General features: G+C 61.4%; 46 protein-coding genes and 3 pseudogenes (2 of these 49 cut by a window edge). 27 read left to right on the top strand and 22 right to left on the bottom strand.

Annotation, left to right across the window (positions count from 1 at the left end):
- Together argF and AB4O25_RS24140 are read left to right on the top strand one after the other, a co-directional pair.
- Positions 1-108, top strand: partial view of an ornithine carbamoyltransferase gene (argF, locus tag AB4O25_RS24145; protein WP_017526350.1) — the end only. Its footprint begins 813 nt before the window's first position; the window shows 108 of its 921 coding nt (coding positions 814-921); the start codon falls outside the window, past its left edge; the stop codon is at positions 106-108.
- Entirely contained in the window at positions 105-1,214 is a 1,110-nt protein-coding gene (locus tag AB4O25_RS24140; RefSeq protein ID WP_017526349.1) for an ABC transporter ATP-binding protein, read from the top strand. Before argF ends, AB4O25_RS24140 begins: the two co-directional genes overlap by 4 nt.
- 73 nt (positions 1,215-1,287) lie before the next feature.
- Here AB4O25_RS24140 and ybaK read toward each other — a convergent pair whose 3' ends face one another.
- Positions 1,288-1,758: a Cys-tRNA(Pro) deacylase gene (gene ybaK / locus AB4O25_RS24135; RefSeq protein WP_017526348.1), complete on the bottom strand. Its 471-nt coding sequence runs from the start codon at positions 1,756-1,758 to the stop codon at positions 1,288-1,290.
- Between the two features lie 327 nt (positions 1,759-2,085).
- On the opposite strand from ybaK, the gene AB4O25_RS24130 reads away from it, so the two are divergent.
- From AB4O25_RS24130 to AB4O25_RS24120, 3 genes are all read left to right on the top strand, one after another.
- Complete coding sequence (locus AB4O25_RS24130) at positions 2,086-2,940, top strand: MIP/aquaporin family protein (RefSeq protein WP_017526347.1); 855 nt, start codon at positions 2,086-2,088, stop codon at positions 2,938-2,940.
- Between the two features lie 78 nt (positions 2,941-3,018).
- Positions 3,019-4,524, top strand: coding sequence for a glycerol kinase GlpK (gene glpK, locus AB4O25_RS24125; RefSeq protein WP_460150038.1), 1,506 nt, complete (start codon positions 3,019-3,021; stop codon positions 4,522-4,524).
- A 95-nt stretch (positions 4,525-4,619) separates the two neighbouring features.
- On the top strand, positions 4,620-5,375 hold the full coding sequence (locus AB4O25_RS24120; RefSeq protein WP_017526345.1) for a DeoR/GlpR family transcriptional regulator: 756 nt from the start codon (positions 4,620-4,622) through the stop codon (positions 5,373-5,375).
- A 170-nt stretch (positions 5,376-5,545) separates the two neighbouring features.
- On the opposite strand, the gene AB4O25_RS24115 is transcribed toward AB4O25_RS24120, so the two are convergent.
- Positions 5,546-6,478, bottom strand: a complete 933-nt coding sequence (locus tag AB4O25_RS24115) for an IS110 family transposase (protein ID WP_068931592.1) — start codon at positions 6,476-6,478, stop codon at positions 5,546-5,548.
- 414 nt (positions 6,479-6,892) lie between these two features.
- Between AB4O25_RS24115 and glpD the strand changes: the two genes are divergently transcribed.
- The 8 genes and pseudogenes from glpD to AB4O25_RS24075 all read left to right on the top strand — a co-directional run bounded on the left by glpD (position 6,893) and on the right by AB4O25_RS24075 (position 15,753).
- A complete protein-coding gene (gene glpD / locus AB4O25_RS24110; RefSeq protein ID WP_017526344.1) occupies positions 6,893-8,431 on the top strand; it encodes a glycerol-3-phosphate dehydrogenase in 1,539 nt (512 codons plus the stop codon).
- 313 nt (positions 8,432-8,744) lie between these two features.
- Positions 8,745-9,670, top strand: a pseudogene (locus tag AB4O25_RS24105) (glutamate/aspartate ABC transporter substrate-binding protein).
- Positions 9,671-9,863: 193 nt separating this feature from the next.
- Positions 9,864-10,601, top strand: a pseudogene (locus tag AB4O25_RS24100) (amino acid ABC transporter permease); the annotation flags it as partial.
- Positions 10,602-10,608: 7 nt separating this feature from the next.
- Complete coding sequence (locus AB4O25_RS24095) at positions 10,609-11,280, top strand: amino acid ABC transporter permease (RefSeq protein ID WP_017526341.1); 672 nt, start codon at positions 10,609-10,611, stop codon at positions 11,278-11,280.
- The gene (locus AB4O25_RS24090; RefSeq protein ID WP_017526340.1) at positions 11,277-12,011 is read left to right on the top strand and encodes an amino acid ABC transporter ATP-binding protein; all 735 of its coding nucleotides are present in this window, start codon (positions 11,277-11,279) and stop codon (positions 12,009-12,011) included. The genes AB4O25_RS24095 and AB4O25_RS24090 overlap by 4 nt, the downstream gene beginning before the upstream one ends.
- Positions 12,012-12,179: 168 nt before the next feature.
- A complete protein-coding gene (gene aauS, locus AB4O25_RS24085) occupies positions 12,180-14,081 on the top strand; it encodes a two-component sensor histidine kinase AauS (protein ID WP_460150037.1) in 1,902 nt (633 codons plus the stop codon).
- 53 nt (positions 14,082-14,134) lie between these two features.
- Positions 14,135-15,415 carry a two-component response regulator AauR gene (gene aauR, locus AB4O25_RS24080; RefSeq protein WP_241665002.1) on the top strand — a complete coding sequence of 427 codons (1,281 nt, stop codon included), beginning with the start codon at positions 14,135-14,137 and terminating at the stop codon, positions 15,413-15,415.
- On the top strand, positions 15,415-15,753 hold the full coding sequence (locus AB4O25_RS24075; RefSeq protein ID WP_017526337.1) for a GlpM family protein: 339 nt from the start codon (positions 15,415-15,417) through the stop codon (positions 15,751-15,753). The genes aauR and AB4O25_RS24075 overlap by 1 nt, the downstream gene beginning before the upstream one ends.
- A 30-nt stretch (positions 15,754-15,783) precedes the next feature.
- On the opposite strand, the gene AB4O25_RS24070 is transcribed toward AB4O25_RS24075, so the two are convergent.
- From AB4O25_RS24070 to AB4O25_RS24045, 6 genes are read right to left on the bottom strand one after another with little or no spacing between them, the layout of a single operon-like run.
- A complete protein-coding gene (locus AB4O25_RS24070; RefSeq protein ID WP_017526336.1) occupies positions 15,784-17,184 on the bottom strand; it encodes a sigma-54-dependent transcriptional regulator in 1,401 nt (466 codons plus the stop codon).
- The gene (locus tag AB4O25_RS24065) at positions 17,174-18,943 is read right to left on the bottom strand and encodes a sensor histidine kinase (RefSeq protein WP_065877206.1); all 1,770 of its coding nucleotides are present in this window, start codon (positions 18,941-18,943) and stop codon (positions 17,174-17,176) included. The genes AB4O25_RS24070 and AB4O25_RS24065 overlap by 11 nt, the downstream gene beginning before the upstream one ends.
- A complete protein-coding gene (locus tag AB4O25_RS24060) occupies positions 18,943-20,067 on the bottom strand; it encodes a GNAT family N-acetyltransferase (protein WP_137219941.1) in 1,125 nt (374 codons plus the stop codon). Before AB4O25_RS24060 ends, AB4O25_RS24065 begins: the two co-directional genes overlap by 1 nt.
- 9 nt (positions 20,068-20,076) lie before the next feature.
- Complete coding sequence (locus AB4O25_RS24055; protein ID WP_065877208.1) at positions 20,077-20,943, bottom strand: alpha/beta hydrolase; 867 nt, start codon at positions 20,941-20,943, stop codon at positions 20,077-20,079.
- Positions 20,940-22,334: an aspartate aminotransferase family protein gene (locus tag AB4O25_RS24050; RefSeq protein WP_017526332.1), complete on the bottom strand. Its 1,395-nt coding sequence runs from the start codon at positions 22,332-22,334 to the stop codon at positions 20,940-20,942. The genes AB4O25_RS24055 and AB4O25_RS24050 overlap by 4 nt, the downstream gene beginning before the upstream one ends.
- The gene (locus AB4O25_RS24045) at positions 22,327-23,040 is read right to left on the bottom strand and encodes an MtnX-like HAD-IB family phosphatase (protein ID WP_017526331.1); all 714 of its coding nucleotides are present in this window, start codon (positions 23,038-23,040) and stop codon (positions 22,327-22,329) included. Before AB4O25_RS24045 ends, AB4O25_RS24050 begins: the two co-directional genes overlap by 8 nt.
- Before the next feature lie 227 nt (positions 23,041-23,267).
- Between AB4O25_RS24045 and AB4O25_RS24040 the strand changes: the two genes are divergently transcribed.
- Positions 23,268-24,023, top strand: coding sequence for a MipA/OmpV family protein (locus AB4O25_RS24040; protein WP_017526330.1), 756 nt, complete (start codon positions 23,268-23,270; stop codon positions 24,021-24,023).
- 147 nt (positions 24,024-24,170) lie between these two features.
- On the opposite strand, the gene AB4O25_RS24035 is transcribed toward AB4O25_RS24040, so the two are convergent.
- The 5 genes from AB4O25_RS24035 to AB4O25_RS24015 all read right to left on the bottom strand — a co-directional run bounded on the left by AB4O25_RS24035 (position 24,171) and on the right by AB4O25_RS24015 (position 27,692).
- Entirely contained in the window at positions 24,171-24,563 is a 393-nt protein-coding gene (locus AB4O25_RS24035) for a DMT family transporter (RefSeq protein ID WP_017526329.1), read from the bottom strand.
- Positions 24,560-24,940, bottom strand: coding sequence for a DMT family transporter (locus tag AB4O25_RS24030; RefSeq protein ID WP_017526328.1), 381 nt, complete (start codon positions 24,938-24,940; stop codon positions 24,560-24,562). Before AB4O25_RS24030 ends, AB4O25_RS24035 begins: the two co-directional genes overlap by 4 nt.
- Positions 24,937-25,857 (bottom strand): arginase family protein, encoded by a 921-nt coding sequence (locus tag AB4O25_RS24025; protein WP_017526327.1) that lies wholly within the window; start codon positions 25,855-25,857, stop codon positions 24,937-24,939. Before AB4O25_RS24025 ends, AB4O25_RS24030 begins: the two co-directional genes overlap by 4 nt.
- A 108-nt stretch (positions 25,858-25,965) precedes the next feature.
- Positions 25,966-26,619 carry a DsbA family oxidoreductase gene (locus tag AB4O25_RS24020; RefSeq protein WP_017526326.1) on the bottom strand — a complete coding sequence of 218 codons (654 nt, stop codon included), beginning with the start codon at positions 26,617-26,619 and terminating at the stop codon, positions 25,966-25,968.
- A gap of 53 nt (positions 26,620-26,672) precedes the next feature.
- On the bottom strand, positions 26,673-27,692 hold the full coding sequence (locus AB4O25_RS24015; RefSeq protein WP_017526325.1) for an alpha/beta fold hydrolase: 1,020 nt from the start codon (positions 27,690-27,692) through the stop codon (positions 26,673-26,675).
- Between the two features lie 182 nt (positions 27,693-27,874).
- Here AB4O25_RS24015 and metR point away from each other — a divergent pair, with 182 nt between their 5' ends.
- A complete protein-coding gene (gene metR, locus AB4O25_RS24010; RefSeq protein ID WP_017526324.1) occupies positions 27,875-28,792 on the top strand; it encodes a transcriptional regulator MetR in 918 nt (305 codons plus the stop codon).
- A 17-nt stretch (positions 28,793-28,809) separates the two neighbouring features.
- On the opposite strand, the gene AB4O25_RS24005 is transcribed toward metR, so the two are convergent.
- The 3 genes from AB4O25_RS24005 to AB4O25_RS23995 are packed head-to-tail and all read right to left on the bottom strand — an operon-like array spanning position 28,810 to position 31,071.
- Entirely contained in the window at positions 28,810-29,316 is a 507-nt protein-coding gene (locus tag AB4O25_RS24005) for a GNAT family N-acetyltransferase (RefSeq protein ID WP_017526323.1), read from the bottom strand.
- Entirely contained in the window at positions 29,316-29,729 is a 414-nt protein-coding gene (locus tag AB4O25_RS24000) for an NUDIX hydrolase (RefSeq protein WP_017526322.1), read from the bottom strand. The genes AB4O25_RS24005 and AB4O25_RS24000 overlap by 1 nt, the downstream gene beginning before the upstream one ends.
- A gap of 40 nt (positions 29,730-29,769) precedes the next feature.
- On the bottom strand, positions 29,770-31,071 hold the full coding sequence (locus AB4O25_RS23995; protein ID WP_017526321.1) for a response regulator c-di-GMP phosphodiesterase, NosR family: 1,302 nt from the start codon (positions 31,069-31,071) through the stop codon (positions 29,770-29,772).
- A gap of 219 nt (positions 31,072-31,290) precedes the next feature.
- Here AB4O25_RS23995 and AB4O25_RS23990 point away from each other — a divergent pair, with 219 nt between their 5' ends.
- The 5 genes from AB4O25_RS23990 to AB4O25_RS23970 all read left to right on the top strand — a co-directional run bounded on the left by AB4O25_RS23990 (position 31,291) and on the right by AB4O25_RS23970 (position 39,131).
- Complete coding sequence (locus tag AB4O25_RS23990; RefSeq protein ID WP_460150036.1) at positions 31,291-33,165, top strand: putative bifunctional diguanylate cyclase/phosphodiesterase; 1,875 nt, start codon at positions 31,291-31,293, stop codon at positions 33,163-33,165.
- A 25-nt stretch (positions 33,166-33,190) separates the two neighbouring features.
- Positions 33,191-34,153 (top strand): cytochrome-c peroxidase, encoded by a 963-nt coding sequence (locus AB4O25_RS23985; protein WP_017526319.1) that lies wholly within the window; start codon positions 33,191-33,193, stop codon positions 34,151-34,153.
- Between the two features lie 10 nt (positions 34,154-34,163).
- Complete coding sequence (locus AB4O25_RS23980; RefSeq protein ID WP_068937533.1) at positions 34,164-35,978, top strand: DAHL domain-containing protein; 1,815 nt, start codon at positions 34,164-34,166, stop codon at positions 35,976-35,978.
- Positions 35,975-37,354: an ATP-binding protein gene (locus tag AB4O25_RS23975; RefSeq protein WP_017526317.1), complete on the top strand. Its 1,380-nt coding sequence runs from the start codon at positions 35,975-35,977 to the stop codon at positions 37,352-37,354. The genes AB4O25_RS23980 and AB4O25_RS23975 overlap by 4 nt, the downstream gene beginning before the upstream one ends.
- Before the next feature lie 157 nt (positions 37,355-37,511).
- Positions 37,512-39,131 (top strand): FMN-binding glutamate synthase family protein, encoded by a 1,620-nt coding sequence (locus AB4O25_RS23970; protein ID WP_017526316.1) that lies wholly within the window; start codon positions 37,512-37,514, stop codon positions 39,129-39,131.
- A 40-nt stretch (positions 39,132-39,171) separates the two neighbouring features.
- Here the strand turns inward: AB4O25_RS23970 and AB4O25_RS23965 are convergent, their stop codons facing one another.
- From AB4O25_RS23965 to AB4O25_RS23955, 3 genes are read right to left on the bottom strand one after another with little or no spacing between them, the layout of a single operon-like run.
- On the bottom strand, positions 39,172-40,698 hold the full coding sequence (locus AB4O25_RS23965) for a glucosyltransferase domain-containing protein (protein WP_460150035.1): 1,527 nt from the start codon (positions 40,696-40,698) through the stop codon (positions 39,172-39,174).
- On the bottom strand, positions 40,685-41,653 hold the full coding sequence (locus tag AB4O25_RS23960; RefSeq protein WP_017526314.1) for a glycosyltransferase family 2 protein: 969 nt from the start codon (positions 41,651-41,653) through the stop codon (positions 40,685-40,687). The genes AB4O25_RS23965 and AB4O25_RS23960 overlap by 14 nt, the downstream gene beginning before the upstream one ends.
- Positions 41,650-42,024: a GtrA family protein gene (locus tag AB4O25_RS23955; protein ID WP_065877215.1), complete on the bottom strand. Its 375-nt coding sequence runs from the start codon at positions 42,022-42,024 to the stop codon at positions 41,650-41,652. Before AB4O25_RS23955 ends, AB4O25_RS23960 begins: the two co-directional genes overlap by 4 nt.
- A 224-nt stretch (positions 42,025-42,248) precedes the next feature.
- Between AB4O25_RS23955 and AB4O25_RS23950 the strand changes: the two genes are divergently transcribed.
- Positions 42,249-43,367, top strand: a complete 1,119-nt coding sequence (locus tag AB4O25_RS23950; protein WP_460150034.1) for an OpgC family protein — start codon at positions 42,249-42,251, stop codon at positions 43,365-43,367.
- A gap of 8 nt (positions 43,368-43,375) precedes the next feature.
- On the opposite strand, the gene AB4O25_RS23945 is transcribed toward AB4O25_RS23950, so the two are convergent.
- The 3 genes from AB4O25_RS23945 to AB4O25_RS23935 all read right to left on the bottom strand — a co-directional run bounded on the left by AB4O25_RS23945 (position 43,376) and on the right by AB4O25_RS23935 (position 45,536).
- On the bottom strand, positions 43,376-43,699 hold the full coding sequence (locus AB4O25_RS23945) for a type II toxin-antitoxin system RelE/ParE family toxin (protein ID WP_017526311.1): 324 nt from the start codon (positions 43,697-43,699) through the stop codon (positions 43,376-43,378).
- Positions 43,696-43,968 (bottom strand): type II toxin-antitoxin system Phd/YefM family antitoxin, encoded by a 273-nt coding sequence (locus AB4O25_RS23940; RefSeq protein WP_017526310.1) that lies wholly within the window; start codon positions 43,966-43,968, stop codon positions 43,696-43,698. Before AB4O25_RS23940 ends, AB4O25_RS23945 begins: the two co-directional genes overlap by 4 nt.
- 155 nt (positions 43,969-44,123) lie before the next feature.
- The gene (locus AB4O25_RS23935) at positions 44,124-45,536 is read right to left on the bottom strand and encodes an amino acid permease (protein WP_460150033.1); all 1,413 of its coding nucleotides are present in this window, start codon (positions 45,534-45,536) and stop codon (positions 44,124-44,126) included.
- Between the two features lie 280 nt (positions 45,537-45,816).
- Between AB4O25_RS23935 and AB4O25_RS23930 the strand changes: the two are divergent.
- The 6 genes and pseudogenes from AB4O25_RS23930 to AB4O25_RS23905 form a co-directional block, all read left to right on the top strand.
- A pseudogene (locus AB4O25_RS23930) lies at positions 45,817-48,906 on the top strand (transglycosylase domain-containing protein).
- Between the two features lie 84 nt (positions 48,907-48,990).
- On the top strand, positions 48,991-53,925 hold the full coding sequence (locus AB4O25_RS23925; protein ID WP_460150032.1) for an NEL-type E3 ubiquitin ligase domain-containing protein: 4,935 nt from the start codon (positions 48,991-48,993) through the stop codon (positions 53,923-53,925).
- Positions 53,926-53,938: 13 nt separating this feature from the next.
- Positions 53,939-54,088, top strand: coding sequence for a hypothetical protein (locus AB4O25_RS23920; protein ID WP_460150031.1), 150 nt, complete (start codon positions 53,939-53,941; stop codon positions 54,086-54,088).
- 159 nt (positions 54,089-54,247) lie between these two features.
- Complete coding sequence (locus AB4O25_RS23915) at positions 54,248-54,715, top strand: dermonecrotic toxin domain-containing protein (protein WP_460150030.1); 468 nt, start codon at positions 54,248-54,250, stop codon at positions 54,713-54,715.
- Positions 54,709-55,440 carry a dermonecrotic toxin domain-containing protein gene (locus AB4O25_RS23910; protein ID WP_460151000.1) on the top strand — a complete coding sequence of 244 codons (732 nt, stop codon included), beginning with the start codon at positions 54,709-54,711 and terminating at the stop codon, positions 55,438-55,440. The genes AB4O25_RS23915 and AB4O25_RS23910 overlap by 7 nt, the downstream gene beginning before the upstream one ends.
- On the top strand, positions 55,358-57,671 hold the 5' portion of the coding sequence (locus AB4O25_RS23905; protein ID WP_460150029.1) for an NEL-type E3 ubiquitin ligase domain-containing protein. 1,637 nt of this gene lie beyond the right edge of the window; the window shows 2,314 of its 3,951 coding nt (coding positions 1-2,314); it begins with the start codon at positions 55,358-55,360; its stop codon lies beyond the right edge, outside the window. The genes AB4O25_RS23910 and AB4O25_RS23905 overlap by 83 nt, the downstream gene beginning before the upstream one ends.

The raw sequence follows: 57,671 nt of genomic DNA, 5'->3' as shown, positions 1-57,671 counted from the left end.
CTGCTCGACGACCCGCGTTCAGTCGCCTGGGACCAGGCCGAAAACCGCCTGCACGCCCAAAAGGCCCTGCTCGAATTCCTCGTCGAACCGGCGTACCACCACGCATGAGCCATCCATTACTGCTGAACCTGCGCAATCTGGCATGCGGCTATCAAGACCAACGGGTGGTGCAAAACCTCAACCTGCACCTCAACGCAGGTGACATCGGTTGCCTGCTCGGGTCCTCGGGCTGTGGCAAGACCACCACGCTGCGTGCCATCGCGGGCTTTGAGCCGGTGCATGAAGGCGAAATCAGCCTGGCCGGCGAAGTGATCTCCAGCGCCGGTTTTACCCTGGCTCCCGAGAAACGTCGTATCGGCATGGTGTTCCAGGACTACGCGCTGTTTCCTCACCTCAGCGTGGCCGACAACATCGCGTTCGGCATCCGCAAGCATCCGCAAAAGGAGCGCGTGGTCGCCGAGTTGCTGGAACTGGTCAACCTGAAGAACCTGGGCAAGCGTTTCCCCCATGAACTCTCGGGCGGCCAGCAACAACGTGTCGCCCTCGCCCGCGCCCTGGCGCCGGAGCCGCAACTGCTGTTGTTGGACGAACCTTTTTCCAACCTTGATGGCGAACTGCGGCGCAAGCTCAGCCATGAGGTACGTGACATTCTCAAGGCGCGCGGTACCAGTGCGATCCTGGTTACCCATGACCAGGAAGAAGCGTTCGCCGTCAGCGATCAGGTGGGTGTTTTCAAGGAGGGTCGACTCGAGCAATGGGACACGCCCTACAACCTCTATCACGAACCGCAGACGCCGTATGTCGCCAGTTTTATCGGCCAGGGCTACTTCATTCGTGGGCAGTTGAGCTCGCCTGAATCCGTGAGTACCGAACTGGGCGACCTGCGCGGCAATCGCGCCTATACCTGGCCCACCGGTGGCGCAGTGGATGTGCTGTTACGCCCGGACGACATTGTTTATGCGCCGGACAGCGCCTTGAAAGCACGGATCGTCGGCAAAACCTTCCTCGGCGCATCCACGTTGTACCGTTTGCAACTGCCGACCGGCGCGCAGCTGGAATCGATTTTCCCCAGCCATGCGGACCATCAGGTCGGCGCCGATGTGGGGATCCGTGTGGCGGCTGAGCATTTGGTGCTGTTCCAGGCATCAGGCAGCGTCGCTGCGCAAGTACCTCGTTCCGAGTCAGGCGTACGGCGCTACAGCCCGGTCAGTTGAGTATTTGAAGAAACCGGGGCGAAATCTGGGAGAGGGCTTGCCCCCTCCCACACTGGATCTCCAGTAGCCTGGATTATGCCCGGCCAATTTCTGCGAATTTAGCCTGGGTATGTTCAGCCAGCACCTGCGCCGACAGCTCCACCTCCAACCCCCGCCTCCCCGCACTCACGTAAATCGTCGCCAACGGCTGCGCCGTTTCATCGATAAACGTGCGCAGGCGCTTCTTCTGCCCCAACGGGCTGATGCCGCCCAACAGATAGCCCGTAGAGCGCTGCGCCGCCGCCGGGTCGGCCATTTCGACTTTTTTCACGCCAGCCGCATGCGCCAGCGCTTTCAAATCCAGACTTCCGACGACCGGCACTACCGCCACCAATAATTCGCCCTTCTCGCTGCTCGCCAGCAGCGTCTTGAACACGTGCGCCGGGTCCAGGCCCAATTTTTCCGCAGCCTCCAGGCCATACGAAGCCGCCTTGGGATCGTGTTCATAACTGTGGATACGATGTTCGGCACGAACTTTTTTCAACAAATCCAATGCAGGGGTCATGAAGGCTCCAGGCGAGACAAACAGAGGGCCGATTCTAGGCCAAGCCCACGTAAAACGCTCTAGTGCGGCGATTTATCTCATTACACCGGCTCATGTAAAGCGTGATCATTCATCAAACCAATAGTTCGAAAGTGACCAACAGTTCACTTTCGACCTTTGACAACCGTCATTCTTGTCTATATTTTTTCGTTTCCGAATACTGCATACGTATAGCCGCAGCATTCGAGCAGTAAGCCGTGGTTTGGATGGGGATCCTCGTCACGGTGAAAATCGCGCAACAGCCCGTTGAGGCCGTGCGCCAGACAAGAACAACAACTGAGGTTTTCCATGACAACTGCTCTTCAACAGCCTTCACTTTCGAGCCAATGCATGGCCGAATTTCTCGGAACTGCGCTGCTGATCTTCTTCGGTACCGGATGTGTCGCTGCGCTCAAGGTCGCGGGTGCCAGCTTTGGCTTGTGGGAAATCAGCATCATCTGGGGCATCGGCGTCAGCATGGCGATCTACCTGAGCGCCGGCATTTCCGGGGCGCACCTCAACCCGGCCGTCAGTATTGCACTGTGCATCTTCGCCGACTTCGACAAGCGCAAACTGCCCTTCTACATCCTCGCCCAGATCGCCGGCGCCTTCTGCTCGGCCGCCTTGGTGTACACCCTCTACAGCAACCTGTTTTTCGATTACGAACAAACCCACCACCTGGTGCGCGGTACACAAGCCAGCCTGGAGTTGGCGTCGGTGTTCTCCACCTACCCTCACGCACTGCTGAGCACCGCCCAGGCGTTCCTGGTGGAAATGGTCATCACCGCCATCCTGATGGGCGTCATCATGGCCCTGACCGATGACAACAACGGCCTGCCACGCGGCCCACTGGCCCCACTGCTGATTGGCCTGTTGATTGCTGTGATCGGCAGTGCCATGGGCCCGCTGACCGGCTTCGCGATGAACCCCGCACGGGATTTCGGGCCCAAGCTGATGACCTTTTTCGCGGGTTGGGGTGAAATGGCCTTTACTGGTGGCCGCGATATTCCTTACTTCCTGGTGCCGGTTTTCGCGCCTATCGTGGGCGCATGCCTCGGCGCCGCGGCCTATCGCGGGCTGATCGCCCGTCACCTGCCGAACGCCGCACCTGCTATAGCTGAAACACCTGACACGGCTGTCAACGGCAACACCCGTATTTCCTGAAAGCGCCAGCCTGGCCCTGCTGCCCTTTGAGGCCCAGGCTGATTTCTGACTTCCTTATTTTCGTGCAAGGCAATCGACATGACCGACCTTCAGAATAAGAACTACATCATTGCTCTCGACCAAGGCACCACCAGCTCCCGGGCGATCATCTTTGATCGTAACGCCAACGTGGTGTGCACCGCCCAGCGTGAATTCGCCCAGCATTACCCACAGGCGGGCTGGGTCGAACACGACCCCATGGAGATTTTTGCCACCCAGAGCGCGGTGATGGTTGAAGCCTTGGCCCAGGCCGGCCTGCACCATGACCAGGTCGCCGCCATCGGCATCACCAACCAGCGTGAAACCACCGTGGTCTGGGACAAGGTCACCGGCCGCCCGATCTACAACGCCATCGTCTGGCAGTGCCGCCGCAGCACCGAGATCTGCCAGCAGCTCAAGCGCGACGGCCACGAGCAGTACATCAGCGACACCACCGGCCTGGTCACCGACCCGTACTTCTCCGGCACCAAGCTCAAATGGATCCTCGACAACGTCGAAGGCAGCCGCGAACGTGCGCGCAACGGCGAGTTGCTGTTCGGCACCGTCGACAGCTGGCTGATCTGGAAATTTACCGGCGGCAAAACCCACGTCACCGACTACACCAACGCCTCGCGCACCATGCTCTTCAACATCCATACGCTGGAATGGGATTCGAAGATGCTGGAGATCCTCGACATTCCGCGCGAAATGCTGCCGCAAGTTAAGTCGTCCTCGGAAATCTATGGCCGCACCAAAAGCGGCATCGCCATCGGCGGTATCGCCGGTGACCAGCAAGCGGCGCTCTTCGGCCAAATGTGCGTAGAAGCCGGCCAAGCCAAGAACACCTACGGCACCGGCTGCTTCCTGCTGATGAACACCGGCGACAAAGCGGTCAAATCCAAGCACGGCATGCTCACCACCATCGCCTGCGGTCCGCGTGGCGAAGTGGCCTACGCCCTGGAAGGCGCGGTCTTCAACGGCGGCTCCACCGTGCAGTGGTTGCGCGACGAGCTGAAGATCATCAACGACGCCCACGACACCGAGTACTTTGCCGGCAAGGTCAAGGACAGCAACGGCGTGTACCTGGTCCCGGCGTTCACCGGCCTGGGCGCTCCGTACTGGGACCCCTATGCCCGTGGCGCGCTGTTCGGCCTTACTCGTGGCGTACGCGTGGATCACATTATTCGCGCAGCCCTGGAGTCGATTGCCTACCAGACCCGCGACGTACTCGACGCCATGCAACAGGACTCCGGCGAACGCCTCAAAGCCTTGCGTGTGGACGGCGGCGCGGTGGCCAACAACTTCCTGATGCAATTCCAGGCCGACATCCTCGGCACCCAGGTCGAGCGCCCGCAAATGCGCGAAACCACCGCACTCGGCGCCGCCTACCTGGCCGGTTTGGCCTGCGGCGTCTGGGGCAGCCTGGATGAATTGCGCGGCAAGGCCGTGATCGAGCGCGAATTCGCACCGCAACTGGACGAAGCCGCCAAAGAGAAACTCTACGCCGGCTGGCAAAAAGCGGTCAGCCGCACGCGCGACTGGGAACCGCACGAAGGCGCCGAATAAGCCAAGGGCAAAATCCACTTAGGGTTGTAACTGGCAGGGAGTCGATTCCTGCGTCATCATGGGCCACTTTTGTATGGCAGCCCAAAGGACGCCCCATGAATCTGCCTCCCCGCCAGCAACAAATCCTCGAACTGGTACGCGAACGCGGCTACGTCAGTATCGAGGAAATGGCGCAGCTATTCGTTGTCACCCCGCAAACCATCCGCCGCGATATCAACCAACTGGCGGACGCCAACCTGCTGCGTCGTTACCACGGCGGCGCAGCCTATGACTCCAGCGTCGAAAACACCGCGTACGCCATGCGTGCCGACCAGATGCGCGATGAGAAACAGCGCATCGGCGAAGCCATCGCCGCACAAATCCCCGATCACGCCTCGCTGTTCATCAACATCGGCACCACCACCGAATCCATCGCCCGCGCGTTGCTGAATCACAACCACCTGAAAATCATCACCAACAACCTCAACGTCGCCACCATGCTCAGCGCAAAGGATGACTTCGACGTGCTGCTCACCGGCGGCAACGTAAGGCGTGACGGCGGCGTGGTGGGCCAGGCCAGTGTCGACTTCATCAACCAGTTCAAGGTCGACTTCGCCCTGGTTGGCATCAGCGGTATCGACGAAGACGGCAGCCTGCTCGATTTCGATTATCAGGAAGTGCGGGTTTCCCAAGCGATCATTGCCAATGCGCGCCAGGTGATCCTGGCCGCCGACTCCAGTAAATTCGGGCGCAACGCCATGATTCGCCTGGGGCCGATCAGCCTGGTGGACTGCCTGGTGACTGACCAGCAGCCGGTGCCCGCGTTGGTGCAGTTGCTCAATGAGCATAAAGTTCGGCTGGAAGTCGTTTAGCGTCTGCGCTGACATCATCGGGGCAAGCCCCCTCCCGCCTTTTGAGCTGTGAACTCAGTCCAATGTGGGAGCAACTGTCTTGATGACCCTAACTTTGGCATCGCTTTTTAAGACAGCCAAGCTCCCACAGCTTCAAGCCGTGTGACCTTCAACCACATATCGCTACCGATTCAGGCAGCGTGTTCTTTCCATTCGGCTCTATAACGCAGCATCGCGTTCAGCCTGACTAACAAAACACGCATGCATGCGATTAGCGCAACTTTTGCGCGTTTGCCTTTGTCGCGCAGTGCTTTATAGCGGGCTTGGAATTCAGGCTGTTCCCGGATGACAACCCAGCAGGCCATGTAGAGCGAGCGACGCACGGAAAACCTCCCGCCGCTAATGTGACGCGCACCTTGGTGTTTCCCACTGTCGTTGTTATACGGAGCGAGGCCCGCTAGCGCCGTGATCGGACGCCTGCCAATCTCGCCCAGCTCCGGCAGATATGCCATTAGGCTAGCCGCCGTAATGAGCCCGATGCCCTTAACTGAGCACAGGCGTTCGACCTTTTCGCGGTCTAGCCTGTTGGCGGTTTCGCGAATCAGCTGCTCTATCGCGTTCACAGCCTTGCTCAAGTAGTCGATATGGCTCTGCAACGCCGGTTTTACTACGTCGCAGGAGGCTGTTTTCAGGCGCCTTCTGTCATCGTCCCTCTGCTGAACAAAGTTCTCTCGCTGCTGGACTAACGCGCGCAACTCGTCATGTTCCGGGCTGGTGATTCGGCTGCTTGGTGAGTCGAGAACCGCTGCGAACTGCGCAAGAGACTTTGCGTCTATCGGGTCGGTTTTAGCGTGTTGCCCCATCGCCCTGGAAAAACTCTTGGCCCGACGGGGATTGACGCAGATGACATTAAGGCCCGCAGCCTGAAGCGCCTTCATGACTTTGCGCTCATAACCGCCAGTAGCCTCCAACACCACGCGTCCGACCTGGTGAAGCAATAGCCACCCAATCAACCCAGGGAAATCTTCTTCGGCGTTAGCGCAATTTACCCCAACGTCAACCTGATGAACTCGAGCTTCAAGGCTGTCCTTGGAAACATCAATGCCTGCTGGATAGGAAAACATAGCCAAACCCTCTTACACTAAAAGTGAGAGCGCTCTGGCTTGGCCCACGCTTGTAACTGTTCGAGGTGGGCTCGTTCAACTGTTCGGGCTCATGTCCAGAGCGGAGAAGTGAGTGGCAGCATGGGCTCCCACACGTGCTTTAAGCACTTCGGGCATTCAGCTTGCCACTCACCCTCTCACTCTCAGCTTAATCCCGTATCAAGACACAAGGGGGCTTGCTCCCGATAGCGATTTATCCTGCACCCTTTTTCTTGAGCCCGCCCCAGGCTCATGTTCACAAATTTTCCTTTTCCCGCCCTTCGATGAGTTTTTTCAATCGAAGTCGACTGGCTGTGCCCGCGTTTATCAGCTACCATTTTCGCAAATGAACATTCATGTTCGAATTCCAATACGAAAAGATCGCGAGGCCAGCCGATGAACCCCTCTACCTTGCCTGCTCCACCGCTTGCCGAAGTCTATGACGTCGCCGTTATCGGCGGTGGAATCAACGGCGTCGGCATTGCAGCAGACGCAGCCGGGCGCGGTTTGTCGGTATTCCTTTGCGAAAAGGACGACCTGGCCAGCCATACCTCCTCTGCCAGCAGCAAGCTGATCCACGGTGGCCTGCGCTACCTGGAACATTACGAATTCCGCCTGGTGCGCGAAGCCCTGGCCGAACGTGAAGTGCTACTGGCCAAGGCCCCGCACATCGTTAAGCAGATGCGTTTTGTATTGCCGCACCGCCCGCACCTGCGTCCGGCCTGGATGATTCGTGCCGGCCTGTTCCTGTACGACCACTTGGGCAAGCGCGAAAAGCTCGCCGGCTCCAAAAGCCTCAAGTTCGGCGCCGACAGCCCGCTGAAAAGCGAAATCACCAAAGGCTTCGAATACTCCGACTGCTGGGTCGATGACGCCCGCCTGGTGGTGCTCAACGCCATGGCCGCCCGCGAAAAAGGCGCGCACATTCACACCCAGACCCGCTGCATCAGCGCACACCGCAGCAACGGCATGTGGGACATGAACATGGAACGCGCGGACGGCAGCCTGTTCTCGATCCGCGCCCGTGCGCTGGTAAATGCCGCCGGCCCATGGGTCGCCAAGTTCATCAAGGACGACCTGAAGCTGGACTCGCCCTACGGCATCCGCCTGATCCAGGGCAGCCACCTGATCGTGCCTAAACTGTACGAAGGCGCCCACGCACATATCCTGCAGAACGAAGACCAGCGCATCGTCTTCACCATTCCGTACCTGAACCACCTGACCATCATCGGTACCACCGACCGCGAATACACCGGCGACCCGGCCGCCGTTGCGATTACCGAAGGCGAAACCGACTACATGCTCAATGTGGTCAACGCGCACTTCAAGAAGCAACTGAGTCGCGACGACATCGTCCACACCTACTCCGGCGTACGCCCGCTGTGCAACGACGAGTCAGACAACCCATCGGCCATCACGCGTGACTACACCTTGTCGTTGTCCGGCGGCACGGGCGAGGCGCCGATCCTGTCGGTATTCGGTGGCAAGCTGACCACCTATCGCAAGCTCGCCGAATCGGCCATGGCGCAACTGGCCCCGTATTTCACCCAGATGCGCCCGAGTTGGACCGCCAAGGCCAGCCTGCCGGGCGGCGAAGACATGACCACCCCAGAAGCCCTGGCCGATGCCATCGGCAACACATTCGACTGGTTGCCGAGCGAGATTGCGCGCCGCTGGTCCACCACCTATGGCAGCCGCACCTGGCGCCTGCTGGAGGGCGTGCAGTCGCTGGCCGATCTGGGCGACCACCTGGGGGGCGGCCTGTACACCCGCGAAGTCGACTACCTGTGCACCGAAGAATGGGCAACCCAAGCCGAGGACGTGTTGTGGCGCCGAACCAAGCTCGGCCTGTTCACCACCCCGCAAGAACAGGACAACCTGAAACACTACCTGTGCAAGGTTGAGCAAAATCGCAGCAAGACCCAGGCGGCCTGACAGGCCCTCGCTCCCCAAGCCCCTGCACCGTGAGGTCCAGGGGCTTTTTTTATACCTGCCAGGCATTCGGTTTTCCGAACGCCATATCCAGGGCTATTCGGTTTGCCGGACTCAAGCGTTATAAATCCTCCGCCAAACAAAGATAATTATTATATAAATCAGCCGCTTAACCTTTTACTTCTGGCCTGGCACGACTCATGCTCTACACTTCTGGACGATTGCCTGAACCCCTCAGGAGCCGTCACGGGCATTCGCTGTACAACAGAGCCGTTTAACCGGCTTCATAAAAAAAACAAATGTCGAGGAAGTATTGATGCGCATCGTTCCCCATATCCTGGGCGCAGCTATCGCTGCCGCTCTGATCAGCACTCCAGTTTTTGCAGCCGAACTCACCGGCACACTGAAGAAAATCAACGACTCCGGCACCATCACCCTCGGTCACCGCGACAGTTCCATTCCGTTTTCCTACATCGCGGATGGTTCGGGCAAACCGGTGGGCTACTCCCACGACATTCAGCTGGCCATCGTTGAAGCCCTGAAAAAAGACCTGAACAAACCCGATCTGCAGGCCAAGTACAACCTGGTCACCTCGCAGACCCGTATTCCGTTGGTTCAGAACGGCACTGTCGACATCGAGTGCGGTTCCACCACCAACAACGCTGAACGCGCTCAACAAGTCGCCTTCACCACCAACATCTTCGAAATCGGCACCCGTCTGCTGGTCAAAAAAGATAAAGACGGCAAGCCAAGCTACGCCGACTTCGCCGACCTCAAAGGCAAGAACGTCGTGACCACCGCCGGTACCACGTCCGAGCGCATCATCAAGGCGATGAACGCCGACAAGCAGATGGGCATGAACGTCATCTCCGCCAAAGACCACGGCGAATCCTTCCAGATGCTCGAAAGCGGCCGCGCTGTCGCGTTCATGATGGATGACGCGCTGTTGGCGGGTGAAGAAGCCAAGGCCAAGAAGCCGGATGACTGGGTGATCACCGGTACTCCACAGTCCTTCGAAGCCTATGCGTGCATGGTTCGCAAAGACGACCCGGCCTTCAAGAAGGCAGTCGACGACGCCATCGCCGGCCTGTACAAGTCCGGCGAGATCAACAAGATCTACGCCAAGTGGTTCGAAAGCGCGATCCCACCAAAGGCCTGAACCTCAACTTCCCGATGAGCGACAAGGTCAAGGAACTGATCAAGAACCCGACCGACAAGCCGGCGCCTGACGTAAAAATCTGATTCCTGACTAACCTTATCCCCTGAGGGAGCCAACCCTCCCTCAGGTGTCTGTTACTACCTGCTGGCTATAACTTGGAACACTCGACCTGGCGGTTTTCGAGCCGATCGTGTGTGCCTGGCGTTCATCGCCGGGTGGGAACGGATTTTCCCCAAGCGGGTGCTTGTACATCGATCGATTTCGGGGGAGACCCTAATGAATTACAACTGGGACTGGGGCGTGTTCTTCAAGTCCACCGGCGTGGGCAGCGAGACTTATCTCGACTGGTACATCTCCGGGCTGGGCTGGACCATCGCCATCGCCGTCGTGGCATGGATTATCGCCTTGCTGCTGGGCTCCATTCTGGGGGTCATGCGCACGGTGCCAAACCGCATCGTATCGGGCATCGCGACCTGCTACGTGGAACTGTTTCGCAACGTGCCGCTGCTGGTTCAGCTGTTCATCTGGTATTTCCTGATACCCGACCTGCTGCCGCAGAACCTGCAGGACTGGTACAAACAAGACCTCAACCCGACCACCTCGGCCTACCTGAGCGTCGTCGTGTGCCTGGGCCTCTTCACCGCCGCCCGCGTGTGCGAGCAAGTGCGTACCGGTATCCAGGCGCTGCCACGCGGCCAGGAATCCGCCGCGCGCGCCATGGGCTTCAAGCTGCCGCAGATTTACTGGGACGTGCTGCTGCCCCAGGCCTACCGCATCATCATTCCGCCGCTCACCTCGGAATTTCTCAACGTGTTCAAGAACTCCTCCGTGGCGTCCTTGATCGGCTTGATGGAATTGCTGGCGCAAACCAAGCAGACCGCCGAGTTCTCGGCCAACCTGTTTGAAGCCTTCACCCTGGCCACGCTGATCTACTTCACCTTGAACATGAGCCTGATGCTGCTGATGCGCCTGGTCGAGAAGAAAGTGGCGGTGCCCGGCCTGATCTCCGTGGGGGTAAATAATGGAATTCGATTTCAGCGGCATCATCCCCGCTATCCCAGGCCTGTGGAACGGCATGGTCATGACCTTGAAGCTGATGGTCATGGGCGTGGTCGGCGGCATCATCCTGGGCACGATCCTCGCCCTGATGCGCCTGTCGTCCAGCAAACTGCTGTCGCGCGTGGCCGGCGCCTATGTGAACTACTTCCGCTCGATCCCGCTGCTGCTGGTGATCACCTGGTTCTACCTGGCGGTGCCGTTCGTGCTGCGCTGGATCACCGGCGAAGATACCCCGATCGGTGCGTTCACCTCCTGCGTCGTGGCCTTCATGATGTTCGAAGCCGCGTACTTCTGCGAAATCGTGCGGGCCGGCGTGCAGTCGATCCCCAAGGGCCAGATGGCGGCGGCACAGGCGATGGGCATGACCTATGGCCAGACCATGCGCCTGATCATCCTGCCCCAGGCGTTCCGCAAGATGACCCCGTTGCTGTTGCAACAGAGCATCATCCTGTTCCAGGACACCTCGCTGGTCTACACCGTGGGCCTGGTGGACTTCCTCAACTCCGCCCGCTCCAACGGCGACATCATCGGCCGTTCCAATGAGTTCCTGATCTTCGCCGGTGTTGTCTACTTCATCATCAGCTTTTCCGCCTCGCTGCTGGTCAAGCGTCTGCAAAAAAGGTTTGCCGTATGATCTCTATCAAGAACATCAACAAGTGGTATGGCGACTTCCAGGTGCTGACCGATTGCAGCACTGATGTCAAAAAAGGCGAAGTGATCGTGGTGTGCGGGCCGTCGGGTTCGGGCAAATCCACCCTGATCAAGTGCGTCAACGCGCTGGAACCGTTCCAGAAGGGCGACATCGTGGTCGACGGCACCTCTATCGCCGACCCGAAGACCAACCTGCCGAAACTGCGTTCACGCGTGGGCATGGTGTTCCAGCACTTCGAACTGTTCCCGCACCTGACCATCACTGAAAACCTGACCATCGCGCAGATCAAGGTGCTTGGCCGCAGCAAGGAAGAAGCCACCAAGAAAGGCCTGCAACTGCTTGAGCGCGTGGGCCTTTCGGCACACGCCCACAAGCATCCTGGCCAGCTCTCCGGCGGCCAGCAGCAACGTGTGGCTATCGCCCGCGCCCTGGCCATGGACCCGATCGTCATGCTGTTCGACGAACCGACCTCGGCCCTGGACCCGGAAATGGTCAACGAAGTACTGGACGTGATGGTGCAACTGGCCCAGGAAGGCATGACCATGATGTGCGTGACCCACGAAATGGGCTTTGCCCGCAAAGTGGCCGACCGCGTGATCTTCATGGACGCCGGCAAGATCATCGAAGACTGCCCGAAAGAAGAGTTCTTCGGCGACATCAGCGCCCGCTCCGAGCGCGCGCAGCACTTCCTTGAAAAAATCCTGCAGCACTAAGCCCACAGCTTCCCCCTGCCGAAACAGGGCCAATGTGGGAGGGGGCTTGCCCCCGATAGCGGTGGATCAGTAACAGATGTTGCGACTGACACACTGCTATCGGGGGCAAGCCCCCTCCCACACTGGACCGCGCAGGATGGCAGCTCTGGTTGACCCAAGGCATCTGTGATGAAATGCGACCCCAACCAATTTCGCGCCGCACCGCCATCACTTGCCGTGAAACCTCGTCTGATCCGCCAACTGTTCCTGCCGCCGTTGATCATCGCGCTGATGATCGGCCTGGGTTATATCGGCTTCTGCGTCAGCGAGTACTACGGCATCCGCGCCCTCAGCGACAATGGCGAACGCCAGTTGGAGCTGCATGCCCACACCGTCGAGAGCGAAATCAGCAAATACACCTACCTGCCCAGCCTGTTGGAATTGGAGTCCAGCGTCTCCACGCTACTGGCCGACCCCAACCAGGAAACCCGGCAAACCGTTAATGATTACCTTGAAGGCCTGAACCGGCGCAGCCGCAGCCAGGCCATCTACGTAATGGACACCACCGGGCGCGTACTGGCCACCAGTAACTGGCGCGACGCCGACAGTTATCAGGGCGAAGACCTGTCCTTTCGCGCCTATTTCCAGAACGCCGTACGCGGCAGGCCCGGACGCTTTTACGGCATCGGCAGCACCAATGGCGAACCTGGCTATTACCTGGCCCATGGCCTGGAAGAACACGGCAAGATCATCGGCGTCGCTGTCGTCAAAGTGCGCCTCGAAGCCCTGGAAGAACGCTGGCAGCGCGCGCGCCTCGAAGCCTTTGTGAGCGACGAGAACGGCATCATCATCCTCTCCAGCGACCCGGCCCGCCGGCTCAAGGCGGTGCGACCGCTGAGCGATGAGACCAAGGACCGCCTGGCCCACAGCCTGCAATATTACTGGGCCACGTTGAACGAACTGGAGCCATTGGCCCGCGAGCGGCTCAACGAAGGCACCGAGAAACTGACCTTCCCGGCCAACAGCGAAGTGGTCAACGACGAGCAAGCCGTCAGCTACCTGGCGCAAACCCGCCCGCTCAACGACACACCGTGGAATTTCACCCTGCTCACCCCGCTCAACGAGCTGCGCCGCGCGGCCATCAACCAGGGCATCCTGGTGGCCGTGGCGTTCGGCCTGGTGGCGTTGTTGCTGATCGCCTGGAACGAGCGGCGCAAAGTCATCGCCACCCGTCTCGCCGCGCGCGAAGCCCTGCAGGAAGCCAACAGCCAACTGGAGCGACGGATTACCGAACGCACCGCCGACCTGCGCGCCAGCAACGAACGGCTCAAGGGCCAGATACGCGAACGGCGCCAGGCCGAAGAAACCCTGCGCCGCGCCCAGGACGAACTGGTGCAGGCCGGCAAGCTCGCAGCCATCGGCCAGATGTCCACCAGCATCGCCCATGAGCTGAACCAGCCGTTGGCCGCGCTGCGCACCTTGTCCGGAAACACCGTGCGTTTCCTCGAGCGCGGCGCTCTGGACACGGCCACCGCGAACCTCAAGACCATCAACGAACTGATCGACCGCATGGGCCGCATCACCGCCAGCCTGCGCTCCTTTGCCCGGCGCGGTGACGACCAGGGCGAGGCCAGCCTCGCCAAAGCGGTGGATGCCGCGTTCCAGGTGCTCGGCGCGCGCTTGGACGGCCTGCCGCTGACCCTGCACCGCGACTTCGCCAACGCCCAATTGCAGATTGACCAGACGCGCCTGGAGCAGATCCTGGTCAACCTGATCGGCAACGCCCTCGACGCCATGCAGGCGCAACCGGCGCCCGAACTGTGGCTGGAGGGCAGCAGCAGCGAGGGCAAATACCGCCTGCATGTGCGCGACAACGGCCACGGCATCCCCCCCGAAGCGCGCAAGCATTTGTTCGAACCGTTCTTCACCACCAAGCCCGGCGAGCAAGGCCTGGGCCTGGGCCTTACGCTGTCCGCCAGCCTTGCGGCGGCCACCGGCGGTAACCTTGCCGTGGAACACCCGGCCAGTGGTGGTACTGCCTTTGTCCTGAGCCTGCCATTGGCGGGCGCTCAACCAGCTGAGTCGACATGAATATTGATCCTCAAGACCTCACCGTGCTGATCGTCGAAGACGACCCCCATGTGCTGCTCGGCTGCCAGCAGGCCCTGGCACTGGAAGATATCCCCAGCGTGGGCGTGGGCAGCGCCGAAGAGGCGCTCAAACGCGTCGGCGAGAACTTCGCGGGCATCGTGATCAGCGACATTCGCCTGCCGGGCATCGATGGCCTGGAACTGCTCACCCGCCTCAAGGCCCTGGATAAAAGCCTGCCGGTGGTGTTGATCACCGGGCATGGCGATATCTCCATGGCCGTTGGCGCCATGCGCAACGGCGCCTACGATTTCATGGAAAAACCCTTCTCCCCCGAACGCCTGGTCGACGTCGCCCGCCGCGCCCTGGAACAACGCGGGCTGGCGCGGGAAGTCTGGTCGCTGCGCCGCCAGTTGGCCGAGCGCGACTCCCTCGAAGGCCGCATCATCGGCCGCTCCCCGGCCATGCAGAACCTGCGCGAACTGATCGCCAACGTCGCCGACACCTCGGCCAACGTGCTGATCGAAGGTGAGACCGGCACCGGCAAGGAACTGGTCGCCCGTTGCTTGCATGATTTCAGTCGGCGCCATGCCCACCAGTTCGTTGCACTCAACTGCGGCGGCCTGCCGGAGAACCTCTTCGAAAGCGAGATTTTCGGCCACGAAGCCAACGCCTTCACCGGCGCGGGCAAGCGGCGTATCGGCAAGATCGAACACGCCCACGAAGGCACGCTGTTCCTTGATGAAGTGGAAAGCATGCCGATCAACCTGCAGATCAAATTGCTGCGGGTGTTGCAGGAACGCACCTTGGAACGCCTGGGCTCCAACCAGAGCGTGGCGGTGGATTGCCGGGTGATCGCCGCCACCAAGTCCGACCTCGACGAGCTGAGCCGCGCCAGCCAGTTCCGCAGCGACCTGTACTACCGCCTCAACGTGGTAACCCTGGAACTGCCGCCGCTGCGCGAACGCCGCGAAGATATCCTGCAGCTGTTCGAACACTTCCTGCAGCAGTCATCCCTGCGCTTCGACCGCACCGCGCCGGAGCTGGACAACCAGACCCTGTCCAGCCTGATGAGCCACGACTGGCCCGGCAATGTGCGTGAACTGCGCAACGTCGCCGAGCGTTTCGCCCTGGGCCTGCCCGCTTTCAAAAAAAGCGGCGCCGGCAGCACCGGCCACGGCCTGGCCTTTACCGAAGCGGTGGAAGCCTTCGAACGCAACCTGCTCAGCGACGCCCTGCAACGCAGCGGCGGCAACTTGACCCAAGCCAGCCAGGAGCTGGGGATGGCCAAGACCACCCTGTTCGACAAAGTCAAAAAATATGGGTTGAGTCACTGATGGATCTGTTTTTGAAAGCCGCCCTTGGCGCGGCGGTGGTGCTGATCCTGGCCGCACTGGCCAAAACCCGGAACTACTACATCGCGGGGTTGGTGCCGCTGTTTCCCACCTTTGCGCTGATCGCCCATTACATCGTCGGCAAGGGCCGTTCGGTGGAAGACCTGAAGACCACCATCCTGTTTGGGATGTGGTCGATCATTCCGTACTTCGTATACCTGGCGACGCTGTATGTGATGGTGGACCGAATGCGGCTGGAGGCCTCTTTAGCGGTCGCAGCCGTTGCGTGGCTGATGGCCGCAACGATCCTGGTGAGTATCTGGGTACGCGTCCATACCTGACCCAACTCCCACATTGCTATCCCGGTTATGTCAGCGAACGATCTTGTCCACCTGGATACCGAGCTTTTTCAAGCGATACCAGAAGCTCCTCTCCGAAATTCCGATCTTCGCCGCCGCCGCGGCCTGCACGCCGTTGCTCTCGTGCAATGCCGCCAGAATATAGGCCTTCTCCACCTCCGCCAGCGCCGCGTCCAGGTCTTGGGGGATCCCCGGCCCGTCGCTCAACACCGCCGCAACACCGCCCGCCCCGCTCGGCTTGGATGCAAACAGGTAACCCGGCAAGTCGATATCCTCGATGAGCGGTGATGCCGCCACAATGGTTGCGCGTTCCACGCAGTTTTGCAGCTCGCGGATATTGCCCGGCCAGTGGTACGCCGCCATGGCCTGCAACGCCTCGGCGCTGAAACCGGTGATGCGTTTGCCGGCGGTGGCGCTGAGGGTCTGGGCGAAATGCCGGGCCAGCGGCGCGATGTCTTCCACGCGTTCGCGCAAGGCCGGCAATGGGATCGGGAACACATTGAGGCGGTAATACAGGTCTTCGCGAAATTCCTTGTTGGCCACCGCATCCAGCAAATTCTTGTTGGTGGCGGCGATCACCCGCACATCCACCTTGCGCTCGCGCGGGTCGCCCACCGGCTCGATCACTCGCTCCTGCAAGGCACGCAGGATCTTGGCTTGCAACGCCAGTGGCATGTCACCGACCTCGTCAAGAAACAGCGTGCCCTTGTCGGCCTGCATAAAGCGCCCTACCCGATCAGCCACGGCGCCGGTAAACGCGCCCTTGCGATGGCCGAACATCTCGCTTTCCAGCAGGCCTTCGGGGATTGCCGCGCAGTTGACGGCGACAAAGGGCTGGTCGGCGCGGCAGCCATGCTTATGGATAGCCCGGGCGACCATTTCCTTGCCGGTGCCGCTTTCGCCGGTCAGCAAGATGGTGGCGCTGCTGTCGCGCACCGAGTCCACCGCGTGCAGCACCTTGCGAAACGCCGGGCTGTCGCCCACCAGGCTGTCGAATTGCGCATGCTCATCCAGCTCGGCACGCAGGCGGGCGTTGTCGCGCAGGATGTCGCGAAATTGCAGGGCCTTGGCCACGGTGATGTCCAGCTCGTCGATATCGAACGGCTTGGCGATGTAGTCATAGGCGCCGTTGCGCATCGACTGCACGGCGTTCTTGACGGTGCTGTAGGCGGTCATCACGATCACCGGCACATGGGGGTAGCGCACTTTGATCTCGGCCAGCAGCGCCGGGCCGTCCATGCCTGGCATGCGCCAGTCGCTGATCACCAGGTCGATGGCTTCCTGCTCCAGCACCTTGAGCGCGTGCAGGCCGTTGCCGGCGATAAACACCTGGATGCCGTTCTGGCCCAGGGCCGATGCCAGCAGGTCGCACAGCTTGGGTTCGTCGTCGACTACCAGAATGTTATGCGTCATGTGTGTCCTCGTCGTCTTCGCCCATCGCCGGAATGTACAGGCTGAACGTGGCGCCGGCATCTTTCTCGCTGGTGCATTCGATGCTGCCGTCGTGACTTTCCATGATCGAATAGACCTTGGCCAGCCCCAACCCCGTGCCCGAGGCCTTGGTGGTGACGAAGGGCGTGAAGATGCGCTCGATCATGTCGGGCGCAATGCCCTGGCCGGAATCGGCAATGCTGATGACCGTGTTGTCGCCGACCGTACGAATCCCCACCGTCAGGCGCCCGCCATCGGGCATCGCATCAATCGCGTTGAGAATCAGGTTGAGGCAGGCCTGTTTGAGTTGCTTGGCGTCGGCATACATCATCGCCCCCGGCGCCTGGTCGTCGACCTGCGCATCGATGTTATGCGTCGCCAGCTCCGGCGCACAGAAGCCGAGGATCTCCTCCACCAGCGGGCGCGCCGGCTGCACCACGCGCAAGGGTGGGTTGGGCTTGGCGAAATCGAGGAATTCGGTGATCAGGTCGTTGATGCGGCTGACTTCGCTGACCACATATTCCAGGTGGCGTTTGTCGGTGTCCGGCAGGTCGGCGCGGCGGTGCAACAACTGGGTGGCGGTCTTGATGATGCCCAGGGGGTTGCGGATTTCGTGGGCCAGGCCCATGGCGACTTCACCCAGCGCATGCAGGCGGTCACGTCGGCGCAGTTGGGCTTCGAGGTAATGCAACTCCCCCAGGCGCTCGGTCATATGGTTGAAGGTGCTGCTCAATTGCGCCAGCTCGTCGCCGCCGCTGACCGCCACGCGGTGCGTGTAGTTGCCGGAGATCACCGCCCCCACGCCTTGGGACAAATCTCGCAAAGGCCGGGTCAGGCGTCGCGACACCAGCACCCCCGCCGCCAGCGACAGCGCCGAGCTGACCAGGAAAATCAGCACGAACAGGTTGCTCTGGTTGACCAGCCCCACCAGGCTGCTGTGGCGCAGCAGGCCGCTGAAGATCACGCCTTGCAAGTCGCCGGCATCGTTGAAGATCGGCCAGTACAAGCCGCTGTAGTTATTGGTGAACTGCTCGCTGGGCTGGCGGGTGGCGCGCATGGCGGTTTCGACATTCTTGGGGATGCGCGCGGGGTGGTCCTCGAAGCGCTGGGTCGAAAAGATTTCCGTGAACCCGTCCGGGTTGGCCAGGTACAGGCGCAGGTCGAGGGAATGCACATCGGCCACGCTGGTGAGGAAACTGCTGTCCAGGTAGGTACCGACCAGCAACAGATAGTCGACGCCGTCCCGGCTGGTCTCGAAGGTGGAGACCACAATACCGGTGGTGGCCCCGCCCACCTTGACCGTTTGCAGCACCGTGTTCTTGGCCAGGCTGATCTGCTGCACGATGTCATCGGCGGCGGTGGTAAAGACCACTTTGTGATCACTGGCGCGAATCAGCGCCACCACGTCGATATCCGTGGCATCGGCAATGTCGGCCGTCAGCCGGTCGTGCCGGACGGCTTGGCGGTTATCCGGCGCACTGGTGTAGCGCAAGAACAGCTTGGCCATGCGCGCGTTGTCGTGAAGGATGTCGCCGATCTCGTCCTTGACGATCTTGGTCGACTCCTGCAGCCAGATGCGCACGTTACTGTCGAAGATCTGCGACAGCGTAGTGGCGGCCAGCTCCGCCGCGATCATGGTGGGAACCACACTCACCAACCAGAACGCCAGCACCAGCTTGCGCTGGACACTCCAGCGCGAAATGGCAAAAGGGCGGGCTTTCTGGCGGGTCTTGGTGATCATCAGGTTTCGCTTATCGCAGCAGCCATGGCAGGGTCGGAACGATCCGGTCGAATGAACAGTTTTACAAGCTTGAGCAGGCCGTTGACCAGCCGGTTGCGATGGCGAAAGAACAAGCTGTTGCCCCGGAACTCGCAGCCCAGGCGCAGCTTACTGGCATACCCGGCCTGGCCGCACTCGTACAGCGCAATATTGTGTTGAATACAGTAGTCGACGTTGGTCAGCCAACTGCGCAAGTACAGGTTGTAGTCGCGAGTGGCCTCCACGTCATGCCCGAAAAACTTGTCGACCAGCCGCTGTTCGTCCACCAGCATCAGGTTGAACGCCACCAAGCGCTCATCCACCCAGTAAAGCGCACACACCGCGCGCGACCCAAGGCGCTCAAGCACGCCGGTGAAATAGCTGGCGGGCAAGCGTTCGAACTGCAACTCGGCGCGGCTCAGGGTGGCTTCGTACAGGCGCATGACCTCGGGCAGCACATCGTCGATAGTGCGCCGCCACTCTACGCGTGGGCCGGGCGCGCGCAGTTTGCGGCGCAGGTCCTTGCGTGTGGATTTGCCCAGCGAGCCGAGGTAGGCGTCCACCGAACCATAGGGCAACGGCAATACGCCCGTGGGCAAACTCGGCATCGTCTGGAAACCGTTGGCACGGCAACTGTCGACCCAGTGCGGGTCGTTGCTCGGCGCGTCCTTGACCGCCAGCAGGCCGATACCGAAGTCATCGGCATCGTGGCGCGCGGCCTCCAGCACATGCCGGAGCAACAGCGCACGCCGCGCCGCGGGCACGTGGCTGGCGAACCCGGCATCGCAGCGCTCGGCCACCGGCGAGCCGATGGCGTACAGCCCCAATTGCAAAACACCCGGCCACAGGCGCTCCAGGCGGTCGGTCAAGCGCTTGCCGGCGCCGGACACCGTGGTGTCGAGGCGGTAATGCGTGATGAACGCGGGCGCGACCGCCACCAGGGTCCCGTCTTGGTAAACCGCCAGGTAACGCCATTGGAAATCCTCGATGGCGGCGTTTTCCACGGCGACGTAATAGTCCCAGTCCTCCAGGGCACCCGGGAAGCAATCGTTCCAGGCACTGCGCTGGAGGGCCCGGATGGTCGGGAAGGCTTGGGTGGTGATCACGTATTTCCCTTATGCCGAGCGGCAATCGACGGTGTGCAGGCTGTGGGAGCTTGTGTTCCGCTCGATAAACTCCGCACTCAACTCAATCACCCGCCGGTATTGCAGGTCGACGGTGATCATGTGGTAGCAGTTATCCAACAGGATCTTGGTCACCGGCCCGCCGAGGTGGCGCTCCACGTAGTCGGCGTTCCAGCGGCTGGTGATGTCGTCCTCGATGGAGTGCAGCACCAGGGCCGGAACCTGGATGCCGGGCATGCGTTTCTTGACCACCGCGTTCATCCAGTGCAACTCGCGCACGGTGACGCCTTCCATGGTCAACAACCCCGCTTCGCTGCTCTCGCCCTCCTTCATCTGCCGTTCGACGATCGCCCGCAGCCGTTCATTCTTGATGCCGTACGGAGGCTTCTCGGTGAAGCGGAACAGGCGCACACCGAAGGGAATGCGGATCAGCAACGGCGTGATAAACGCCATTTTGCTGATGCTCCAACCGTCGTACTTCAACGTAGTGGAGTACATCAGCAAGCCGGCGACCTGGCCCGGATGCTCGGAGGCCAGGTACATCGACATCACCGCGCCCATGGACAAACCACCGACAAACACCTGCGCGTGGCGCCGCTTGATCTGCACGAAGGTCTTGCGCACGCCTTCGTACCAGTCCCGCCAGCCGGTGGCCTGCAGGTCGCTGTTGTCACCGCAGTGCCCGGCCAGGGTGGGCACGTACACCGTGCAATTGCCCGCCCTGGCCAGGCCCTTGGCGACCTGGCGCAGTTCGGTCGGCGTGCCGGTCAGGCCGTGGATCAACAGGATCCCGACCGGCCCGGCACCGAGAACGAAGCCGGCATCCCCTTCGCCGAGGTCGATCCCTGCGCTGTTCACCGGTGGGTCGCTCGCACCAGCAGTTGCTCCAGCAGCTTCAGGCCCAGTTCGATTTCCGGGTAGCTGATTTCCAGGGACGGCGCCAGGGTGATCACGTTTTTGTAGTAACCGCCCACGTCGAGGATCAGGCCGAGTTTCTGGCCATCCACCAGCATGTCGCCCTTCATGCCTTCTTCGACCATGTAGTCCAGGGTCGCCTTGTCCGGCGTGAAACCATCCGGCGCGCAGATTTCGCAACGCAGGGCCAGGCCCAGGCCGTCGACGTCGCCGATGATCGGGAAGCGTTTTTGCAGGTCTTGCAGGCCTTCGAGGAAAAATTTGCCCTTGGCCATGACCATCGCGCCGTAGTCGACTTCGTTGGTCATCTTGAACATTTCCAGGCCTACCGCCGTACCCAGCGGGTTGGAGGCGAAGGTGGAATGGGTGGAGCCCGGCGGGAAAATCTTCGGGTTGATCAGCTCTTCACGGGCCCAGATACCACCCAGCGGGTTGAGCCCGTTGGTCAGCGCCTTGCCGAACACGATCACATCCGGTTGTACGTCAAAGTGCTCGATCGACCAGAGTTTGCCGGTGCGGTAGAAGCCCATCTGGATTTCATCGGACACCATCAAAATGCCGTGCTGGTCCAGCACATGCTTGAGCTCGCGGTAAAAGTTCATCGGTGGGATCACGTAGCCGCCGGTGCCCTGGATCGGCTCCACATAGAAGGCGGCGTATTCGCTGCTGCCGACTTTCGGGTCCCACACGCCGTTGTATTCGGTTTCGAACAGGCGGGCGAATTGCTGCACGCAGTGGCTGCCGTATTCTTCTTTCGTCATGCCCTTGGGGCCACGGAAGTGGTACGGGAACGGGATGAACTGCGCGCGTTCGCCAAAGTGGCCGTAGCGACGACGGTAACGGTAGCTGGAGGTGATCGACGAGGCGCCCAGCGTACGCCCGTGGTAGCCGCCTTCGAAGGCGAACATCAGGCTCTTGCCGTTGGTGGCGTTGCGCACCACTTTCAGGGAGTCCTCGATGGACTGCGAACCGCCGACGTTGAAATGCACGCGACCGTCGAGGCCGAATTTGTTCTTGGCGTCCACCGCGATCATTTCCGACAGCTCGATCTTGCCCTTGTGCAGGTACTGGCTGGCGATTTGCGGCAGGGTGTCGATCTGCTGCTTCAGCGCATTGTTCAGGCGCGGGTTGGCGTAGCCGAAGTTGACCGCCGAGTACCACATTTGCAGGTCGAGGTAGGCCTGGTCTTCGGTGTCCCACACGTAGGAGCCTTCGCAACGGCTGAAAATACGCGGCGGCTCGATGTAGTGGACGGTGTCGCCGTAGGAGCAGTACTTGGCTTCTTTATCCAGAAGGATCTGGTCTTCGGCGGTGGCGATGCGGATATCAGACATGGTGCAAGAGTTCCTGATTTTCAATAAAGAGGTCAGCCGTCGTAAAGGCGGTGGCATTGGCGGCGACGCTTTGCGGCAGCTGCGCGAGCAGCGCAGGCAGTTGGGCGAAGCAATCGAAGCGCGCATGGGGAATACGGTTGGCGATGCAGTACTCGGCGAGGCTGCCCTTGGCGAACACAAAGTCGGCGGTGGAGGCCACGCACATGTCGGACTTGCCGTCGCCGATCACCAGCACGCGTTTGTTGCGCGGCGTGGACTTGCATTTGCAGTTGCCGGACGCCGCGCGGCAGGCATCGCTCGAATAGGGGAAGTCGATGCGCCAGCTGTTCTGGTCAACCTGGCGCAGGCGGTTGGCGAGGATCGGCAGCAGGGTCACGTAGTTGCGCGACAGAATCCGCGCGATGCCTTGCTCGATGCCATCGCTGACCACTTCGAGGGACGCGCCCAGGCCGATCACGTGATCGACGAAGTCCGGAAAGTCCGGGTCGATCTCGACGCTGTCGAAATAGGCCAGTAACTCGGCGGGCGTGGCCTTGATCAGCGCCAGTTGGCGGCTCAGGCATTCGCGTGAACCGATGTGCCCATCCAGCCATTGCTGTTCGATGGTTTCCCATTCGGGGCCGGCGAAGCGTTGGAGGACGTTGTCGATGACGTCGGTGGGGGTGATGGTCCCGTCGAAGTCGCACACGATATGCCAGTCGATCATTGCGGTTACCTTGATGGAGTGCGCTGTCTGCGCTTGCACCAGGGCTAGAGCAGGGATTGTGCCAATTGGCCATATCCCAGCGGGGCCGGGGCTTTGCGCGGTGCGCGCGGGGGATTTGTGTCGTGCAAGCTACAATTTTTGTAGCTTGCTACAAACAAGATGAGTGCTTGCACAGGCGCGCGGGTTTGCGCGTTCATGCGCGTGTACTCACCTAAGGAACTGTGACCATGTTGCGGATCACATGCGCTGCACTGGCCGGCTTATTGAGCCTCACCGCGCAGGCCCAAGGCATCACCGGTGACGTCGGCGCAGGCGTCAGCTATCAACCCCACGACCCCACCGGCAGCCGCTACGAAACCCGGCCCGTGCCCTATCTCGACCTGGACTGGGGCAATGTCAGCCTGGGCACCGATGACGGCCTGACCTGGAGCGCCTTGAACAGCCACGGGCTGACCGCCGGCCCGTATATCAATTACTTGCAGGGGCGCACCACCAACGGCTCATTGCAGGGGCTGCGCAATGTGTCGGACATGGCGGAGGTCGGAGGTTTCATCCAATACGCGCCGGCTGACTTCTGGCGCGTTTATGCGCGGTTGGGCCAGGCGGTCGGCGGTGGCCACGCGCAGAGCGGCGCGCTGGGCAAGGTCGGTGGCGAGTTGGGTTACCCGCTGGGCGGCGGGGTCATCGGCAGCAGCGGCCTGGTAGCGCACTTCGCCGATGCGCGCCAGACCCAAACGTTTTTCGGGGTGGATGATAACGAAGCGGCGGCCACGGGTTTCAAGGCCTACAACGCCAGCGGCGGTTTCCAGAACGTGACCCTGAGCCAGAGTTTCCAGTTTCCGCTGACGCCCAACTGGTCGCTGCTGACCAGCGCCAGCTGGGTACACCTGGTGGGTTCGGCGGCGGACAGCAGCATCGTGCGCCAGACCGGTGAAGTGAATCAGGGGCAAGTGCAGACGGCGATCAGCTATACCTTCGAATGATTCACCTGAGGTCTGGAGATACAAAGGTACAAAATGTGGAAGGGGCTTGCTCCCGATAGCTGTGTATCAGTCATGCATGTATCGGCTGAACCACTGCTATCGGGAGCAAGCCCCCTCCCACATTCGCCCCCATCTCATAGCACTATTTCAGTTCTCTTCGCCCTCGGCCAACAGCGCAATCCCGCCGATAATCACCGCCACGCCCACCCAGTGCAGCGCGCTGATATGTTCGCCCAGCCCCAGCCACGACCCGAGCAACACCACCACAAACACCAGCGAACTCAGCGGGAACGCCAGCGACAGGCTGCTGCGCCGCAGGATCAGCATCCACACGAAAAACGCGCCGATGTAACAGGCAATCGCCGCCAGTATCCCCGGGTTACGCGCCACGTCGGCCAGCCACTGCCAATTGAAATCCATCTGCCCCAACTGGTCACCGGCGAGCTTGGTAAACAACTGCCCGGCGCTCTCGGTGCAGATCAACAAGGCCCACAGCACAATCGTGCCGAACCGCCCATGCAACCACGTCTGCGTCGTCATGCCTGGCTCCCGGCAACGGCCACCAGCATCACCCCCAGGGTGATCACCAACGTGCCCAGCCAGCGCCGGCGGCTGACGGTTTCCCCCAGCACCACCTTGCCCACCAGCACCACCCCGCAATAGGCCAGCGCCGCCGCCGGAAACAACAGGCTCAACGGCGCACGGGACAAGGCTTCCAGCCACACGAAAAACTCGATGACGTAGGCGCCGATCCCGGCCCATAGCAACGGCGCATTGAACACCTGGCCCCAGAACGCATTCAGGCGAAAGCCGCCTTCCAGCTCCGGCAAACGGTCCAGGCCGAGTTTGAAACACAGCTGGCCGATCACATCGAGCACGATAGAAAACGCTACCAACAACACCACGGTCAGGCTCACGGGAACAGCTCCTCAAACAGCTCGATCAAGGCTTCATTGGTCGCGGCATTGCGCTGCAGGTCCTCAGGCGTCCAACGCTGCGGCGGCGGCTGGTCGGACTTGGCCTCCCAGCGTTTGAACGCATTGCTGAACGCCGGCGTGGCGAACTCGCCGCACACGTCGATGCCGATGATGCGCTTGCGCGCCGCCAACGCCCGCAGCGCTTGCAGCAAATGCGTCAGGCGCATGCCGCCCTGGTCCCAGTTGGTGGCCGCGTCTTCGCAGGCCAAGACGTCTTTGTCGATGGTGATCCAGATCGCCTCGGTGGGCAGGCCGCTGATCATCTGTTCGAGGAAGGCCGCCCAATCCAACTGCGCCAGGTTGCGCCAGTGCAGATGGTTTTCCTGCTGCTGGTGACCGGCGCCATCGCCCACCCTGCCCCACACTTTCGACGGCGGGTGCTGCCAGGGAAACAGCTGCAACTGCCCACGCTTGAGGGCGCCCAGGTTGCCGCCGCGCAGTTGCGGGTTATGCAGGTCATCGCTGCACGGGCCCAGGGTGACGATGCGTTTGATCGCCGGCATTTTCAGCGCGCGGTTGACCCACGAACCACAGTGACGCTTGGGCGCAAAACGCACCCAGTCGGGGTGGTTGTCGAAGTGGATCAGGCTGATGGGTTCCTTGAGATCGGCAAGAAACGCAGGCGTGAGATGGTGATAGTCGCCGGAGCCGACAAACAGGATTTCCGGCCGCGCATCCGTGGGCCGTGGCCGTCCGGCCAGGCGTTCGGCGAAGCGTTTCCAGGTTTTTTCGGTGGACCACAGGCGCAGCTTGGGGCCCAGGTCCAACAGGTCGATACGGGTGGCACGGCCACTGGCCAAACGCCGGGCAATCGGCGCCTGGGCCGTGAGGCTATGGTCGAGGTCGAGAATGTTCAAGGCAGTGTTTCCCCTATGGCTTTAGGGGGTCAATGCAAGGGGCGGGCCAGCGCTTAACTCAAGGACAGTGAGAAACAAATGTGGGAGGGGGCTTGCCCCCTCCCACATTCAGGATTTTGCTTCGTTGATGATCTGGCGAATCGCGCCCACGAACGCTTCAGCCGGCTGGCCGCCGCTCACCGCGTATTGGTCGTTGAACACGATGGTCGGCACCGAGCTCACGCCACGGGAGATCCACAGCTGCTCCTGCTCGCGTACCTCGGCAGCGTATTCATCCGAGGCCAAGATCGCGGCGGCGCGCTGGATGTCCAGGCCGACGCTTTCAGCGATGATCGCCAGGGTGGCGTGGTCGGACGGGTTCTGGCCATCGCTGAAGTAGGCCTTGAACAGCGCCTCCTTGAGGTTGTACTGCAAGCCTTCCAACCCGGCCCAATGCAGCAGGCGGTGCGCGTCGAAGGTGTTGTAGATGCGGCTCTGGCCATCGGTGCGGAACGCGAAGCCCAGCGCGGCGCCCATGTCGCGGATGCGCGCGCGGTTGGCCTGGGATTCTTCGGCGCTGGAGCCGTATTTTTCGGTGATGTGCTCAACGATGTTCTGACCGATGGCGGGCATATTCGGGTTCAGTTCGAACGGCTGGAAATGAATCTCGGCCTGCACCTCGGCGCCCAACTGGTCGAGGGCTTCGGTCAGCCCGCGCAGGCCGATGATGCACCAGGGGCAGGACACGTCGCTGACGAAATCGATTTTCAGGGGAGTACTCATGACAGGCAACCTCGTAGGCAAAATGTGCCGCAAAGGTTGCACCATACACCACCTCACAACAGCTTCGCAGGCGCCACCGGTTCAATCTGCGCCCAGTGCGCCGCATCTTCACGATGGGCTTGCAGGTACGGCAACACCGCCGTCAGCAGCGGCGCCTTGAACGCTTCCTGGAAACGATGGGCCATGCCGGGAATCAGCTTCAGCTGGCTGCCCTGGATATGCGCGGCCAGGTGCACGCCGTGCATCACCGGCAACAACGGGTCGGCGGTGCCGTGCACCACCAGGGTCGGCACGCGCAGTTGGTTGAGCAGCGGCACGCGGCTGGGTTCGGCGAGGATCGCCATGATTTGGCGCTTCACGCCGTCCGGGTTGAAGGCGCGGTCGTAGGACAGCGCCGCCTGGTGCAGCAACGCCTGGCGGTCGTCCTTTACCGTCGGGCTGCCGAGTGCGGCAAGCAAATCGGCCTGTTGCTCCAGGGCCACTTCACGGTTGGGCGCGCCACGCCGTGACAGTAGCTGTACCAGCGCCGCACTCGGTGCCGGCAAGCCTTCGGCGCCGGAGCTGGTCATGACCAGCGTGAGGCTCTCCACCCGCTGCGGCGCCATGGCCGCAAGATGCTGGGCGATCATGCCGCCCATGCTCGCGCCCAGCACGTGGAATTGTCGAATCTGCAGCGCATCCATCAACCCCAGGGCGTCATCGGCCATATCGGTCAGCGTGTAAGGCGCCGCCACCGGCAGGCCGAGTTTGTAGCGCAGCACTTCGAACGTGAGATTGGCAGTGGCCGGCGGCTGGCGCCAAGTGGACAGGCCCACATCGCGGTTGTCATAGCGGATCACCCGAAAGCCCTGCTGGCACAGGGCGACGACCACTTCATCCGGCCAGTGGATCAATTGCCCGCCCAGGCCCATCACCAGCAGCAAGGCCGGGTCGGACGCACGGCCGATACTCTGGTAGGCGATGCTCACCGTTTCCAGATCAACCGTTTGGGTCGGGACATTGACATCACATCGAGACGCCGCAAAAGACGGCAGGCCGAACAGGAAGGCGGCCAATAAAAGCAACACACGCATGAAAAACACCGAAACGCAGAACCCCAGTAGAGCGCGAGTCTGATGAACTTTGTTCAAGCGCGCTGCCACAGTTCGATGACAGTTTGATGAAGTGTGCCCAGTGGTCATGGTCGACACGCTTTGCAACATGAGACAAACTCACGCTATTCGTTTTCATCACAAATTGTCTTCATGGAGAGCCTGTGCTCGAGATCCGTCACCTCAAGACCCTGCACGCCCTGCGCGAAGCCGACAGCCTGGTGGAAGCCGCCGAGCGCCTGCACCTGACGCAATCGGCATTGTCCCACCAGTTCAAGGAGCTGGAAGAGCGCCTGGGCATGCCGTTGTTCGTGCGCAAGACCAAGCCGCTGCGCTTCACCAGCGCCGGTCTGCGCCTGCTGCAACTGGCCGACGCGACCCTGCCCTTGCTGCGCGGCGCCGAGCGCGATATCGCGCGGTTGGCCGGCGGCACGGCCGGGCGGTTGCACATGGCCATCGAATGCCACAGTTGCTTTCAGTGGCTGATGCCGACCATCGACCAGTTCCGCGATGCCTGGCCCGAAGTCGAGCTGGACCTGGCCTCCGGTTTTGCCTTTGCGCCATTGCCGGCCTTGGCCCGCGGCGACCTGGACCTGGTGGTGACCTCCGACCCGCTGGAACTGCCGGGCATCACCTATGTGCCGCTGTTTACCTACGAAGCCATGCTGGCCGTGGCCAACCAGCACGCGCTGGCGACCAAGGCGTATATCGTGCCCGAAGACCTGCTCACCGAAACGCTGATCACCTACCCGGTGGAACGTGACCGCCTGGACATCTTCACCCGTTTCCTGGAACCGGCCGACGTGGAACCGGCTCAGGTGCGCACGTCGGAGCTGACGGTAATGATGATGCAACTGGTGGCCAGCGGCCGTGGCGTGTGCGGCATGCCCCATTGGGCGCTGCATGAATACAGCTCGCGCGGCTACGTGAAGGCCAAGCGCCTGGGCGAAAAAGGCCTGTTTGCGACGTTATATGCGGGGATCCGTGCGGACATGCTGGACGCGCCCTACATGCGCGACTTTTTGCTGACGGCCAAGGACACGTCGTTTTCGACCTTGGATGGGGTGAGCGCGGTGCGCTGATTAACCCGCTGTCTGAATCAATCGGGTTGGAGTTCGCGCCACATGTGGATCTTGTCGAAGTACTCAAGGCCCACCCGCACGGCCAACGGCTCCAGGCCGTACTGGATAAAACCGCACCGTTGATAGAGCGCAAACGCGGCATCGTTGCCGGCGGTGACGGTCAGTTGAATCACCTTGAGGCCCGCCCGTTGGCGCGCCTCACCCAGCGCCGCCTCCACCAACCGACGGCCCAGGCCGTGGCGCTGATAGGCCGCGTTCACGTACATACCGAACAACGTCACCTTGTGCCGGGCCTTTTCCCGGGGTTCGAAGGCCAGGCCGACGATGCCCGCCAGCCGGTCATCCGCAAACGCGCCGAACAGCCGGTCCAGCGGGTTGTCCAGGCGTTTTTCCCACCAGCTCAACGGCATCGACGCGCGCTCGGCCACGCTGGAGGTGAACGCTTGGGGATAAACCCCATACGCCTCAAGCATCAATGCCCGATAAGCCTGGGCATCACTGGCCACCAGCGCGCGTATGAGCATCAGGCCGGCGTAGCCAGTGAGGCGCGATAGAACGGCAGGATCAGGTCCCGCGTCAGTGGCGCCAGGTGCAGGCCGCCGTCGCCCGCCGGGTCGATCCAGCAGACTTCTTCGATCTCGGCAGCCGGGCTCAGCGCCCCGTCGACCTGAACCTGGAACATTTCAGCGTGTACGGTGCAACCCGGCTCGTTGGCCGCCGGCGCCGAGAACTGCCCGAGGTAAAGGGCGTGTTCCGGGTCGATGTGCAGGTTCAGTTCTTCGTGCAATTCACGCGCCAAGGCTTGCGCGGGTTGTTCGCCGGCGTCGATCTTGCCGCCCGGTTGCATAAAGGCCTGAGTGCCGCGCTTGCGCACCAGCAGGGTCTGGCCGTCGGCATTGATCAGGAGCGCGGCGGCGATGCGGATAGTCGTGGGCATAGGATAAAAGCCATCGATTCAAACAATGAGGGAACGCAGCTCACGCCTCGTCCGGTTCCTTGATAAATACGCTGTACTTGGCGCCTTCCATCGCTTCGAACGCGATGAGTTTGTCCACCAGCGGCAGGTTCAGCACCTTGCCGGCGTTGAGCAGCAGCATGCCGTTATCGGCATTGAGGTTGCGCGCCAGCACCATGCCGGCCTCCAGCTCGCGGGTGCTCAAGGCTTTAACGGTCGGGTCGCCCAGGGTCACGTCGCTGAGGAACGTGGCGCAGGCCAGGACGAAGTCTTCGACCAGGTCCGGGTCGTAAAGGCGCCCGGCATATTTGCGGATATAAAGCAGCGCTTCATCGCTGTTCAAATGGCGCTCAAGGATCAGCCCCTTCTGCAGCTCAATGAAATCCACCGCGAGTTTCAGCAGGCGCGAGCCAAACGGAATCGCGTCGCCCTTGAGGCGGTCGGGAAAGCCAGTGCCGTCCCAACGTTCCTGGTGATGGCGAATCATCCGCGCCGCATCCTTCATCGGCTCCAGGGTCATCAACAGCGACTCGCTCTGGGTCGGGTAGCCACGGTACCGCTCGCGATCAGTGCTATAGAGCTTGTCGGCCGGCTCGTTCAGCATGCTGTCGCTCCAGCTCAGCTTGCCGATGTTGTACAGCGCGGCGGCCATCGCCAGGTCACGCGACGTGGCTTCGTCGATAAACTGGGCGGCGCAGTACACGCGCACCAGTTCGATCAGCGCGCGGTTGGTCTGTTTGGCCTTGGGCAGGCGCAGGTTGGCCAATAGCGAAAACACTTCGGTGCCGGTCACGTAGCTGCGCTTGAGCTCGTCGTAGGCCAGGTCGAGCATGTCGGCGGTCTGTTGCAGCTCACTGGTGCGCGCGGCCACGCGTTTTTCCAGGGTGGCATTGAGCGTCTTGAGTTGCTCGTTCTGCGCATGGGTCAAGCGTTCCAGGCGCTGGTGTTCCAGGGCCTGTTGCAGGATCAGCTTGAGCTCTTCGTCGTTCCAGGGCTTGGCGATATAGCGGTGGATCTGCCCGTCGTTGATCGCCTTGATGATCGTCGGCACGTCGGCATAACCGGTCAGCAGGATACGACTGGTGGTGGGGTACAACCGGTGCACCTCGGCCAACAACTGCGCGCCGTCCATGCCGGGCATGCGTGCGTCGCTCATCACCAGGTCGATGGGCTGGGCCGCCATGATCTCCAGGGCCTGGGCACCGCCGCCGGCGAGTACCACATCGAAAGGCTGGCCGCGTAACAGACGGCGCAGGCTGTTTAGGATCGACTCTTCATCGTCGACCAGCAAAATCGTGGGTTTGGTAGCGAGTTGTTCTTCCATGCCTGCGGCGCCTTCACATTAAACTGAATTGAGCTAGATTGAACCCGTGTGCCAAGCCGTCTTCCCTCGCTTTTGGCGCGGGGTTGATTTGACGCCAACTGGCCGTCAATTTCAAGGGAGCTGGACTATGCTGTCAAAGCAGCCCTGCCCCCCGCTCAGAAGTAGAACCAAGGAAGGACTCGTTATGCCGTCGAACCTTTTGCCGTTGGGGATTGCGCCATGAACTCGGGTTCGGCACGCGCCAACCGGCGCATTTTGATCGTCGATGACACCGCCTCCATCCATACGGATTTCCGCAAGATCCTGTGTGCCGAGGCCGCGCACGAGCAGTCCCTGGACACCCTTGAAGAAACCCTGTTCGGCACCACCACGCCCCCACGCCAGGCGTTCATGCTCGACTCCGCCTACCAGGGCCAGGAAGCCCTGGCCCTGGTGAACCAGGCCCTGGCCGCCAACGCCCCCTATGCCATGGTGTTTATCGACATGCGCATGCCGCCCGGCTGGGATGGCCTGCAAACCATCGAACAGCTGTGGAACGTCGATCCCAACCTGCAAATCGCGTTGTGTACCGCCTATTCGGATTATTCCTTCGAGGCGATCGAAGCGCGGTTGAAGTTCAACGACCAGTTGCTGATCCTGAAAAAACCCTTCGACCAGCTGGAAATCCGCCAGATGGCCAGCGCCCTGACCTGGAAATGGCAGCTCGCCCAGGACGCCGCGCTCAAGGTCATCAGCCTGGAGCGCACCATCGAAGAACGCGTGCAGGAGCTGCTCAAGGTCTCGCACCTGTTGCAGTACGACGCCCTCACCCAGTTGCCCAACAGCACGCTGCTCGGTGACCGGCTGACCCAGGCCATGGCCCTCGGCCGGCGGCATGACACGCAATTGGCGGTGATGTTTATCGGGCTCGACCGCTTCAAGCGCATCAACAATGCCTTGGGGTATCCGGTGGGCGACGAGGTGCTCCAGCTGGTCAGCCAGAGCCTGGCCGCCAGCGTGCGCGAATCAGACTCGGTGTTTCGCTACGGCTCCGATGAGTTCGTGATCCTGCTCAATGATGTGCTGCATCCCCAGCAAACCCAGCACATTGCGCAGAAGGTGCTCATGGCCATCAGCGCCACCCGCCATGTCGCCGGGCATGACCTGAGTGTCACCGCCAGCCTGGGCATCAGCATTTACCCCAATGACAGCACCAATGCCGTGGTGCTGATCAAGCAGGCCGAAACCGCGATGCACACCAGCAAGGAACGCGGCCCGGACGATTTCAGTTTTTATACCGAAGACATGAACTTGCGCGCCCAGCACCAGCAAAACCTGGAAAGCGCCATTCGCCAGGCGCTGGAGCGCGATGAGTTCGTGCTGCACTACCAGCCCAAGCTGGCCCTCAAGTCCGGGCAGATCGTCGGTGCCGAGGCGCTGATACGCTGGTTTCAGCCGCGCTCGGGCTGGGTCAACCCGACCGACTTCATCCCGGTGGCCGAAGACAGCGGCTTGATTGTCCGCCTCACCCAATGGGTCCTGCGCCAGGCCTGCGAGCAAGTGCAAAGCTGGAATGCGATGGGGCTGCCGGCGTTGCCCGTCTCGGTGAATATCTCGGCCATCGACTTTCGCCAGCGCGACTTTATCGACAATCTGGCCACGATCCTCAAGGAAACCGGGCTGCCCGCCCACCAGTTGGAACTGGAGATCACCGAAAGCGTGCTGATGCAAAACGTCGACGACACCGTGGAGACCCTGCACAAGATCAAGGCCATGGGCGTACGCCTGGCCCTGGATGATTTCGGTACCGGTTACTCCAGCCTCAGTTACCTGCGACGTTTTCCCATCGACGTGCTGAAAATCGACCAATCGTTTGTGCGCGGCTTGAACGTCAACAGCCAGGACGCACAGTTGATCAGCGCGATCATCGGCATGGGCAAAAGCCTGGAACTGAACATCATCGCCGAAGGCGTGGAGACCGCCGAACAACTGGACTTCCTCAGGGCCCAGGACTGCGAAGAAGGCCAGGGTTTCCTGTTCAGCAAGGCGGTACCGGCAAAAGATTTCGCCCAGTTACTGCAGATGGGCTGCGCCATGCCGATAACCCGTCTATAGCCCCACGCTTGCAAGGAGTGCTCGCTTGAGCGAAGTCTCGATTTACGGTTTCGGCCTGGCCCTCATCGTGGGCTTTGCCTTGCCGGCGATGGCCGCGCCGCTGGACGAGGCACTCAAACCCTTACCGGCGGTTCCGGTGTTGGACGCGGCCAAGGTCGAGTTGGGCCGCCGACTGTTCAACGAGCCGCGCCTGTCGGTGAACAACACGCTGTCCTGCGCCAGTTGCCATCGCCTGGAGACCGGCGGCGCCGATGACAAGCCGTTCTCCCTTGGCTTCGACGGCAAACCGGTGGAAATCAACACTCCCTCGGTGTTCAACGCCAGCCTGAATTTCAAGCAGTTCTGGAATGGCCGGGTGGACACGCTGGAAGCGCAGATCGAACAGGTGGTCATCAGCCCCGTGGAAATGGGCAGCGACTGGAAAACCGTGGTGCACAACCTCACCGACCTGCCCCTCTACCAGCGCGCCTTCAGCCAGGCCTACCCCGACGGCGTCACCGCCGCCAATGTGCAAAACGCCCTGGCCAGCTATGAGCGCACGCTGCTCACGCCCAACTCGCGCTTTGACCAATACCTGCTGGGCAATACCGATATACTCACCACCCAGGAAAAATACGGTTACCAGCGCTTCAAGGAATACGGCTGCATCGCCTGCCACCAGGGCATCAACATCGGCGGCAATATGTTTCAGAAGTTCGGCGTAATGGGCGACTACTTCAAAGCGCGTGGCAACCCGATCGAAGCGGACCTGGGGCGCTACCTGTTGACCCAGGACGAGGACGACCGCCACGTATTCAAGGTACCCAGCCTGCGCAATGTCGCCGTGACCGCGCCGTACTTTCACGATGCGTCAGCCAACACCCTGGCTGAGGCGGTGGATGTGATGTTCAAGTACCAGTTGGGGCGCAACCCGAGCCAGGAAGACAAAGACTTGATTATTCAGTTTCTCAAGACCCTGACCGGCGAATGGGCGGGCAAGCCTTTATGAGCAGACCGTCATGAGCTTCATCCGCCGCCACACCAGCTTGTTATTGCTCGGCCTGGTCGCCCTGTTGCTGGCCTCGACGCTAACGTTTCTGTACCTCAAATCATCCCGTGACCAGACGGCCAGCTACACCCAGTCGCGGGACTTGATCCGCCAGTTGCAGCAGCTCAATGCGCAGTGGGACAGCGAGGTGCTCAAGGCCCGTATCGCGATCACCCACAACTACGACCCACTGGTGACACCGCTGGCGGAAATGACCCGACTGTGGGCCGACCTCAACAACCGGGGGACGTACCACAGCCTGCAAGACCTGGCGCGCTGGCAGGCCAGCCACGCGGCTTACCAGGTCGCGATCCAGGAAAAAGCGCGGTTGGTGGACCAGTTCAAGTCCCACAACGCGGTGCTGCGCAACTCGCTCGCGTTTCTACCCACCGCCGAAGACGACATCCAGGCGGAGTTCAATCGCATCGACGGGGAAGGCCGGCTGCAACTGCAAGGCGTGGCCAGCGACACCTACGACCTGCTGCTCAGTAGCCTGGAGTTCGCCCAGGTCACCAGCGACGAACGCGCCGCCGATATCCTCGTGGGCCTGGGCAAACTGGCGATCAACAAAGAGCGCCTGCCCAGCGATTTCCAGGCCCCGGTGGAGATCCTCAGCAACCACATCTCGCTGATTCTGCGCGAACAGCCGGTGGTTAATACCTTGCTCGAACGCATTGCCGCCGTGCCTGTGGCCGAGCGCCTGGACGACTTGACCACCCACCTCGACCAGGACCAGCAAGCGGCGGACCTGAGCGACGATCAATACCACCGCTACCTGCTGATTTTCTCGACCTTACTGGTGGTGGTGCTGGTGTACCTGGCGGTGCGCCTGCTGCGTAGCTTCGCCGAGATCAACCGGGTCAACCGCGCCTTGCAGGCGGCCAACGAAACCCTCGAACAACGGGTGGAGCGGCGCACCCAGCAACTCAAGGATGCACAGAGCGAACTGCTCGACAGCGCGCGCCAGGCGGGCATGGCGGAGATCGCCACCAACGTGCTGCACAACGTCGGCAACGTACTCAACAGCGTGAACATCTCCGCCGACATCGTTACCCGCAAGCTGCGCAGCAGCAAAGCGCTGGGCCTGGGCAAGGCCATGCAGTTGATCAACGAGCACCGGGGTGACCTGGGCGCGTTTCTCACTGAGCATGAAAAAGGCAAGCTGCTGCCCGACTATCTCAACCAACTGGTGGAGGCCATTGCCGTCGAACAGCAAGGCATGACCGACGAGCTGGCACAGCTGAGCAAAAGCGTCGACCACATCAAGGACATCGTCTCGACCCAGCAATCCTATGCCGGTGCGTCCACCCTGCTGGAACCGGTACACATCAGCGCCTTGATGGAAGACGCCCTGCGCATGAACGCCGGCGCGCTGAGCCGTCACAACGTCACGGTGGTCAAGGAGTATGGGCAGGTCCCGGAGATCATGGCGGACAAACATCGCCTGCTGCTGATCATGGTCAACCTGATCAGCAACGCCAAGTACGCCATGTCCAACCTCAGCGACCGGGCGCGGCAGATAACCCTGGCGGTCAAGCAACTGGAAGACAACACCGTGCAGATCAGCGTGAAGGACGACGGCGAAGGCATCCCCGCCGAAAACATGACGCGCATCTTTACCCACGGTTTTACCACCCGCAAGGAAGGCCACGGCTTCGGTTTGCACAGCTGCGCCCTGGCCGCCGTGGAAATGCATGGCCAGCTCAGCGCACACAGCGACGGGCCCGGCCTGGGCGCGGTGTTTACCTTGACGATCCCTATGACCCCTGCCGGAAGCCCCCTATGAACCAACCCCCTAACCGGCGCATTTTGCTGATCGACGACACCCCGTCGATTCACGATGACTTCCGCAAAATCCTGATGCCCGCCGTTGAGACCAACCAGGCGCTGGATGACATGGAGTCGGCGCTCTTCGGTGACACCAATGCCCCCACGGCGCAACCCTTTGACTTGCACTCGGCCTATGGCGGCGAAGAAGGCTTGCAATTGTTGACCACCGCGATGGCCGACAAACGCCCCTATGCCCTGGCATTTGTCGACATGCGCATGCCCCAGGGCTGGGACGGCGCCAAGACCATCGAAGAGTTGTGGAAAGTCGACCCCGGCCTGCAAGTGGTGGTGTGCACCGCGTATTCGGATTATTCCTGGGACGAACTGCTGCACCGCCTGAACGGCCACGACCGTTTACTGATCCTGAAAAAACCGTTCGATAACATCGAAGTGCAGCAGATGGCCAATACCCTGGCCAACAAATGGGACATGGCCCGTCGCGCCTCGCTGCAAACCGCGCACCTGGAACAGTTGGTTGAACAGCGCACCCAGGCGCTGCAAGTGGAAATCGACGAACGCAAGCAACTCGAAAGCCAACTGGTGCAGTCGGAAAAACTCGCCTCGCTGGGGCAACTGGCAGCAGGCGTGGCCCATGAGATCAACAACCCCGTGGGGTTTATCTCATCTAACCTCAGCACCCTGGACGGCTACTTCACCCAGCTGCAACAGATGCTGGACGCTTACCTGCGCGCCGAAGAAAGCCTTGCGCCGGGCGAACAACGCGATCAGCTCAAAGCCTTGCGCAATGAGCTTGAGCTGGATTTTCTCAAGGACGACATTCCGATCCTGATCCGCGAATCCAAGGAAGGCATCGGCCGCGTGGTGCAGATCGTCAAGGACCTGAAGAACTTCTCGCGGGTGGACAACGACCAGACCTGGCAATTCGCCAATCTGCAACAAGGCATCGATTCCACGCTGAACATCGTCGCCAGCGAACTCAAGTACAAGGCCGACGTGGTGAAACACTACACGCCGCTGCCGGAAATCGAATGCCTGGCCTCGCAGCTCAATCAAGTGGTGATGAACCTGGTGGTCAACGCGGCGCAAGCCATGGGGCCGGAACGCGGCACCATTACCATCAGCAATGGCGTGGAGGGCGAGAACATCTGGCTGGAGGTAGCGGACAACGGCTGCGGGATCAGCCCGGACACGGTGCAGAAAATCTTCGACCCGTTTTTCACCACCAAACCGGTGGGCGAAGGCACGGGCCTGGGGTTGTCACTCTCCTACGGCATCGTCAAGAAACACCGCGGCGATATCTCGGTGAGCAGCGAGCTGGGCAAGGGCACTACGTTTCGGGTGGTGTTGCCGATTCGGCAGACGGCGGCGTAGGGCCCGGCTCAAACGCGAACGTCGTGGATAAAAACAGCCCGCACGGTCTGTGCGCAGCTGCGCAAATGCCTGGTTGAAAGCACACACGCTGTTTTCAATCGGCTGACAGGCGCAGAATGCCGCATCGACCTGCAGAGTCCGAACCCAAGGAAACCGTATGAGCCTGTCCTTGCTAAGCCGCTACGCCTTCTTTGCCGTGTGCGTCATTTTCACCCTCGCCAGCCTCCCCTTTATCGAACATGAATGGCTATGGCCCATCAGCCTGGTCACCGGCCTGCTGAGCCTGATCGGCCTGTTCGACCTGCTGCAAAGCCCCCACGCGGTACGCCGCAACTACCCGATCCTGGGCAATATCCGTTACCTGGTGGAAGCCATCCGCCCGGAAATCCGCCAGTACCTGCTCGAATCCGACAGCGACGCCCTGCCCTTCTCCCGGGCCCAACGCTCGCTGGTGTATTCGCGCGCCAAGAATGAAACCGCCGACAAACCCTTCGGCACCTTGATCGATGTGTACCAGTCGGGCTTCGAATTTATCGGCCACTCCATGCGCCCCGCGCCGCTGAGCGACCCCAGCGCGTTTCGCGTCATGGTCGGCGGCCCGCAGTGCACGCAGCCGTACTCGGCCTCGGTGTTCAATATTTCGGCGATGAGTTTTGGCTCATTGAGCGCCAATGCAATCCGCGCGCTCAACAAAGGCGCCCAGCTGGGTAACTTCGCCCACGACACCGGCGAAGGCAGCATCAGCCCGTACCACCGCGAAAACGGCGGCGACCTGACCTGGGAACTGGGCAGCGGCTACTTCGGCTGCCGCACCCGCGACGGTCGTTTCGACCCGGAACGCTTCGCCGCGCAGGCGCAGGACCCGCAGGTACGCATGATCGAAATCAAGATGAGCCAAGGCGCCAAACCCGGCCATGGCGGGATCCTGCCCAAGCACAAAGTGACCCAGGAAATCGCCGAAACCCGCGGCATCCTGATGGGTGAAGACTGTGTCTCACCGTCGCGCCACAGTGCGTTTTCCACGCCGATCGAGCTGATGCAGTTCATTGCCCAACTGCGTGAACTGTCCGGCGGCAAACCGGTGGGCTTCAAGTTCTGCCTGGGCCACCCGTGGGAATTCATGGGCATCGCCAAGGCCATGCTCGAAACCGGCATCCTGCCCGACTTCATCGTGGTCGACGGCAAGGAAGGCGGCACCGGTGCCGCGCCCGTGGAGTTCACCGACCATATCGGCGTGCCGCTGCGTGAAGGCCTGTTGTTCGTACACAACACCCTGGTGGGCCTGAACCTGCGCGACAAGATCAAGCTGGGCGCCAGCGGCAAGATCGTCAGCGCATTCGACATCGCCAGTGTCCTGGCCATCGGCGCCGACTGGGCCAACTCGGCGCGCGGCTTTATGTTCGCCATCGGCTGCATTCAGTCGCAAAGCTGCCACACCAACAAATGCCCCACCGGCGTCGCCACCCAGGACCCACTGCGCCAACGCGCGCTGGTGGTGCCGGACAAGGCCCAGCGGGTGTTCAACTTCCACCGCAACACGCTCAAGGCCCTGGCCGAAATGCTCGCGGCGGCCGGGCTGGATCACCCTTCGCAACTCTCGGCCAAGCACCTGGTACGGCGCATGTCGGCCACCGAGATCAAACTGTTTTCGCAGTTGCACATCTTCCTCAAACCCGGTGAATTGCTCACGGGTGAAGTGAACGGCCAGTTTTATTCACGCATGTGGCAGATGGCGCGGGCGGATAGTTTTGAGCCGCGAGAAGTGGAAGCGGCATAACGCGAATACATGCGCCCATCCAACGATGGGCGACTGTGCGTCAATCTCGCTTGAACTGCTCCGTGTAGTCCTCGGGATCGGCCCTGTACTTGAGCGTAATAAAACCACTGTCACCGACCACGCAGATTGCATAAAACGGATTATTCACAACGGTCTTGCACGGCTGTGTTTTCAGCGCATTTATCTCGGCCTGAAAACCCTTGAAGTAGCCATTCACAACGTTGGTTATACCGATCCTTGGAAAAAATTCCGGAAACAACATGGCATTCGAGCTACTTAAAATATAACGCTGCACCGGCATCTGCGTCATTGCGCCGTGGGCGCCAGGAATCCAATTGACCGACACCGGATGGGACAAATAGTAAAACACCTTCTTGGTATTAAGCTCGTTGTATGACATCAGGTCATAGGCAATATAAGTGGCCGTTGCAGTTTGCAATTCCTTCTTCGCTATCAGCACCTGACCATAGGCATAGCACAACGAAAACATGAAAACCGTCGGCACCACTAAGACACAGGTTGCGCTCTTGAACACGCGAATAAACAACTCATGACTCAGCAAAAACACAAACACCAGCAGCACCGAAAATCCAATATAGTTTCGCGCATCCACATCATCCCCGACGAGCAGCAACATGACGCCAGGCACACATAAAGCGAGGATTGGAACGACCAAAAGATACAAGACGCTTATCACCGCTTTGCCAAGGATGCTTCCCGTCATCTCGGGAATCTGCTTGACCACGATCAAATAGCTGGTAGCCGCAGCCGCCAACAGTACAACGGCAATAGCCCACAGCACGGGGTTGAATAACAGCATCACCTTGTCCAGGGTAAACATCAGCTTGGCGCCGACTTGCTCCAGCCAGTAGCTGTCCAGCGGCAGGAACCGGCAGCGCTCACTGCTCGCAGACTGAAAGGCCGTGAGGAAATAAATCACCCCGCCCACTATCAGTTGCAGGCCCCGGACTAGAACCGCCGACAACACATCCTTGACCGGAAGTTTGTTTCTAACACTCCACACAAACTCAACGACGCACAGCCCCACAAATACACTTACGGTCAGTTGATATAACCCCAGGACAACAGCAATCAACAGGGCCGAGACGGCACAGCGCAAGCCCGTGGATTTGGCATTATTGGTGAGTGCATAGAGAGCGGCTGCCACCGCCAACACCATTCCTGGCCCATCATATTGATAGGTCAGATTCCCCAGGAAAAACGGATTGCACAATAGCGGTAAGAACACCAGGCAGGTCATCAGCGAGGGTCGCGAAAAGAAGTACAACGTCACACTGGTCATCGCTGTAGCAATGACGAACATGGCTATCAACAGAGGCAGTGGGAACATATTTATCTTGGCCGGCGCGAACGAAAGGCCCTTGAGCATAAAATCCAGCAAGATTCGGCCCTGGTCGCGCCAAAGATCATATTCCAATAACAGCGATCGCCAGTTGTCGTCGATATACCGGAAATCGGCATGAATAACAGGAAACGCATACAGCATCGACGCTGCTAGGAAAAAACCAAAGACTTCCCGCCTGCTCAATACCCTATTGGCCCACATTGCTCACGTCCTCACATTCATTTCCTTGGACGGCCTGCCTCACTACCTCTTGCACCACATACCGCGGCCGATGCTTGGCCTCCATATAAATGCGCCCCACATACTCCCCCAATATGCCGATTCCTATCAGTTGCACCCCACCCAGAAACAAGATCGCCGTCATCACCGACGGATACCCCGGCACGTCATTGCCGAACAGCACTTTGTCCATCACCAGAAACCCCGCATACACCAGCGCCAGCAGCGAGATACAACCGCCGATATAACTCCACAACCGCAGCGGCACGGTGCTGAATGAGGTGATGCCGTCCAACGCCAGGTTCCACAGTTTCCACGCGTTGAACTTGCTCTGGCCGTTGCTGCGGGGGGCGCGGTCGTATTCGACGATGGCCACGCGAAAGCCCGCCCAGGACAGCACGCCCTTCATAAACAATTGCTGCTCGGGCAACGCCTTGATCACGTCCACCACCTTGCGGTCCATCAGCCGGAAGTCGCCGACGTTTTCTTCGATGTGGGTGTAGGCGATGCGGTTGAGCAGGTGATAGAACAGCGACGCGCTGTGGCGCTTGAGGTAGCCGTCGCTGACGCGATTGCGACGTTTGGCCAGCACCACATCAGCGCCTTTTTGCCATTCGGCAACCAACTGCGGGATGACCTCGACCGGGTCTTGCAGGTCCGCGTCCATGGGGATAACGGCGTCACCCGTGGCGTACTCCAGCCCGGCGAACAGTGCCGCTTCCTTGCCGAAGTTGCGCGAGAAGTTGATCAGCACCACGTTGCTGTCGGCCAGGGCAATCGCGCCGGCGTATTCGGCGGTGCGGTCGGTGCTGCCATCGTTGATCAGCACCATCTGCACGGTGTGGCCATGCAGCGTCGACTCCTGGCGAACGACGCGGTAGAACTCGCCCACCGCCTGTTCCTCGTTAAACAGCGGCACCACCAGCGAGATCCTCACCGCGCACGCTCACGAAACACCACCAGGCGCGAAAGCAGGAACCCCCAGACCAGGCTCACCAGCGAAAACACCAGCACCGTGACCAGCCCGGGCACGCGCCAGTGGTCGCCCAGCCAGCCCACGCCCAGGCTCAAACCGCCCAGGCACAACATGAACAGCCCATAGCGGGGCAGCGAGGCCGGCATGGCGAAGGTGTAGAGCGCATTCATATAAAAGGAGAACGACGCCGCCACGCAAAAGGCGAAGAGGTTGCTCATGGCCTGACTGAACTCGAACGCGGCCCTGAACACGAAAAACAGCTGCCAATGGATCACCGTGTTGGCGATGCCAATCACTGTGTAGCTGGAGAAGCCCTTCCACAGTCTGTTCATACCGTCGTCCTATTGCGGCTGAGCTCAGCAAGCCACAGCCCCGAGCGGTGCGTCTACTGTCAGATCTAACAGGTGCGCCGCCTGCGCAATTGAGACATTCTGTAATACCCAACCTTTGCAATTGCTTACAAATCCCGCCAACCTGCGCCCGCCCGACGCACGGCGTATGACATCGGCGACGCCTTTCGGTCCTTACTAAACCCTTTGTTCAAGAGCCCGCTGCCATGCTGAACGGACGCGACCCGCGCATCGATTTTTTTCGCGGCCTGGCGTTGATCTTCATTTTCTGGGATCACGTGCCCCACAACCCGCTCGGCCAGATTACCCTGCGCAATATCGGCTTCAGCGATGCGGCGGAGGTGTTCGTGTTCCTCGCCGGCTACGCCTCGGTACTGGCCTATGGCAAGGTCTTGCAGCGCGAGGGTTATTGGATGGCCGGCCTGAAGATCCTGCGGCGCACCTGGGTGTTGTACGTGGTGCATATCTTTTTGTTGGCGATCCTGATGGGCATCGTGTTCTTCGCCAACAGCAAGGTGGAAACCCGCGACCTGGTCCAGGAGATGGGCTTGACGCACTTCATCACCAACCCGCAGCAAGCCCTGACCGATGAGTTGTTGCTGCGCTTCAAACCCAACCTGATGGACCCGCTGCCGCTGTATATCGTGCTGCTGGCCGGCCTGTCGCTGGTGCTGCCGTTGATGCTGCGCTACACGGGGGCGGTGGTGGCCGTGTCGGCCACGGTGTATTTACTGGCGCCCTGGATGGGCTGGAACCTGCGCGCGATTGCCGACGGTGTGTGGTACTTCAACCCGGTGACCTGGCAGTTGCTGTTTGTACTCGGCGGCGCGGCGGCGCTACATGCCGGCCGGCCGCGCCCGGTGAAACCCCGTGGGCTGTGCAGGCAACCGCTGTTCATCGTGGCCGCCGCCTATGTGCTTGCCGCAGGCGTGATCACCCTGTCCTGGCGTTGGCCCGAGGTCCACGACGCGTGGATGCCGCCCGCACTCAGCAACCTGCTCTACCCGATCAGCAAGACCGACTTGTCGCCGGTGCGCTTGCTGCACTTTTTGGCACTGGCCTATGTCACCGCCAAACTGCTGCCGGGCCGCGCCTGGACAGAGTATTGGCTGGCCCGGCAAACCTGCCGCATGGGGCGTTTTTCCCTGGAGGTGTTTTGCCTGGGCGTGCTGCTGGCGCCGTTGGCGGACATGGTCAACGCGCTGGCCGGTGATGCCTTCGTCATGCAGCTTTTCACGGCGCTGGTGGGCGCCGGCTTGATGGCGCTGCTGGCGGCCTGGCTGGAGCTGAACAAGCGGTTGAGCCAACACCCTCAGAGTGCCTAGGCCTCTTTTTACTTCATGAGTCGTTTCAACAGCAGCGCCTGCAGGTTTTTTCGGGTGTCGGCAATGATGTGGATGTAGACCGTATTGTCGCGAATTTCGTAGATGATCCGGTTCATCCCGCTGACCACCTGCCGATACTGGATGAGATTCAACCTCTCAATCTCTTCAGGTACCGGGCCCGCATAAGGCAGCGTTTCGAGACAGCGCAGGGCCTGCTTCAACGACTCATAGGTGTGTTGCCAGGTCGATGTCGAAAACTGACCGATCAGGTAGGACTTAATGTCTTTCAGGTCGCTTTTGGCCGAATGCAACATCACGACTCTGAACGTCATTGACCATCATCCTTGTCCAGTTCCGCGAACACGTCCTCCAGGTCCTGAAACTGCTGGTGTTCAATCTGTCGATTACCCAAGGCCAGCAGCTTCAACAAGGCCATGGTTTCTGCCTGTTCTTCGAAACTTTTTACATCCATTACCACCAGCTTGGCTTCACCGTTTTGGGTGATAACCAGTGGTTCGCGGCTTTCTGTGAGCGTTTTAACGATTTCAGCCGTGTGGCTTTTCAAATAGCTGATCGGTTTTATCTGAGATGAAAACTTCATGGGTTGGCCCTCGCCTGGCAGTGCGACCGATTTTAGTCTTAATTCAGTTACAGATAGGCAGGTACCGACGAAAGGCCGGCATTCAAGCCCAAAAACCCACCTGCAAAAAAAACAAAAAGCCCCGATCCAGGGGCTTTTTGTTAGGCATTGGGCGGTCAGGCCTCTGAGCGTGCCGCCGTTTGGCTCGGCTGCAACTTGAACACGTAGAACAACACGGTCAGCAGCACCAGGAACGCGGGGCCGATGTACAACGCCACGCGCGTGTCCGGGAAGTACGCCATCAAGCCCACCACCAGCACCAGGAAGGCCAGGGCCAGGTACGAGCTGACGGGGTAGAGCCACATGCGGTATTTCAGGGCCTTTTGTTCGGCCGGGCTGAGGCTCCGGCGGAATTTGAGTTGCGCCAGCAGGATCATCACCCAGGTCCAGATCGCGCCGAAGGTGGCAATCGAGGTTACCCACACAAAGACTTTTTCGGGCACCAGGTAGTTGAGCAACACACCCAGCAGCAAGGCAAAAATCGACAGCAGCAGCGCCCGGCGCGGTACGCCGTTGCGGGAGGTGGTGGCGAACGTCGCCGGCGCCTGGCCGTTTTGCGCCAGGCTGTAGAGCATGCGCCCGGTACTGAAAATGCCGCCGTTGCAGGACGACAACGCCGCCGTGATCACCACGAAGTTGATGATTCCCGCCGCCGTCTTGATGCCCAGGCGCTCGAAGGTCATCACGAAGGGGCTGCCCTGGGTGCCGATTTCATTCCACGGGTAGATCGACAGGATCACGAACAACGCGCCGACATAGAACAACAGGATGCGCCAGAACACCGAGCCGATGGCATTCGGTATGGTCTTTTGCGGGTTGCGCGCTTCGCCGGCGGTGAGGCCGATCATCTCCACGCCCAGGTACGCGAACATCACCATTTGCAACGACATCAACACACCGGTCACGCCATTGGGCATAAAGCCGCCATGGGCCCACAGGTTGGAGACGCCCAACGCCACGCCATCGTTGCCGAAACCGAAAGCGATGATGCCGACGCCGCCGATGACCATGGCGATGATCGTGACGATCTTGATCAGGGCGAACCAGAATTCGAATTCACCGAAGGCCTTTACCGCGATCAGGTTGATGGTGCCCATGCTCACCAGGGCGGCCAGCGCCCAGATCCAGCGCGGCACATCGGGGAACCACACGCCCATATACACGGCCACGGCGGTGATCTCGGCGACGCACGTTACCAGCCACAGGAACCAGTAGTTCCAGCCGGTGAGAAAACCCGCCAACGGGCCGAGATAGTCCTGGGCGTAGCGGCTGAACGAGCCGGCCACCGGGTTGTGTACGGCCATCTCACCGAGGGCGCGCATGATCACCAGAATCGCCAGGCCGCCAATGATGTAGGAAAGCATGATCGCCGGGCCGGCCATTTCGATGGCCTTGGCCGAACCTAAAAACAGACCGACGCCGATACAGGCACCGAGCGCCATCAAGCGAATATGCCGTTCGCCGAGTTCGCGTTTGAGCGGGCCGCCTTGAGCGGTCTCGCCGTGGGGCAGGTGATTGCCTACGGGCATAAGGTTACAACCTCGTCTTGTTATTGGAGATGAGTGGCGGAGCATTGGCCGATCAGCCGTCACTTCACGCCGGCGCTGCGGCTTTGTGAGCCAAAACGCCGGCGAGTATTGCACAGCCTTGGTGCACGGTCATTCCCCTGCCTTGGTCGTAAGCGCTCTGGCACGGGCGATTCCGCCAGCCTTGCGTGGCGCCGGCGCCGACAAAAATTCCTGAGCGGCGCCAATCTGCGACTAAGCTTCAGACAAGTCCGATCAATCTGCTTGAAGGGATCAATCGACTATGGGCGCTCTTCGGCACACCGATTCGAGCAAGGCTGCGATTCTTGACGTCGGCCCGGATTATCTGCCGCAAAAAACGCCCCCGCGCCGTTACGGGCGGCGGCTGTTCTGGCTGATCGTGCTGATGGTCCTCGCCGCCCTGGGCTATGCCCTTTCCCGCGAAATGGACACCTCCCGCTGGCAGGCCCGCCAGCTGAGCCGGTGGGCCGCCGACCTCGACTATCGCCTCGCCCCAGGCGCCAGCGACGCCCAGGTGTACCCCGGCGCCGGCCCTTTTGACAAACGCCTGGGCTACAGCGACCTGCCGCAATTGCTGCCGCGGTTGATCAAGCGCGATTATGTGATCGTCGAGCAGGCGCGCTTCTCCGCTGCCTTGCTCGATTACACGCGCCACGGCCTGTTCGTGCCCTATGCGGAAAAAATCCAGGCGGGCCTGTCGATCACCGATTGCCGCGCCGCACCGCTGTACCACTTCAACTACCCGCAGCAGCTTTACAGCGACTTCGCCGCCATCCCGCCGCTGGTGGTCAACAGTTTGCTGTTCATCGAGAACCGCGACCTGCTCGACCCTGCGCGCCCCCAGGCCAACCCGGCGGTCGACTGGCCGCGTTTCGGCATGGCGGCATGGTCGCAAGTGGCGCGGGTGCTGAACCTGCCCGGCCAGAGCGCGGGCGGCAGTACCCTGGCGACCCAATTGGAAAAATACCGCCACTCACCCGACGGTCTGACCCAAAGCGGCGGCGAAAAGATCCGCCAGATGCTCTCCGCCAGCGTGCGCGCCTACGCCAACGGCCCCGACACCGTGCACGCCCGGCAAGCCATCGTGCGTGACTACCTCAACAGCGTGCCGTTGTCGGCGGTGCCCGGCCACGGCGAGGTGCACGGCATGGCCGAAGGCTTGCGCGTGTGGTACGGCGCCGACTTCGTGCAGGTCAACCAGGCCTTGAGCAGCCGCGCGCAAGACGCACCCAGCCTGGCGCAACGCGGCCTGGCCCTGCGCCAAGTGCTGTCGTTGATGATCGCCCAGCGCAGGCCCTCCTATTACCTGACCAAGGGTCGCGACGACCTGGCGCAACTGACCGACAGCCACTTGCGCCTGCTGGCCCAGAACGGCGTGCTGGAACCGGCATTGTTGACGGCGGCACTGGCGAGCAAGGTGCGCTACCGCGATTGGCAACAACAGCCGACCCTGCAGATGATCGACACCAACAAAGGCATCAGCGCTGCCCGCAGCCGGTTGGCGGCTTTGCTTGACCGCCCGCTGTACGACCTGGACCGCCTTGATTTGTCGGCCACCAGCACCTTGCAGGGGCAGTTGCAGGAACAGGTCACGGCGTACCTCAAACACCTCGCCGACCCGGTCTACGCCGCCCAGGTCGGCCTGCTGGGCGAGCGCCTGCTCACCCCGGCCAGCACGCCCTAAGTGCGCTACAGCTTTACGCTGTTCGAACGCACCGCCGATGGCGCCCGCGTGCGGGTGCAAACCGACAACACCGACCAACCCTTCGACATCAACGAAGGCAGCAAACTGGAACTGGGCTCTACCGCCAAACTGCGGGTGCTCACCACTTACCTGCAAATCGTCGCGCAACTGCATGATCGCTACGCGGCCTCGACACCCGCCGCGCTGAAAAAAATCGAGGTCGCCGAACACGACAACATCAGCCGCTGGGCCCTGGATTACCTGCGGCAAAACCCCGGCAAGCCGTTGGCCGACATGCTCGACGCGGCGCTCAACCGCACCTATTCGGCCAGCCCCGGCGAGGCGTTTTTCACCGGCGGCGGCCTGCACCGTTTCCACAACTTTCGCAACGAAGACAACGGCCGCAACCCGACCCTGCGCGACGCCTTGCGCGAATCGATCAACTTGCCGTTCATCCGCCTGATGCGTGACCTGGTGCGCTACAGCACCTACACCAGCGCCAACAACAGTGCGCAGTTGCTCAAGGACGACAGCGAACCGCGCCGCCAGGAATACCTGGCGCAATTCGCCGACCGCGAGGGCACCACGTTTTTGCTCAAGTTCTGGAAGAAGTACCAGAAAAAAGACACCCAGGCGCGCCTCGAAACGTTCCTCGACGGCCTGCACCCCACGGCCATTCGCCTGGCGGCGGTGCACCGCTATTTGCTGCCCGAGGCCAGCCGCGAGAGCTTCAACCGCTTCGTCCGCTCGCGCCTGGCCGGCGCGAAAAACCAACAGCCGCTGACCGACAAGCGCCTCGACGCGCTCTACGACAGTTACGGCCCCGGCGCCTACGACCTGCCCGACCAAGGCTACATCGCCAAGGTGCACCCGCTGGACCTGTGGCTGCTGGGCTACCTGATCAATCACCCCGACGCGACGTTCAGCGAGATCGTCAAAGCCAGCCAGTTCGAGCGCCAGGAAGTCTACAGCTGGCTGTTCAAGAGCCGCCATCAAAACGCCCGCGACAGCCGCATCCGCACCATGCTGGAAGTCGAAGCGTTCCTGGATATCCACCAACGCTGGAAGGCCGTCGGTTACCCCTTCGACCATCTGGTGCCGTCGCTGGCCACCGCCATCGGCAGCTCCGGCGACCGCCCCGCCGCGCTGGCCGAGTTGATGGGCATCATCCTTAACGACGGCGTGCGCATCCCGGTGCTGCGTATCGACAGCCTGCACTTTGCCGCCGGCACGCCCTACGAGGTGCGCTTGATCAACGACCCCAACCGGGCGCGCCGGGTGATGCCGTCTGAAGTCGCGACGGCCCTGCGCGGGGCGTTGTCCCAAGTGGTGGACGCCGGTACCGCAAAACGCGTGGCCGGCAGCTTCAAACTGGACGACGGCACGCCGCTGGCCATGGGCGGCAAGACCGGCACCGGCGACAACCGCATCGAAGCGATCGGCGCGGGCGGGCGGATTCTCAGCTCCAAGTCGATCAACCGCACCGCCACCTTTGTGTTCTACATCGGCGACCACCACTTCGGCACGCTGACCGCGTTCGTACCGGGCAGCACCGCGCAGAACTTCAAATTTACCTCCGCATTGCCGGTGCAGGTGCTCAAGGGCATGGCCCCGCTGCTGATGCCGTATCTGCAACCCGCCGGGCCTCTGCGCTGCGCGGTTCAATAACCGATGAGTGCGCCAATTATTTGCACTTTTATCCATTTTTCGAGGGATAGGCTGATGATTTAACCCCACCGGAAAACCCGCCCCATGCCCGAACTTCCCCGCACCCAACGCGTGGCCCAAAGCGACAAAGGCCCGCATTACGCACTGATCAACAACACCGCGCCCGACTGGCTGAAAAACGCCGACCTGGAACGCCTTCACCCGCTTAGCGAGTTGGTGCTGCAACGGCCCGCCTGGTACGCCACCGCTACCGCGCAGCAGCATGCCACCTTGAAGGCCCTCAACGGCCAGGCCTGGGCCGCGCAAAACACCTTGGATAAAAAACTGCACCCGGTGCAGGACGTGTATGCCTTCGCCGAGCCGTTGCTCAAGCGCGCCATCAAAGACCAATACGCGCTGGACCTGGACGTCAAAACCACTTACCTGCGCATTTACACACCGAAAGAACTGCCCTGGTACGCCCTGGAACTGTCCAATGGCGTGACCTCCCGAGACGTGTCGCTACTGGACGCGGCGCTGCATAATTTTGCCGGCCACGAAACCTTCGAACGGTACTCCTGCTACATCACCCGCCCCGACTACCGGGGCCACTTCAGCATCGTGCACCACGAACGCAGGATGAGCCTTGAGCAGTTCAAGACCCTGTGCCGCGAGCTGGACCTGGGTGCGCGCTATCAACAGCATCTCAAGCAATTCCTGTTGCCCGATGAGCCGGTGGCCCAGGGTTACCTGCAAGGGCTGGTCACCGCCAGCCAGAAGGCCACGCTCAAGGCCGCCGCGCAGATGGCGTTGATGAACAACGACCTGCAAGCAGCAGCCTATGCAGTGGTGATGGGGGTACTCGACGGCACGGAGCAACGCGCCACGTTCTATCAACTGAGCATGCTCGACACTCCGCTGACCGGGATCCTGTTGATCTCTACCGACCTGGACCGCGCGGCCAGCGTGGCGAAGGTCATCGCGTATATCCCCAACGACCCGGCCAGCCCGCTCAAGCAGTACGCCTCCAGCAGCGAGTTCGTGATGGACTTGTCGCGCCGCTTGCAACTGAACGCGCCGCTGCCTTCCAGCAAACACTTGCCACAACACACCTACCAACAGTTTTTCAGCCAGTTCGTGCCGCACGCGCGGCGCGGTCTGTTCTTCGCCACGCTGACCGAGCACCTGTACAGGGTGCAATGGCATGAGCGCAGCCCCCTGGACCCGGCCCCCGCGTGGTGTGAGGACCCGGTCGACAAGCCATTCCTGAAATTCGAGGCAACGAAGATAAAAGGCGCGCTGTGGCCGCATCTGTATCAGGCCAGCTTCAACAAAATCCTCAACGATGGGCGCAGCCTTGCCGTTTCCACCGCCCAGGCCGACAGCCAGGAGCGCCGCAGCTGGTGGGACAACGTGCTGAAGATCGCGTCGGACCTGTTCAACGTGGCGCTGCTGGTCGTCACCCCGTTCGTGCCGGGGCTGGGCGAATTGATGCTGGCCTACACCCTGTATCAACTGACCGACGAAGTGCTCGAAGGCATCGTCGATCTCAGCGAAGGCCAGGCCGGTGAAGCGGCGCAGCACGTGATCAGTGTGGTCACCGACGTCTTGCAGCTCGCGCTGATGGGCACCGGCGGGGTGCTGGCCAAGGAGGTGCTGTTCAAACCTTCTGCCTTTGTTAACAGCCTCAAAGCGGTACAAGTGAATGGCCAAACGCGCTTGTGGAACCCCGACCTGACGCCTTATGTACGCAACGACCTGCACCTGCCCGAGGGCAGCCGGCCCGATGCGCTGGGCCTGCATGCACATCAAGGGCAAACAGTCGTGCGCCTGGAAGAGCGGCACCTGGTGCTCGAACACGATGCGCAGAGCAACACCCACCGTATCCAGCATGCGAGCCGGCGCGGCGCCTATTCGCCGTTGATCGAACCCAACGGCAGCGGCGCCTGGGTGCATGAGGGTGAAGACCCCTGGGCGTGGGACGACGCGCAACTGCGCGGCCGCCTCGGGCACGGCACCCAGGCGCTGGACGCCCGGCAAGTGGAACAGGCCTGCAGCATCAGCGGCACCGACGACAGCGCGCTGCGCCAGATGTATGTCGAACTCAAGCCCACCCCGCCGCTGTTGGCCGATACGCTCACGCGCATGCACATGTTTGACCAGGCCAAGCAATTGCCCCAGAAAATCCGCAACGGCGGGCTCACGCAGGAAGAGTTCAACTGGTCGGCACAATTGAGCAGCGAGCTGAAAAACTGGCCGTCGGATAAAGCCATCAAGGTATTTTACGAGCCCGATTTAACCGGTTATCACATCACCTACGGCACGGCGAGCGATGCGGCCCACACGCTCAACATCAGCCATCAAGACATCAACGCCGGCGCGCTGCCCGAACGGCTCGTGGGGTTTCTAACCGAGGCCGAACTGCAAGCCCTGCTGCCCGCGCCCCTGCCCGACACCCCGGCGGCACGCACCGCAGCGCTGCGCGACCTGTTGGCGACCAAAGTGGCCAGCGAGCACATCTCGATCTTCAACCACCTCTACAGCACCCATGAAGTGCTTAACACCGCGCCTGCGCAACTGCTGCGCACGCGCTACCCCCAGTTGCCGGCCGAGTTGATACAACGCCTGATGCTGCGCGTGTCACCCGACGAAGTGAAGGCGATGGGCGATGAGCAGCGCATCCCCTTGCGGGTGAGCAACCTGGCCACTGAGCTGCAAAACGAAAGCATCGCCAGCCATGCCTATGAAGGGTTCTACAACGATGAGCTGATCACGCCGGACACCGAGCGCATGGTGCTGAACATCCTGCGCCGCCATCGCGATACCCTCGGCGATGTGAACATCAGCCTTTACCAGCACTCACCCGCCGGTCGCTTGCGCGCCCAGGCCGGGCCGCAGGATGCCGGCACGCAAATCGTGTTGTTGCGCAAAGACGACGGCCGCTACCAGGTGCGGGGGCAAACACCCGCCGCGCACTATGACCTGTTCGAAGCGCTGCTGCGGGCCTTGCCCGCCGACAGCGTCGACTACGTACCCGGCGAGGGAAGGTTGTTCAAGCTGTGGCTCAAAGACCAGCTGCAGGCGCCGGCCGAGCGGCGTACCGCGCTGGAGGCCCCGAGCCTGCGCAAGCCCGACCCACGCGTGACGCAAAAACTGCTGCAAAAACCGATGTTCGGCGCCTTCCGCCGGCTGTTCACCCCCGCCACCCCGCCGACCTCGCAAGAACGTGTCGCCAAACTGTTCCCGCGGCTGCGTGCGGAACCGGCGCAAACCCTGCTCGACGAACTCGCCGCCCTGGAAAACGGCGACCAGATCCTGGAGGCCCTGGAAACCGAAAAACGCCAGTTGCAGGAAGACTTCAAGCGCTGGAAACGGCGCCCCACCCAGGCCGCGCAATACAGCGAACAGGCCGAGAACGAAACCTATATGCGCGACCGCATCATCGACGACCTGGTCGAGTGCTGGGAGGCGCGCGCGGATGGCCGTGTCACCGCCCAGGGCTTGATGCCGCGCGGACGGCTACTGGATTTGTCCGAGAAATGGTTGGGGCGCTATATCCGAAGCCTGGGGAGGATGCGGGCCAACTTCGACCACGTCACCGTGTTGAATCTGATGAGCACCGGGTTCATGTCCGGCGACGTCGGGTTTCTGGACAACTTTCCCAACCTGCGCGGCCTGGACCTGAGCAATAACGTACTCTTCAGCGTGCCCACGCAAATGACCACCCTGCGCGATCTGGTGACCGTCGACCTGAGCCACAACCCGATTACCTGGAGCCACATGGACTTCACGCAACTGTACGAATGCCGGAACCTTGAGTACCTCAACCTGCAGGACCACCCGGACCTGAAGGTGGCCCCCGATCTGCGTAGCCTGCCTCACCTCAAGCAACTGGTACTGCGCAATACAGGCGTGACCGAATGGCCGCTGGGTATGGAAGTGCCGCGCGCACACCCGCTGGAGCTGAACCTTCTGAACACCGGCGTCAAACAGATACCGGTCCTGCCCGAAGGCTCACCCGCGATAGACGTGATCGCTCATAGCTGGCTGGACCGCGCCGCGCTGACCAATGCCGACGATGCCCGTTTCGTCGCTTACCGACGCGCCTCCGGCATCGACCCCTATCGCACCCTGCCCGCGGGGGACCCGGAAGACAGCGAGTATTGGCTGGACGAGATGAAACCAGAACTGCTCGACGAGGCCAGAGCGCTGTGGAACACACTGGAAAACCAGCCCGGCTCTCAAGGCTTTTTTGAGATCCTCAAGCTGCTCCGGCCGTCGCAAGTCATGCAGACCGAGGCAGACCGAAAGCTGTTCAAGAAAGGCCGCAAAGACCTCAAAGACCGGGTCTGGGACGTGCTGGTCGCCATCGACCGTGACCCCCAACTGCGCGAACGGTTCTTCGCCGAAGCCAGTGCCCCCGTCAATTGTGCCGATGCGGGTGCGCAGGTCTTCAACAAGCTGGGGATCGAAACGCTACTGGCCGATATCCTTCAGGATTCAACCGAGCAAGGCCTGGCCACGCGGGACAACAAGCTGGTCGAACTGGCCTGGCAGACCTGGCGATTGAAGCAGCTCAATGAGTTCGCCAAGCAAGACATCATCCGGCGCACCCAACCCGTGGCACAGGGTGGCCTGGGGCTGGGGTTCGGCAGCGGCGCGCTGGAGGTCGACGAGGTGCAGGTGTATCTCGCTTACCAGACGGGCCTGAAGACGCGGCTGGACCTGCCTTGGCTGTCCGAACACATGGCCTACCGTAACACCGCCAAAGTGACCCGCGACCAACTGGATGCCGCCTACCAATCGGTGATCAGCGCCGCGGCCAATGACGGGGCGGTCAAGGGGGTGCTTGATCAAGACTTCTGGCGCGATCACCTGGAAGACAAGCATGCCGATCAATACGCCGCGCGACGACTGCGAACGCGAAGACGCCGGCGGCGAACTTGCGGACTTGCTCGACGAGCAAAAAGAATGGGCCGCCACCGAGACCACGCCCGAGCGCAAGGCCCAGTTGCGCACCCAGATCGTGCGCAGGCTTAACGAGTTCAAGCGCATGGGCCTGAAGATTGCCGACAGCACGATCCTGGTCGACCACGCCTTGTCGGATGCCACCGTGCAAAAATTGTATGAAGAGGTGCAGCGCCCCTACCGGGAACTGGGCATTCGCCTCACACGCGAAGCGCTGCAAAATGCCGGGCTGTAAATAGCTACTTTTCACTCCTGATTAGTCGGCGCAAACGCCGCTGATCGGCGCTTTTTACACCCAGATTTCACGCTTTTATTCCAACGCGTCATGCAGATAATCGGATGATCCCATTGCACTTCAAGGATCATCCGATCATGGCTTCCCCCCGTACCTCCCGTGGCCGAAAACCTCGGCACACACCACGCCTTCATCCGGCAGAAAATCCCCGCCTGGCTCGCCGAAACCGCCTTGCCACGCCTCACCGCGCTCACTGCCACAAGCCCCGCCGACGCGGCGCCGCCGCCTGAGTTACGCAACGCCTTCAAAACCGCCCTGGGTGAACATTGGTCGACCCAGAACACCCTCGACCAGAAACTCGCCGCGCTCAACGACCTGCGCGCCTTTGCCGAGCCGCGGCTCAAAACGGCCCTGCTCCCCTATGGCGATATCGACGTGACGCAGACCTTGATCCGCCTCTACGCCCCCGCCGATCTGCCGTGGTGGAGCCTCGACGTGAAGCTCGGCGTAAAGAGCCGCACCGTCTCGCTGCTGGATGCCGCTTTGCACAATTTCTCGGCCTCGGAAACCTTCGAAGACTTCGCGTTTTATCCAAGGCCGATGCGCGCGGGCAACACCGGCTGCTGACCTTCACCCACAGCGCAACAGGTGAGGCACTCAGCGCCGAGACCTTCAAGGCGCTCTGTCGCTCGCTGGATATCGGCGCGCGTTACCAGAAACACCTCAACACCGCGCTGGGCTTTGACAACGTCACGGTGGCCGAGTCGTTGCGGCACAAAGTGGTCGCCCAGCAAAAAGCCGCGCTCAACAGCGCCGCCCACATGGCCCTGGCGCAACAACACATCGCCCGGGATGCCTATGACCTGATCCAGGCCATGCTCAGTGACGCGCCGCTGCTGCAACTGGACGGCCGCAGCGTGGAGTTGCATACCCTGGACCTGCTCGGCTGCAGGCTCACCGGCGTGCTGGTGATCGCCGCCCCCAACCCCAAAGGCCTCACGCGACTGCTGGTTTACATGCCCAACGACCCCGGGCAGCCGTTGAAGGAATACGCCTCGCCCACGGCGTTTCACCAGGACTGCGTGCAACGCTTGCTCGGCACCCCGGCCAACGCCGATACATTCCCCGGCGCCTACGCGCGGTTCATCAGCCAGTTCATTGCCCACGACCAGCGCGGGCGGTTTTTCTACACCCTCAAGCAGCGCCTGTTCGAATGGCGCAGAACGCCAAGGCCTCCCCGTCGAAGGCCCGACCTGGCAGGCGCAACCGGTGGCCCGCCCCAACCTGCAATGGCGGTTGCAGGCGGTGCGCGAGGATGTGCAAAACCGCTCCAGCTCACCGGCCCGCGATGACCTGTGGCAGTACCTGTACCGGGTCAAGCTGGACAAGGTCGTCAATGACGCGCGCGAACTGGCCATCTCCACCGCCTACGCCGACCGCATGGCGCGCTGGGCGTGGTGGGACAACCTGGAAAAAATCGTCACCGACCTCACCAACGCCGCCCTGCTGGTGCTGACGCCCTTCGTGCCGCTGCTGGGGGAATTGATGCTGGCCTACACCGCTTATCAGTTGGCCGATGACGTCTTCGAAGGCATTGTCGACTGGGCGCAAGGCCAGCGCATCGAGGCCCAGGAACACTTGCTGGCGGCGACGCAAAACATTGTGCAGGGGCTGATTTTTCACCGGGGCGGCAAGATCGCAGAGATCGCGAAGCTCAAGCTGTCGCCCTTTGTCGAAGGCCTCAAGCCGGTGCAACTGCACACCGGTGAAAGCCGCCTGTGGAACCCCGACCTGAGCCCCTACCGCCTCAAGGCGCCGCCCGACACAACCGGCCCACAGGTCGTGAAAGTCGACGAACACCACTACCACGTCGGCCAGGACCCGATCACCGAAACCCATCATCTGCTGCATCCGCAGCGCCCCGAGGCCTACCGCCCGGCGATCAGACTCAACGGCGACGGCGCCTGTGTGCTGGAAGGCGAGCAGCCACGGCACTGGAGCGACGCCCAACTGATGCGCCGCCTGGGGCCGCAGACGCAAGGGTTGAGCGACGCGCAGCTTGAGCAAGTGCGCCTGATCAGTGGCGTTGACCACGATGCCTTGCGTCACCTGTACGCCAACAACCAACCGACCCCGCCGCTGTTGGCCGACACCTTGAAGCGCTTCAACAGCGCCAGGCAGGTCGACGGCGACATCCAGAAGGTACGCGGCGGCCAGGCCCTGGACCCGAGCGCCTACTGGTTCGAGCAGATGGTCACCGAGCTTAAGGGCTGGCCTAAAAGCAAGGCGCTGCATGTGTACCCGCGCGCCGACCTCAGCGGTATGGCTCATGAGTTCGGCAACCCGAACGCTAGCGGGCGCAATGTGTTGAAACTGAGCACCGCCGAGGTGTTGTCGGGCCGTTTACCGGAGAAAGTCCTGGCGTTTCTCGACCCCTCGCAGGCCAATAAACTGCTCGGTGAAACCCTGCCCGCCGAGCAGCAGGTACAGGCCCTGCGCGAGCGGCTGGCCGATTACGTCAAGCAGCAAAGCGAGTCGCTGATCCGCCATCACTATCACCCGCAGGAAGCCTCAGCGGACCCGCAGATCCAGTTGCTACGCAGCCAATACCCCGACCTGCCGCTGAGTATCGCCCGGCAATTGGTCAGGCATACCCGAGGCAGCGATTTGACGGTAATGAGTGAAGACAAGCGCCTGCCGCTGGCGGTGAAAAACCAGGTGCAGGAAGCCAATTTCGAAGTGACCAGTACCCGATTGTTCGAACAGTTGCACCAGGACCGGTCGCTGTCACCCGAGGCCGAGCGCCTGATCCTCAATACCCTGCGCATCCATAGCGATGCCTTGGGGCGCCTGCAAATCGAAGTGCGCGACGGCGATTTTTTCGGCGACCTCAGGGCCCAGGTCGGCGCCCACGATGCGCCCGACGTGCGGGTGCTGGTACGCGACGACCAAGGACGCTACACAACCTTCGACGCCGACGGTAAACGCCTGCACCGCGCAACAGACTTCTACAGCGCAATGGACCACACCTTGACCAGGGCCAAACCGGCCACCGGCAGCGACAACCTCAGAGACTGGGTGCTGGAACACATCGCGCCTCCGGCAGAGCGTCGTCACGTACTCGCCGAACCGCCGATTCGCATGCGCGCGGCGCGCGAACCCCTGGTGTTGCTGCGCGGCGGTGGCAGCAGCTCCTTGCGCGGCACCTCGCCCGGCAGCGTCGAGCAGCGTATCCGCACCTTGCTGCCCGGCATGTCCGAACAGGGCGTGAAGCCATTTGCCCTGGCCTCGCAAAGCCCCGAGGGGCTCAAGGTGCTGGAGGGCCTGGAAGCCGAGAACAAAGCCCTTACTCACGCGCTGGATGACTACGTGCGCGCCGCCACCCAGTTCCGCCCCGGCAGCCGCCGCGAAGCTATCGCCCGACGTACCCGCGCCTTGTTCGCCGATCGCCTGATGGAAGCCTGGCACGAAGGTTACATCCGCAAGCACGATGAATTCAGCCCCGTGCGCGGTGGCGCGTCGCTGGACCTGTCGACGGCGCAACGGCCAGACTCACTGCCCACCTTGCCCAACCCGCTGCGGC

The organism is Pseudomonas sp. S3_A03 (genome assembly GCF_054668275.1).
The sequence above is the reverse complement of the archived record's forward strand: the minus strand, read 5'-3'. Positions and strand labels throughout refer to the sequence as shown.

Excerpts from the sequence above, each read along its gene's own strand:
- AB4O25_RS24120 (WP_017526345.1), top strand. The coding sequence starts at position 4,620 with ATGAATCTGCCTCCCCGCCAGCAACAAATCCTCGAACTGGTACGCGAA.
- AB4O25_RS23925 (WP_460150032.1), top strand. The coding sequence starts at position 48,991 with ATGCCCGAACTTCCCCGCACCCAACGCGTGGCCCAAAGCGACAAAGGC.
- AB4O25_RS24095 (WP_017526341.1), top strand. The coding sequence starts at position 10,609 with ATGGAATTCGATTTCAGCGGCATCATCCCCGCTATCCCAGGCCTGTGG.
- AB4O25_RS23945 (WP_017526311.1), bottom strand. The coding sequence starts at position 43,699 with ATGACGTTCAGAGTCGTGATGTTGCATTCGGCCAAAAGCGACCTGAAA.
- AB4O25_RS23980 (WP_068937533.1), top strand. The coding sequence starts at position 34,164 with ATGAGCTTCATCCGCCGCCACACCAGCTTGTTATTGCTCGGCCTGGTC.
- AB4O25_RS23920 (WP_460150031.1), top strand. The coding sequence starts at position 53,939 with ATGGGCCTGAAGATTGCCGACAGCACGATCCTGGTCGACCACGCCTTG.
- AB4O25_RS23955 (WP_065877215.1), bottom strand. The coding sequence starts at position 42,024 with ATGAACAGACTGTGGAAGGGCTTCTCCAGCTACACAGTGATTGGCATC.
- AB4O25_RS24065 (WP_065877206.1), bottom strand. The coding sequence starts at position 18,943 with ATGATCACCAAGACCCGCCAGAAAGCCCGCCCTTTTGCCATTTCGCGC.
- AB4O25_RS24115 (WP_068931592.1), bottom strand. The coding sequence starts at position 6,478 with ATGTTTTCCTATCCAGCAGGCATTGATGTTTCCAAGGACAGCCTTGAA.
- AB4O25_RS24070 (WP_017526336.1), bottom strand. The coding sequence starts at position 17,184 with ATGACGCATAACATTCTGGTAGTCGACGACGAACCCAAGCTGTGCGAC.
- AB4O25_RS24015 (WP_017526325.1), bottom strand. The coding sequence starts at position 27,692 with ATGCGTGTGTTGCTTTTATTGGCCGCCTTCCTGTTCGGCCTGCCGTCT.
- AB4O25_RS24090 (WP_017526340.1), top strand. The coding sequence starts at position 11,277 with ATGATCTCTATCAAGAACATCAACAAGTGGTATGGCGACTTCCAGGTG.
- AB4O25_RS23940 (WP_017526310.1), bottom strand. The coding sequence starts at position 43,968 with ATGAAGTTTTCATCTCAGATAAAACCGATCAGCTATTTGAAAAGCCAC.
- AB4O25_RS23995 (WP_017526321.1), bottom strand. The coding sequence starts at position 31,071 with ATGGAAGAACAACTCGCTACCAAACCCACGATTTTGCTGGTCGACGAT.
- ybaK (WP_017526348.1), bottom strand. The coding sequence starts at position 1,758 with ATGACCCCTGCATTGGATTTGTTGAAAAAAGTTCGTGCCGAACATCGT.
- glpK (WP_460150038.1), top strand. The coding sequence starts at position 3,019 with ATGACCGACCTTCAGAATAAGAACTACATCATTGCTCTCGACCAAGGC.
- AB4O25_RS24020 (WP_017526326.1), bottom strand. The coding sequence starts at position 26,619 with ATGAGTACTCCCCTGAAAATCGATTTCGTCAGCGACGTGTCCTGCCCC.
- AB4O25_RS24045 (WP_017526331.1), bottom strand. The coding sequence starts at position 23,040 with ATGATCGACTGGCATATCGTGTGCGACTTCGACGGGACCATCACCCCC.
- AB4O25_RS24140 (WP_017526349.1), top strand. The coding sequence starts at position 105 with ATGAGCCATCCATTACTGCTGAACCTGCGCAATCTGGCATGCGGCTAT.
- AB4O25_RS24035 (WP_017526329.1), bottom strand. The coding sequence starts at position 24,563 with ATGACGACGCAGACGTGGTTGCATGGGCGGTTCGGCACGATTGTGCTG.
- AB4O25_RS24130 (WP_017526347.1), top strand. The coding sequence starts at position 2,086 with ATGACAACTGCTCTTCAACAGCCTTCACTTTCGAGCCAATGCATGGCC.
- AB4O25_RS23935 (WP_460150033.1), bottom strand. The coding sequence starts at position 45,536 with ATGCCCGTAGGCAATCACCTGCCCCACGGCGAGACCGCTCAAGGCGGC.
- AB4O25_RS24075 (WP_017526337.1), top strand. The coding sequence starts at position 15,415 with ATGGATCTGTTTTTGAAAGCCGCCCTTGGCGCGGCGGTGGTGCTGATC.
- AB4O25_RS23970 (WP_017526316.1), top strand. The coding sequence starts at position 37,512 with ATGAGCCTGTCCTTGCTAAGCCGCTACGCCTTCTTTGCCGTGTGCGTC.
- AB4O25_RS24040 (WP_017526330.1), top strand. The coding sequence starts at position 23,268 with ATGTTGCGGATCACATGCGCTGCACTGGCCGGCTTATTGAGCCTCACC.
- AB4O25_RS24005 (WP_017526323.1), bottom strand. The coding sequence starts at position 29,316 with ATGCTCATACGCGCGCTGGTGGCCAGTGATGCCCAGGCTTATCGGGCA.
- AB4O25_RS23990 (WP_460150036.1), top strand. The coding sequence starts at position 31,291 with ATGAACTCGGGTTCGGCACGCGCCAACCGGCGCATTTTGATCGTCGAT.
- aauS (WP_460150037.1), top strand. The coding sequence starts at position 12,180 with ATGAAATGCGACCCCAACCAATTTCGCGCCGCACCGCCATCACTTGCC.
- AB4O25_RS23965 (WP_460150035.1), bottom strand. The coding sequence starts at position 40,698 with ATGTGGGCCAATAGGGTATTGAGCAGGCGGGAAGTCTTTGGTTTTTTC.
- AB4O25_RS24050 (WP_017526332.1), bottom strand. The coding sequence starts at position 22,334 with ATGTCTGATATCCGCATCGCCACCGCCGAAGACCAGATCCTTCTGGAT.
- AB4O25_RS24000 (WP_017526322.1), bottom strand. The coding sequence starts at position 29,729 with ATGCCCACGACTATCCGCATCGCCGCCGCGCTCCTGATCAATGCCGAC.
- AB4O25_RS23975 (WP_017526317.1), top strand. The coding sequence starts at position 35,975 with ATGAACCAACCCCCTAACCGGCGCATTTTGCTGATCGACGACACCCCG.
- glpD (WP_017526344.1), top strand. The coding sequence starts at position 6,893 with ATGAACCCCTCTACCTTGCCTGCTCCACCGCTTGCCGAAGTCTATGAC.
- AB4O25_RS23950 (WP_460150034.1), top strand. The coding sequence starts at position 42,249 with ATGCTGAACGGACGCGACCCGCGCATCGATTTTTTTCGCGGCCTGGCG.